The 54,869-nt window shown below is 63.3% G+C and carries 55 protein-coding genes and 1 pseudogene (1 of these 56 only partly in view); 24 read left to right on the forward strand and 32 right to left on the reverse strand.

The window, feature by feature from the left end; all coding sequences use genetic code 11:
- The 4 genes from MKZ91_RS25330 to MKZ91_RS25345 form a co-directional block, all read left to right on the forward strand.
- Positions 1 to 873, forward strand: partial view of an alpha-D-glucose phosphate-specific phosphoglucomutase gene (locus MKZ91_RS25330; protein WP_336173790.1) — the 3' portion only. The gene continues 756 nt to the left of window position 1, outside the view; the window shows 873 of its 1,629 coding nt (coding positions 757-1,629); the start codon falls outside the window, past its left edge; the stop codon is at positions 871 to 873.
- Between the two features lie 107 nt (positions 874 to 980).
- Positions 981 to 2,945, forward strand: a complete 1,965-nt coding sequence (gene glgX / locus MKZ91_RS25335; RefSeq protein ID WP_336173791.1) for a glycogen debranching protein GlgX — start codon at positions 981 to 983, stop codon at positions 2,943 to 2,945.
- Between the two features lie 73 nt (positions 2,946 to 3,018).
- Positions 3,019 to 3,507 carry a MaoC family dehydratase gene (locus MKZ91_RS25340; RefSeq protein ID WP_336173792.1) on the forward strand — a complete coding sequence of 163 codons (489 nt, stop codon included), beginning with the start codon at positions 3,019 to 3,021 and terminating at the stop codon, positions 3,505 to 3,507.
- Positions 3,508 to 3,532: 25 nt separating this feature from the next.
- The gene (locus MKZ91_RS25345) at positions 3,533 to 4,069 is read left to right on the forward strand and encodes a GNAT family N-acetyltransferase (RefSeq protein WP_336173793.1); all 537 of its coding nucleotides are present in this window, start codon (positions 3,533 to 3,535) and stop codon (positions 4,067 to 4,069) included.
- Between the two features lie 109 nt (positions 4,070 to 4,178).
- Here MKZ91_RS25345 and MKZ91_RS25350 read toward each other — a convergent pair whose 3' ends face one another.
- From MKZ91_RS25350 to MKZ91_RS25365, 4 genes are read right to left on the reverse strand one after another with little or no spacing between them, the layout of a single operon-like run.
- Positions 4,179 to 4,730, reverse strand: a complete 552-nt coding sequence (locus MKZ91_RS25350) for a sarcosine oxidase subunit gamma (RefSeq protein ID WP_336173795.1) — start codon at positions 4,728 to 4,730, stop codon at positions 4,179 to 4,181.
- The gene (locus MKZ91_RS25355; protein ID WP_336173796.1) at positions 4,723 to 7,716 is read right to left on the reverse strand and encodes a sarcosine oxidase subunit alpha; all 2,994 of its coding nucleotides are present in this window, start codon (positions 7,714 to 7,716) and stop codon (positions 4,723 to 4,725) included. Before MKZ91_RS25355 ends, MKZ91_RS25350 begins: the two co-directional genes overlap by 8 nt.
- Complete coding sequence (locus MKZ91_RS25360; protein WP_336173797.1) at positions 7,713 to 8,048, reverse strand: sarcosine oxidase subunit delta; 336 nt, start codon at positions 8,046 to 8,048, stop codon at positions 7,713 to 7,715. The genes MKZ91_RS25355 and MKZ91_RS25360 overlap by 4 nt, the downstream gene beginning before the upstream one ends.
- Before the next feature lie 10 nt (positions 8,049 to 8,058).
- Complete coding sequence (locus tag MKZ91_RS25365; protein WP_336173798.1) at positions 8,059 to 9,312, reverse strand: sarcosine oxidase subunit beta family protein; 1,254 nt, start codon at positions 9,310 to 9,312, stop codon at positions 8,059 to 8,061.
- A gap of 326 nt (positions 9,313 to 9,638) precedes the next feature.
- On the opposite strand from MKZ91_RS25365, the gene rpsU reads away from it, so the two are divergent.
- The 3 genes from rpsU (at position 9,639) to MKZ91_RS25380 (ending at position 11,638) form a co-directional block, all read left to right on the forward strand.
- Complete coding sequence (gene rpsU / locus MKZ91_RS25370) at positions 9,639 to 9,851, forward strand: 30S ribosomal protein S21 (protein WP_034786884.1); 213 nt, start codon at positions 9,639 to 9,641, stop codon at positions 9,849 to 9,851.
- A 261-nt stretch (positions 9,852 to 10,112) separates the two neighbouring features.
- On the forward strand, positions 10,113 to 11,000 hold the full coding sequence (locus MKZ91_RS25375; protein WP_336173800.1) for a tetratricopeptide repeat protein: 888 nt from the start codon (positions 10,113 to 10,115) through the stop codon (positions 10,998 to 11,000).
- A 161-nt stretch (positions 11,001 to 11,161) separates the two neighbouring features.
- A complete protein-coding gene (locus MKZ91_RS25380) occupies positions 11,162 to 11,638 on the forward strand; it encodes a DUF992 domain-containing protein (RefSeq protein WP_336173801.1) in 477 nt (158 codons plus the stop codon).
- Positions 11,639 to 11,748: 110 nt separating this feature from the next.
- Here MKZ91_RS25380 and MKZ91_RS25385 read toward each other — a convergent pair whose 3' ends face one another.
- From MKZ91_RS25385 to MKZ91_RS25410, 6 genes are all read right to left on the reverse strand, one after another.
- A complete protein-coding gene (locus tag MKZ91_RS25385; RefSeq protein ID WP_336173802.1) occupies positions 11,749 to 13,149 on the reverse strand; it encodes an NAD(P)(+) transhydrogenase (Re/Si-specific) subunit beta in 1,401 nt (466 codons plus the stop codon).
- 10 nt (positions 13,150 to 13,159) lie between these two features.
- Positions 13,160 to 13,570: an NAD(P) transhydrogenase subunit alpha gene (locus MKZ91_RS25390; RefSeq protein ID WP_336173804.1), complete on the reverse strand. Its 411-nt coding sequence runs from the start codon at positions 13,568 to 13,570 to the stop codon at positions 13,160 to 13,162.
- Positions 13,570 to 14,724 (reverse strand): Re/Si-specific NAD(P)(+) transhydrogenase subunit alpha, encoded by a 1,155-nt coding sequence (locus MKZ91_RS25395; protein WP_336173806.1) that lies wholly within the window; start codon positions 14,722 to 14,724, stop codon positions 13,570 to 13,572. Before MKZ91_RS25395 ends, MKZ91_RS25390 begins: the two co-directional genes overlap by 1 nt.
- A 407-nt stretch (positions 14,725 to 15,131) precedes the next feature.
- The gene (locus MKZ91_RS25400; RefSeq protein WP_336173808.1) at positions 15,132 to 15,356 is read right to left on the reverse strand and encodes an aa3-type cytochrome c oxidase subunit IV; all 225 of its coding nucleotides are present in this window, start codon (positions 15,354 to 15,356) and stop codon (positions 15,132 to 15,134) included.
- 261 nt (positions 15,357 to 15,617) lie between these two features.
- Positions 15,618 to 16,391 (reverse strand): N-acyl amino acid synthase FeeM domain-containing protein, encoded by a 774-nt coding sequence (locus MKZ91_RS25405; protein WP_336173809.1) that lies wholly within the window; start codon positions 16,389 to 16,391, stop codon positions 15,618 to 15,620.
- A gap of 229 nt (positions 16,392 to 16,620) precedes the next feature.
- Complete coding sequence (locus MKZ91_RS25410; protein ID WP_336173811.1) at positions 16,621 to 18,930, reverse strand: putative bifunctional diguanylate cyclase/phosphodiesterase; 2,310 nt, start codon at positions 18,928 to 18,930, stop codon at positions 16,621 to 16,623.
- Positions 18,931 to 19,359: 429 nt separating this feature from the next.
- Here MKZ91_RS25410 and MKZ91_RS25415 point away from each other — a divergent pair, with 429 nt between their 5' ends.
- Positions 19,360 to 20,118, forward strand: a complete 759-nt coding sequence (locus tag MKZ91_RS25415; RefSeq protein ID WP_336173812.1) for a gamma-glutamyl-gamma-aminobutyrate hydrolase family protein — start codon at positions 19,360 to 19,362, stop codon at positions 20,116 to 20,118.
- A 59-nt stretch (positions 20,119 to 20,177) separates the two neighbouring features.
- Here the strand turns inward: MKZ91_RS25415 and MKZ91_RS25420 are convergent, their stop codons facing one another.
- The 3 genes from MKZ91_RS25420 to MKZ91_RS25430 form a co-directional block, all read right to left on the reverse strand.
- Positions 20,178 to 21,146 (reverse strand): 2-hydroxyacid dehydrogenase, encoded by a 969-nt coding sequence (locus MKZ91_RS25420; RefSeq protein ID WP_336173813.1) that lies wholly within the window; start codon positions 21,144 to 21,146, stop codon positions 20,178 to 20,180.
- 27 nt (positions 21,147 to 21,173) lie between these two features.
- A complete protein-coding gene (locus MKZ91_RS25425; protein WP_336173814.1) occupies positions 21,174 to 22,196 on the reverse strand; it encodes a LacI family DNA-binding transcriptional regulator in 1,023 nt (340 codons plus the stop codon).
- A 179-nt stretch (positions 22,197 to 22,375) separates the two neighbouring features.
- Positions 22,376 to 22,891, reverse strand: a complete 516-nt coding sequence (locus MKZ91_RS25430) for a MarR family winged helix-turn-helix transcriptional regulator (protein WP_336173816.1) — start codon at positions 22,889 to 22,891, stop codon at positions 22,376 to 22,378.
- A 113-nt stretch (positions 22,892 to 23,004) separates the two neighbouring features.
- On the opposite strand from MKZ91_RS25430, the gene MKZ91_RS25435 reads away from it, so the two are divergent.
- From MKZ91_RS25435 to MKZ91_RS25445, 3 genes are all read left to right on the forward strand, one after another.
- Positions 23,005 to 23,796 (forward strand): creatininase family protein, encoded by a 792-nt coding sequence (locus MKZ91_RS25435; protein WP_336173818.1) that lies wholly within the window; start codon positions 23,005 to 23,007, stop codon positions 23,794 to 23,796.
- A gap of 90 nt (positions 23,797 to 23,886) precedes the next feature.
- Entirely contained in the window at positions 23,887 to 25,290 is a 1,404-nt protein-coding gene (locus MKZ91_RS25440; RefSeq protein WP_336173820.1) for a hypothetical protein, read from the forward strand.
- A 61-nt stretch (positions 25,291 to 25,351) separates the two neighbouring features.
- Entirely contained in the window at positions 25,352 to 26,230 is an 879-nt protein-coding gene (locus MKZ91_RS25445; protein WP_336173822.1) for a glycosyltransferase family 2 protein, read from the forward strand.
- An 18-nt stretch (positions 26,231 to 26,248) separates the two neighbouring features.
- Here MKZ91_RS25445 and MKZ91_RS25450 read toward each other — a convergent pair whose 3' ends face one another.
- Positions 26,249 to 27,340, reverse strand: a complete 1,092-nt coding sequence (locus MKZ91_RS25450) for a glycosyltransferase family 4 protein (RefSeq protein WP_336173823.1) — start codon at positions 27,338 to 27,340, stop codon at positions 26,249 to 26,251.
- A gap of 187 nt (positions 27,341 to 27,527) precedes the next feature.
- On the opposite strand from MKZ91_RS25450, the gene MKZ91_RS25455 reads away from it, so the two are divergent.
- The 3 genes from MKZ91_RS25455 to cysE are packed head-to-tail and all read left to right on the forward strand — an operon-like array spanning position 27,528 to position 30,461.
- The gene (locus MKZ91_RS25455; protein WP_336173824.1) at positions 27,528 to 28,634 is read left to right on the forward strand and encodes a CobW family GTP-binding protein; all 1,107 of its coding nucleotides are present in this window, start codon (positions 27,528 to 27,530) and stop codon (positions 28,632 to 28,634) included.
- A complete protein-coding gene (locus tag MKZ91_RS25460; protein ID WP_336173825.1) occupies positions 28,634 to 29,623 on the forward strand; it encodes a WD40 repeat domain-containing protein in 990 nt (329 codons plus the stop codon). The genes MKZ91_RS25455 and MKZ91_RS25460 overlap by 1 nt, the downstream gene beginning before the upstream one ends.
- Before the next feature lie 10 nt (positions 29,624 to 29,633).
- Positions 29,634 to 30,461, forward strand: coding sequence for a serine O-acetyltransferase (cysE, locus tag MKZ91_RS25465; RefSeq protein ID WP_336173827.1), 828 nt, complete (start codon positions 29,634 to 29,636; stop codon positions 30,459 to 30,461).
- Between the two features lie 33 nt (positions 30,462 to 30,494).
- Here cysE and MKZ91_RS25470 read toward each other — a convergent pair whose 3' ends face one another.
- The 3 genes from MKZ91_RS25470 to MKZ91_RS25480 form a co-directional block, all read right to left on the reverse strand.
- Positions 30,495 to 31,682 (reverse strand): ZIP family metal transporter, encoded by a 1,188-nt coding sequence (locus tag MKZ91_RS25470; RefSeq protein WP_336173828.1) that lies wholly within the window; start codon positions 31,680 to 31,682, stop codon positions 30,495 to 30,497.
- The gene (locus MKZ91_RS25475) at positions 31,679 to 32,806 is read right to left on the reverse strand and encodes a multicopper oxidase domain-containing protein (protein WP_336173830.1); all 1,128 of its coding nucleotides are present in this window, start codon (positions 32,804 to 32,806) and stop codon (positions 31,679 to 31,681) included. The genes MKZ91_RS25470 and MKZ91_RS25475 overlap by 4 nt, the downstream gene beginning before the upstream one ends.
- Before the next feature lie 293 nt (positions 32,807 to 33,099).
- Positions 33,100 to 33,546, reverse strand: a complete 447-nt coding sequence (locus tag MKZ91_RS25480) for a glyoxalase superfamily protein (RefSeq protein WP_336173831.1) — start codon at positions 33,544 to 33,546, stop codon at positions 33,100 to 33,102.
- Between the two features lie 317 nt (positions 33,547 to 33,863).
- Here MKZ91_RS25480 and MKZ91_RS25485 point away from each other — a divergent pair, with 317 nt between their 5' ends.
- The 3 genes from MKZ91_RS25485 to MKZ91_RS25495 all read left to right on the forward strand — a co-directional run bounded on the left by MKZ91_RS25485 (position 33,864) and on the right by MKZ91_RS25495 (position 35,556).
- Positions 33,864 to 34,499: a LysE family translocator gene (locus MKZ91_RS25485; RefSeq protein ID WP_336173833.1), complete on the forward strand. Its 636-nt coding sequence runs from the start codon at positions 33,864 to 33,866 to the stop codon at positions 34,497 to 34,499.
- Position 34,500: 1 nt separating this feature from the next.
- Positions 34,501 to 35,073 carry a winged helix-turn-helix transcriptional regulator gene (locus MKZ91_RS25490; RefSeq protein ID WP_336173834.1) on the forward strand — a complete coding sequence of 191 codons (573 nt, stop codon included), beginning with the start codon at positions 34,501 to 34,503 and terminating at the stop codon, positions 35,071 to 35,073.
- Between the two features lie 78 nt (positions 35,074 to 35,151).
- Complete coding sequence (locus MKZ91_RS25495) at positions 35,152 to 35,556, forward strand: VOC family protein (protein WP_336173835.1); 405 nt, start codon at positions 35,152 to 35,154, stop codon at positions 35,554 to 35,556.
- On the opposite strand, the gene MKZ91_RS25500 is transcribed toward MKZ91_RS25495, so the two are convergent.
- The 4 genes and pseudogenes from MKZ91_RS25500 to odc2 all read right to left on the reverse strand — a co-directional run bounded on the left by MKZ91_RS25500 (position 35,553) and on the right by odc2 (position 38,170).
- Complete coding sequence (locus tag MKZ91_RS25500) at positions 35,553 to 35,780, reverse strand: hypothetical protein (protein ID WP_336173857.1); 228 nt, start codon at positions 35,778 to 35,780, stop codon at positions 35,553 to 35,555. The two genes, MKZ91_RS25495 and MKZ91_RS25500, sit on opposite strands and share 4 nt — an antisense overlap.
- A gap of 91 nt (positions 35,781 to 35,871) precedes the next feature.
- Positions 35,872 to 36,195: pseudogene (locus MKZ91_RS25505) on the reverse strand (LysE family translocator); the annotation flags it as partial.
- A gap of 156 nt (positions 36,196 to 36,351) precedes the next feature.
- The gene (locus tag MKZ91_RS25510) at positions 36,352 to 36,942 is read right to left on the reverse strand and encodes a GNAT family N-acetyltransferase (RefSeq protein ID WP_336173836.1); all 591 of its coding nucleotides are present in this window, start codon (positions 36,940 to 36,942) and stop codon (positions 36,352 to 36,354) included.
- An 88-nt stretch (positions 36,943 to 37,030) separates the two neighbouring features.
- Positions 37,031 to 38,170 (reverse strand): ornithine/lysine decarboxylase, encoded by a 1,140-nt coding sequence (gene odc2 / locus MKZ91_RS25515; protein ID WP_336173837.1) that lies wholly within the window; start codon positions 38,168 to 38,170, stop codon positions 37,031 to 37,033.
- 700 nt (positions 38,171 to 38,870) lie between these two features.
- Between odc2 and MKZ91_RS25520 the strand changes: the two genes are divergently transcribed.
- From MKZ91_RS25520 to MKZ91_RS25530, 3 genes are all read left to right on the forward strand, one after another.
- Complete coding sequence (locus MKZ91_RS25520; protein WP_336173838.1) at positions 38,871 to 39,764, forward strand: LysR family transcriptional regulator; 894 nt, start codon at positions 38,871 to 38,873, stop codon at positions 39,762 to 39,764.
- A gap of 105 nt (positions 39,765 to 39,869) precedes the next feature.
- Complete coding sequence (locus MKZ91_RS25525; protein WP_336173839.1) at positions 39,870 to 40,514, forward strand: DUF1007 family protein; 645 nt, start codon at positions 39,870 to 39,872, stop codon at positions 40,512 to 40,514.
- Positions 40,508 to 41,575 carry a nickel/cobalt transporter gene (locus tag MKZ91_RS25530; RefSeq protein ID WP_336173840.1) on the forward strand — a complete coding sequence of 356 codons (1,068 nt, stop codon included), beginning with the start codon at positions 40,508 to 40,510 and terminating at the stop codon, positions 41,573 to 41,575. The genes MKZ91_RS25525 and MKZ91_RS25530 overlap by 7 nt, the downstream gene beginning before the upstream one ends.
- A gap of 116 nt (positions 41,576 to 41,691) precedes the next feature.
- On the opposite strand, the gene MKZ91_RS25535 is transcribed toward MKZ91_RS25530, so the two are convergent.
- The 4 genes from MKZ91_RS25535 to MKZ91_RS25550 form a co-directional block, all read right to left on the reverse strand.
- A complete protein-coding gene (locus MKZ91_RS25535; RefSeq protein WP_336173841.1) occupies positions 41,692 to 41,898 on the reverse strand; it encodes a hypothetical protein in 207 nt (68 codons plus the stop codon).
- A gap of 39 nt (positions 41,899 to 41,937) precedes the next feature.
- A complete protein-coding gene (locus tag MKZ91_RS25540; protein WP_336173842.1) occupies positions 41,938 to 42,630 on the reverse strand; it encodes a GNAT family N-acetyltransferase in 693 nt (230 codons plus the stop codon).
- 94 nt (positions 42,631 to 42,724) lie between these two features.
- Positions 42,725 to 43,438: a tellurite resistance TerB family protein gene (locus MKZ91_RS25545; RefSeq protein WP_336173843.1), complete on the reverse strand. Its 714-nt coding sequence runs from the start codon at positions 43,436 to 43,438 to the stop codon at positions 42,725 to 42,727.
- A 205-nt stretch (positions 43,439 to 43,643) separates the two neighbouring features.
- Positions 43,644 to 44,282 carry a 2-dehydro-3-deoxy-phosphogluconate aldolase gene (locus tag MKZ91_RS25550; RefSeq protein ID WP_336173844.1) on the reverse strand — a complete coding sequence of 213 codons (639 nt, stop codon included), beginning with the start codon at positions 44,280 to 44,282 and terminating at the stop codon, positions 43,644 to 43,646.
- A 198-nt stretch (positions 44,283 to 44,480) separates the two neighbouring features.
- Here MKZ91_RS25550 and MKZ91_RS25555 point away from each other — a divergent pair, with 198 nt between their 5' ends.
- The 3 genes from MKZ91_RS25555 (at position 44,481) to trhO (ending at position 46,924) form a co-directional block, all read left to right on the forward strand.
- On the forward strand, positions 44,481 to 44,954 hold the full coding sequence (locus tag MKZ91_RS25555) for a CYTH domain-containing protein (protein ID WP_336173845.1): 474 nt from the start codon (positions 44,481 to 44,483) through the stop codon (positions 44,952 to 44,954).
- Positions 44,951 to 45,859 (forward strand): CHAD domain-containing protein, encoded by a 909-nt coding sequence (locus MKZ91_RS25560; RefSeq protein ID WP_336173846.1) that lies wholly within the window; start codon positions 44,951 to 44,953, stop codon positions 45,857 to 45,859. Before MKZ91_RS25555 ends, MKZ91_RS25560 begins: the two co-directional genes overlap by 4 nt.
- A 108-nt stretch (positions 45,860 to 45,967) precedes the next feature.
- Complete coding sequence (gene trhO, locus MKZ91_RS25565; RefSeq protein WP_336173847.1) at positions 45,968 to 46,924, forward strand: oxygen-dependent tRNA uridine(34) hydroxylase TrhO; 957 nt, start codon at positions 45,968 to 45,970, stop codon at positions 46,922 to 46,924.
- 267 nt (positions 46,925 to 47,191) lie between these two features.
- Here trhO and MKZ91_RS25570 read toward each other — a convergent pair whose 3' ends face one another.
- From MKZ91_RS25570 to MKZ91_RS25585, 4 genes are all read right to left on the reverse strand, one after another.
- The gene (locus MKZ91_RS25570) at positions 47,192 to 47,599 is read right to left on the reverse strand and encodes a GFA family protein (RefSeq protein ID WP_336173848.1); all 408 of its coding nucleotides are present in this window, start codon (positions 47,597 to 47,599) and stop codon (positions 47,192 to 47,194) included.
- Between the two features lie 111 nt (positions 47,600 to 47,710).
- The gene (locus tag MKZ91_RS25575; RefSeq protein ID WP_336173849.1) at positions 47,711 to 48,487 is read right to left on the reverse strand and encodes a MetQ/NlpA family ABC transporter substrate-binding protein; all 777 of its coding nucleotides are present in this window, start codon (positions 48,485 to 48,487) and stop codon (positions 47,711 to 47,713) included.
- Between the two features lie 38 nt (positions 48,488 to 48,525).
- Entirely contained in the window at positions 48,526 to 49,191 is a 666-nt protein-coding gene (locus tag MKZ91_RS25580; RefSeq protein ID WP_327494853.1) for a methionine ABC transporter permease, read from the reverse strand.
- Positions 49,181 to 50,263: a methionine ABC transporter ATP-binding protein gene (locus MKZ91_RS25585; protein WP_336173850.1), complete on the reverse strand. Its 1,083-nt coding sequence runs from the start codon at positions 50,261 to 50,263 to the stop codon at positions 49,181 to 49,183. Before MKZ91_RS25585 ends, MKZ91_RS25580 begins: the two co-directional genes overlap by 11 nt.
- A gap of 421 nt (positions 50,264 to 50,684) precedes the next feature.
- Here MKZ91_RS25585 and MKZ91_RS25590 point away from each other — a divergent pair, with 421 nt between their 5' ends.
- Complete coding sequence (locus MKZ91_RS25590) at positions 50,685 to 51,554, forward strand: NAD-dependent epimerase/dehydratase family protein (protein WP_336173851.1); 870 nt, start codon at positions 50,685 to 50,687, stop codon at positions 51,552 to 51,554.
- 87 nt (positions 51,555 to 51,641) lie between these two features.
- On the opposite strand, the gene MKZ91_RS25595 is transcribed toward MKZ91_RS25590, so the two are convergent.
- The 3 genes from MKZ91_RS25595 to MKZ91_RS25605 all read right to left on the reverse strand — a co-directional run.
- The gene (locus MKZ91_RS25595; protein ID WP_336173852.1) at positions 51,642 to 53,009 is read right to left on the reverse strand and encodes a GH1 family beta-glucosidase; all 1,368 of its coding nucleotides are present in this window, start codon (positions 53,007 to 53,009) and stop codon (positions 51,642 to 51,644) included.
- Positions 53,010 to 53,156: 147 nt separating this feature from the next.
- On the reverse strand, positions 53,157 to 54,338 hold the full coding sequence (locus tag MKZ91_RS25600; RefSeq protein ID WP_336173853.1) for a Gfo/Idh/MocA family protein: 1,182 nt from the start codon (positions 54,336 to 54,338) through the stop codon (positions 53,157 to 53,159).
- Between the two features lie 267 nt (positions 54,339 to 54,605).
- On the reverse strand, positions 54,606 to 54,869 hold a 264-nt coding region (locus tag MKZ91_RS25605; protein WP_336173854.1), incomplete at its 5' end, for a sugar phosphate isomerase/epimerase family protein.

Raw genomic sequence — 54,869 nt, forward strand, 5'->3', positions numbered from 1 at the left:
CTGGTGCATGCCCGCGCCCTCTACGAAACGATGATGGCGCCCGACGCGCCTGATTTCGGCGCCGCCTCCGACGGTGACGGCGACCGCAATCTCGTCATCGGTCGCGGCATCTTCATCACGCCATCCGACAGCCTCGCCATGCTTGCCGCCAACGCGCACCTGGCGCCGGGCTATGCCAAGGGCATCGCCGGCATCGCTCGCTCGATGCCGACCAGCGGTGCTGCAGACCGCGTCGCCGAGAAGCTCGGGATCGGCCTCTACGAAACGCCGACCGGCTGGAAATTCTTCGGCAACCTGCTCGACGAGGGCATGGCGACGATCTGCGGCGAAGAAAGTGCCGGCACCGGCTCCAACCACGTGCGCGAGAAGGACGGCCTCTGGGCGGTCCTGCTCTGGCTCAACATCCTTGCCGCCCGCAAGGAAAGCGCGCTCGATATCGTTGAGAAGCACTGGGCGACTTACGGCCGCAACTACTACTCACGCCACGACTATGAAGAGGTCGATTCCGACGCAGCCAACGGCCTGATGGCCAACCTGCGCGACCAGCTTGCCACGCTTCCCGGCAAGTCTTTCGGCGCGCTCAAGGTCGAAACGGCTGACGACTTTGCCTACAACGACCCGGTCGACCATTCCGTCAGCAAGAACCAGGGCATCCGCATCCTGTTCGAAGGCGGTTCCCGCGTCGTCTTCCGCTTGTCGGGTACCGGCACCTCGGGCGCGACGCTGCGCGTCTACATCGAGCGCTTCGAGCCGGATGCCGCACGTCACGGCATCGACACCCAGGAAGCGCTCGCCGACCTCATCGCCGTTGCCGACGAGATCGCCGGCATCAAGACCCGCACCGGCCGTACCGAGCCGAGCGTGATCACCTGAGACACTGCACAAGGGCCGCTTCATGCGGCCCTTCTTCTTTCGACCGTTCCCCCATGTCCGGGCAGAGGGGGTGAGCGGCGTATACGTTGAGCAAGAGGGCCGCTTTCATGACGACGATCGGAAATCCACCCCTCGGAGCCACCATTACGCCTGAAGGCACCGTGTTTTCGGTCTGGTCGCGCAATGCCGCCCGCATCGATCTCTGCCTGTTCGACAAGTCCGGCGCCAAACAACTGCGGCAACTGCCGATGGAACGAAACGGCGACGTTCACAGCCTCACGGTCAAGGACGCCCCGAAGGGAACGCGGTATGGTTTCCGCGCCGATGGCGTCTATTCGCCCGATCACGGCCTCTGGTTCGATCCGTCCAAGCTGCTGGTCGATCCCTATGCCGTTGAACTCGACCGACCCTTCCAGCATGATCCGCGCCTGACGATCTTTGGCGAGGAGACCGCCAACCTCGTGCCGAAGGCGATCGTGTCTGATGTCAAATCGGTCAAGCCGAAAGCCCCGCTCTTCCGCACCGGCGGCCTGATCTACGAGATCGCCGTCAAGCCTTTCACCATCCTGCATCCGGAAGTGCCCGAGGCCAAGCGCGGCACGGTGGCGGCACTCGCAGAACCCGTGATCATCGATCACCTCAAGCGTCTTGGCGTCTCGACAATCGAGCTGATGCCGATCGTCGCCTGGATCGACGAGCGCCACCTGCCGCCGCTCGGGCTCAGGAATGGCTGGGGCTACAACCCGATCGCGCCGATGGCGCTCGATCCGCGCCTGGTGCCGGGCGGCATCAAGGAGTTGCGCAAGACGGTCGAGACGCTGCGCAAGGCCGGCATCGGCGTCATCCTCGATCTGGTCTTCAACCACTCCGGCGAAAGCGACCGCTTCGGCACCACCTTGTCGATGCGTGGCCTCGACAACCTGACCTATTACCGCCACGTCACCGACCGGCCGGGCGAACTCATCAACGACACCGGCTGCGGCAACACCATTGCCTGCGACAATCCGGTGGTCGAGGCGCTGGTCCTCGACAGTCTGCGCCATTTCGTGCGCGCCGCCGGCGTCGATGGCTTCCGCTTCGATCTCGCCTCGATCCTCGGCCGCGACATGGGCGGCTTTCATCGCGATGCTTCACTTTTCCAGGCGATCTCGGCCGATCCATTGCTTGCTGACCGCGTGCTCATTGCCGAGCCCTGGGACATCGGCCCCGGCGGCTACCAACTCGGTAACTTCCCGTCACCCTTTCTTGAATGGAACGACCGCGCCCGCGACGACATCCGCATCTACTGGCGCGGTGACCGCCACTCGATCGGCGCCTTGGCGACAGCCCTTGCGGGCTCTTCGAACAGTTTTGGCCGTTGGGGCGACAGCGGGACGCGAACGGTCAACTTCATCGCCGCCCATGACGGTTTCACGCTCGCCGATATCGTTTCTTATGCCGGCAAGCACAACGAAGCCAATGGCGAGGAAAACCGCGACGGCCACAACGAGAACCATTCGTGGAACAACGGCGCAGAGGGTCCGACCACCGATCCAGATATCCTCGCGGCCCGACGCCACGATGTGATGGCGCTCATCGGCACACTGTTTTCCACCCGCGGCGCGATCATGCTGACCGCCGGAGACGAAGGCGGGCGCAGCCAGAAGGGCAACAACAATGCCTATTGCCAGGACAACGGCATTACCTGGCTCGACTGGACCACGATGGATGACGAAATCGTTGCCCACACCGCTGCCCTGTCGGCAATGCGCGCTCGCTTCAGTGTGTTCGAAGAGACCACATTCCTGACCGGAAGCGGCGACGTCGAATGGCGGCGCCTCGACGGGCACCTGATGACCGTCGGCGACTGGGAGCATCCGGCAACCGACAATCTGATGATGGTGCTCGCCACCCGTGACCGGCTGCAGAAGCGGCCGACACGCCTTGCCGTCGTCATCAATCGCAGCCACGCCCCCCACCCCATCAGGCTTCCTGACAGCATCGACGGAAAGTGGCAGGATGCGCTTGAAGCGCCTACGATCCCGGACCATGTCGCGCCCCGGTCCGTCGCCTTCCTGGTGGAGGTTTTCTAAGGCTTTTCCACCACTTGCAGGTTGCAACGGGCGAGCCTATAGATCGTGCGGGGGCTTGTTTCGGGGCGTTCACATGCTTGAGGACATTTCACTTTCTGAGATCAAGGCTCTGGCCGGCAAGGAGGTCGGGGTTTCCGACTGGATCACGGTCACGCAGGAAACGATCGACAAGTTCGCCGAGGCGACCAGCGACTACCAATATATCCACGTCGATCCGGTGCGCGCTGCGGCCGAAACGCCGTTCGGCGGCACGATTGCGCATGGTTTCCTGTCGCTCTCGCTGCTTTCGGCGATGAACTACAATTGCCTGCCGAAGATCCGCGAGCAGACCATGGGGATCAACTACGGCTTCGAGAAAGTGCGCTTCATTGCGCCGGTGAAAAGCGGTGCCAAGGTGCGCGGTCACTTCACCATGGCCGACGCCCGCTTTCGCGGCGCCAACATGCTGATGATCACCTACGACGTCAGCGTCGAGATCGAGGGCGAGCGCAAACCGGCACTGACCGCCACCTGGCAGACGATCATCCAGTTCGATCCCAAGGATCGGCCGGCGGATGCGTAAGCGTCGCGCGACCATGTAAGCCCAAATGAGCGCAATCGTCATCATCGAGCCTGCCGACACGCGTTTCGTCCGCGAGTTTGCCGGCTGCGACTTTTCCTTCGAGGTGGCATCCGAGGCACTGCCACCTTTCACAGGTCCCGGCCTTGGCGCTGTCGCTCCCGTCGAAGCATACACAAAAGCCTATGAGGCAGATCCGGAAGAGTTGACGGACGCATCCGCAGAGCCGGACGCTGCCCTCTTTGTCGCACGCATCGACGGAAAGCTTGCCGGTTACATCGCTCTGTCGAAAGCGTGGAACGGCTTTGCCGAAGTCGACGACATTGCGGTCGACACAGACGCTCGCCGCGCCGGCGTCGCCAAGGCACTCATGGACCGGGCGGTCTCTTGGGCAAATGAACAGGGCCTGCCGGGGATCCGGCTCGAAACCCAGTCGAACAATGTCGGGGCCTGCCGCTTCTACGAACGCTACGGCTTCGAACTCGCCGGCTACGACCGGCATCTCTACTCCGCCCTGACGCCCGGAACCCGCGAAATCGCGCTCTATTGGTACTTCCGGTTTTAACCGCGCGAAGAAGATGATCGGGGGACGCCAAAGGCATTCCCCCGATCTGATGGCTCAAGCGGATGCGGAAAGGCTCAAGCGGCTCCCCTTCCCGAACTGGGCGGTAATCTCAGTGGCCAGCGTCTTCAGCACCTTCAGACAGCAGCCCGAAGACGAAGGGCGAGAAGGACCGCCAGCACTCGACGCGGAACTGATCCTCGGCCGTGCGGAAGAGGATGATCTCCGCCTTGCCGAAGATCGTGCGCGAGCAGGCGCCGACCGGGAAGATCGCCAGCGACAGATCCTGCGGGCAGCCGCTGTTGATGGCCACGTCCGCACCCGGACCACTGACGATGACGGCGACATTGCGGTGCGAGATGTCGACCGCCGAATGCAGCGTGCCGCTCGAGGCTGCTGCCGCCATCAGGTCGGCTTCGCCTTCGTCAAACACCAGCCACTCGTCGGGGCCAATCCACAAGGCATGACGCTGGCCTGAGGAGGCCGAAGTCTTCGGCCGCGTCGGAAGCGTGACGCCGAGGGCTGCCGACAGCGCGGCAAGCGCGTCGGCGCCGGCGCGCAGCGAGATGCGTGTCGCGCCCGGAGCCGGCGTCAGGATCGCTTCGGCCGAGCCGCCGCGTGCGGTGAGTGCCGCCTTGCGGCTTGCAGTAACCTGGTCAGCCATGGAGACGGCCCCCTTCCTTGTCAAAGAACACCATGTCGCTCACTTCAACGGCGATGGTGCGATCGGTCATCGGCACATAGAGCGTCTGGCCGAGCCGCTCGCGGCCCCCGGCGACCATGGCGAGCGCGATCGAGCGACCGCAGTTTTCCGACCAGTAGGACGACGTCACGTGGCCGAGCATGGTCATCGGCTTCGGCTGGTTCGGATCGGCGACGATCTGTGCGCCTTCCTCCAGCACCACCTTCGGATCCTTGGTCAAAAGGCCGACGAGCTGCTTCCGGCCGTCCTTGACGAGATCCGGACGCTTCAGGCCACGGATACCCACAAAGTCGGGCTTCTTCTTCGAGACCGCCCAGGACAGGCCGGCATCGTCAGGCGTCAGCGTGCCGTCGGTGTCCTGGCCGACGATGATGTAGCCCTTCTCGGCGCGCAGCACGTGCATGGTTTCCGTGCCGTAGGCGCAGGCGCCCATCGGCTCGGCGCGTGCCCAGATCGCCTCCCAGACCGCCTGGCCGTAATCGGCCGGAACGTTGACTTCGAAGCCGAGCTCGCCGGTGAACGACATGCGGAAGAGCCTTGTCGGCACACCGCAGATCTTGCCTTCGGCCACGCTCATATGCGGGAAGGCCTCGTTGGAAAGGTCGATGCCTTCGACGAGCGGCGCGATGATCTCGCGCGCCTTCGGACCCTGCACGGCGATGACGGCCCATTGTTCCGTCGTCGAGGTCAGCCACACCTTCAGGTGCGGGAACTCCGTCTGCAGATAGTCTTCCATGTGGTTCATGACGCGCGGCGCACCGCCGGTCGTCGTCGTCACGTGGAAGCGATCCTCGGCCAAGCGGCCGACCACGCCGTCGTCATAGACGAAGCCGTCGTCGCGCAGCATGATGCCGTAGCGGCAGCGGCCGGGCTTCAGGTTGTCCCAGGCGTTGGTGTACATCAGGTTGAGGAACTGGGCCGCATCCGGGCCGACGACCTCAATCTTGCCGAGCGTCGAAGCGTCGAAGACACCCGCGACGTCACGCACCGTCTTGCATTCGCGCGCCACCGCCTCATGCATGCCCTCTCCCGACTTCGGATAGAACCAGGCGCGCTTCCAGTTGCCGACATCCTCGAACTCGGCGCCGTGCGCCTCCTCCCAGGCATGCATCGGTGTCTTGCGGGCCGGATCGAAGAGAGCACCGCGCGAATGGTTGACGATCGTGCCGAAGGTCACCGGCGTATAGGGCTGGCGGAAAGTCGTCAGGCCCACCTGCGGGATATCCTTGCCGAGCGCTTCGGCGGCGATCGCCAGGCCATGCATGTTGGAAAGCTTGCCCTGGTCGGACGCCATGCCGTTGGTGGTAAAGCGCTTGATGTGCTCGATCGAGTGCATGCCTTCGCGCACCGCCAGACGAATGTCCTTGGCGCAGACATCGTGCTGGAAGTCGATGAAGGCCTTGACGGTGGTGTCCGGTCCGGCCCCTTCGGCAGCGCCGATCATGCCACCCGTCCAGCCGAAGCGGTTTTCGCCCGAAAGTGTGACCTGCGTTCCGCCTTCGGCACCCGCTGCACGCGCGGTCAGTTCGCCAGCGGCAAGCGCCTCGTCGATGGTTGCCTGCAGGTCGTCGGCACCGTTGCAGGCGCCGATCGACAGGCAATCCTGCAGATAGGTGCCCGGCAGGAAGCGCTGCGTCGCCGCGTCGAACTTCACCTTGCCGCGCGACTGCGAGAAGAGATGCACCGAGGGCGTCCAGCCGGCCGAGACCAGCAATGCATCGACGGCGAACTTGCGCGCCGAGCCGCCGCCGTTGCGGGCAACGCTGATCGAATTGACGCGCAGCTTGCCGCCGGCCTTGATCACCGAATGGCCGGTCAGCACTTCGATGCCGAGCTTGCGCGCTTCCGCAAGCACCGCCTCGCCCGGGTTCTCGCGGCAATCGACGATCACGGGAACCGAGACACCGGCACGCTTCAGGTCGAAGGCTGCCTCATAGGCCGAGTCGTGGGCGGTATAGACGCCGACCTTCGAACCGACGGCGACGCCGAAGTGGTTGAGATAGGTGCGGCCGGCCGAAGCGAGCATGATGCCCGGACGGTCATTGTTGGCAAACACCATGTGCCGCTCGATCTGGCCATTGGCGAGGATCACCTTCTTGGCACGCACCTGCCACAGCCGCTCGCGCGGCAGCGACTTGTCGAGGGCGGCGAGATGATCCGTCACCCGCTCGACCAGGCCGACGAAATTGTGGTTGTAGTAACCGAAGCCGGTGGTTCGGGTCAGAAGCGTGACATTGTCCATGGCGGCAAGCGCCTTGGCCGTATCCTGCGCCCAGTCCCAGCCGTCCTTGCCGTCGATCGTCGTGCCGCTTTCATAACGAAGCGCGCCGCCGACTTCCGGCTGTTCGTCGCAGATGATCACCTTGGCGCCGGCCTTGGCCGCGGCAAGGGCTGCCGAAAGACCGGCAACGCCGGCACCGACGACCAGCACGTCGCAATGGGCATAGCGGCTGGCATAGTGATCCGGGTCCGCTTCCGTCGGGGTAACGCCGAGACCGGCGGCACGGCGGATGAAGGGTTCGTAGATCGCGTGCCAGGCAGCCTTCGGCCACATGAAGGTCTTGTAGTAGAAGCCGGCAGCGAAGAACGGCGACATCAGGTCGTTGAGGCCTCCGACGTCGAAGGCGAGCGATGGCCAGCGGTTCTGCGATTCCACCTTCATGCCGTCGAAGACTTCCTGGACCGTGGCGCGCACGTTCGGCTGACGACGGGCGGCGTCACGCGAAACGTCGAGCAACGCGTTCGGCTCTTCCGCGCCTGCCGAGAGAATGCCGCGCGGGCGGTGATACTTGAACGAGCGGCCGACGAGATGAATGCCGTTGGCAAGCAGCGCCGAGGCGACCGTGTCGCCCTCGAGCGCCGTCAGCGTGCGGCCGTCGAAGGTGAAGCGCGCGGTGCGGGCCGGTGTCAGCCGGCCGACGCCTGGAATGCGATTGGCGCCCATCATTTCGCGGCTCCCTTATCCTGCCCGTTCTTGTCCTGCTCGCTCTGAAGAATGGCGGCGATATCCGGCTTCGGCTCGCCGGCCTTGTAGGTGGTGTAGAAACGGTCGCTGACCGTGTCGCGGGCGGCGTTGAAGAACCGGCCGCAACCATGGATATGGCGCCAGCGTTCGAAGATCAGACCCTTCGGGTTCTGACGCAGGAAGAAGTACTCCTCGAATTCCTCGTCGGTGATGTCGGCGATGTTTTCGGGGCGGGCAATATGGGCGTCGCCGGCGCCGCGGAATTCGAGCTCGGAGCGCTCTTCTTCGCAGTAGGGGCAATAGATCAGAAGCATCTCGAAATCCTCAGTGCGCAACGGCGGCAGCTGCCGCCTCGTCGATGAGCCGGCCGGTGCGGAAGCGCTCCAGCGTCAGGCCCGCGGCCAGGCGATGCGGCTCGCCCTTGGCGATCAGATGGGCGAAGAGGTTGGCCGAGCCCGGCGTCGCCTTGAAGCCGCCCGTACCCCAGCCAGCGTTCAGGAACAGGCCCGGAACCGGGGTCACGCCCTGGATCGGCGAGCGGTCCTGGGTGACGTCGACGATGCCGCCCCACTGGCGCATCATCTTGACGCGCCGGAACATCGGGAAGAGCTCGCAGATCGCATCCAGCGTATGGGTGATGATCTGCAGGCCACCGGTCTGAGAATAGGAATTGTACTGGTCGGTGCCGGCGCCGATGACGAACTCGCCCTTGTCGGACTGCGAGATATAGGCATGCACCGAGTTCGACATGACGACGCAGGGGAAGATCGGCTTCAGCGGCTCGGAGACCAGCGCCTGCAGCGGCTGGCTCTGCAGCGGCACGCGCACGTCGGCCATCTGCATCAGCACCGAGGTGTGGCCGGCGGCGGAGATGCCGACCTTCTTGGCGCCGATGTAGCCGCGATTGGTGTCGACGCCGATGACACGGCCGGTCTCGTCGCGGCGGATGCCGGTGACTTCGCAGTTCTGGATGATGTGCACACCGCGGTCGGAGGCAGCGCGGGCGTAGCCCCAGGCAACGGCATCGTGGCGGGCGGTGCCGCCGCGGCGCTGGAGTGCCGCACCGTTGATCGGATAGCGCGCGGTCTTGGCGATATCGAGCGGCGGGCAATAGGCCTTGGCCTGTTCCGGCGTCAGCCACTCGTTGTCGATGCCATAGAGACGGTTGGCATTGATATGACGCTTGAACGACTGCTGGTCATGGATGTTGTGCGACAGCATCATCACGCCGCGCGGCGAATACATGACGTTGTAGTTCAGGTCCTGCGACAGGTTTTCCCAGAGCTTCAGCGAGTGCTCGTAGATGTCCATGCTCTCTTCATAGAGATAGTTGGACCGGATGATCGTCGTATTTCGGCCAGTATTGCCGCCGCCGATCCATCCCTTCTCGAGCACCGCGACATTGGTGATGCCGTGCTCCTTGGCAAGATAATAGGCTGCACCCAGGCCATGACCGCCGCCGCCGATGATGATCACATCATACTCTTTGCGCGGCTCCGGCGACGCCCAGTGCGGGCCCCACCCCTTGTGGCCGCGCAACGCCTCGCGCGCCACGGCGAAAACTGAATATTTGCGCATCGGCCTTATACTCCATGAACCCCGTTCTCATTGGCGTTAGAAATCGCAAATCCGAGACCTGTGCAACGTTTCTTTTGCGACGCAATTGCGTGGACTTGCGCGCAGTTGCGACATGGCTACGGATCGGTTACGCGGAGGACGAGAAGTGGTGCAGCGCCTGCATCCGAGGATTTTTCAGCGCTTCCTCATGTCGTCGCTGGACTTTCGATATGCGATCTGGTATCCGCTCCACTAATCGTAAAGCTTTCAGCTCAGCGAATGTCATTCTTTTGCCTCCGGCACCTGACGGAGCTGCAAACAACTCGAACCAAAGGAACGGGATTCACGTGCAGGTACTTGTCCGCGATAACAATGTCGATCAGGCGCTCCGCGCTCTCAAGAAGAAGATGCAGCGCGAAGGCATTTTCCGCGAAATGAAGATGCGTGATTACTACGAAAAGCCGTCCCAGAAGCGCGCCCGCGAAAAGGCTGAAGCCGTTCGCCGCGTCCGCAAGCTGGCACGCAAGCGTGCACAGCGCGAAGGCCTCCTGGCCCGCTGATTGTCGTTTTTTCGACGCTTTCTGATGTAAGTCGTGGCGGGGGCGAAGTATCGCCACCGCCTTTTTTTGGTATGGACAACGTTTCCACCGACAGGCTAGCGTGCTCAACGCTGCCAGCGGCGGACGGCCAACCGGAGTGTTTGACCGGTGGTCTGCTGGAGCCTGATTAGGCCCGGCTTGAGGAGCCCGCGGGGAGTTTCGGGGCTCCAGAAACCGAAAGCCAATGGCTTTCGAGACCTTGTCGATTTGAGGGATCAACCTTTGACACTTGCTGCCATGACTGCGGACGTCTCCGGTTTTACTGTCCAAGAGGCGTCTCGCCGCCACCAGCGCAAGCCGAGGCTTGCCGCCATGCTGATCCTCGGTTCGGCACTTCTTCTCGCAGGCTGCACCACCGACGGCCCCGATTCCGTCACCAACAAGGTCGAGCGCGAACAGGGCTCGCAGGAAAACATCGCCTCGCTGTCGAGCGTCATCGCCTCGAACCCGAGCGATCCCGAAGGCTACAACGTCCGCGGCTCGGCTTACGGCCGTGCCGGTGAGTACCGCCGGGCCATTGCCGACTTCGACCAGGCGATCCAGCTCAACCCGCGCTTCTACCAGGCCTATGCCAACCGCGCGCTCGTCCATCGCAACATGGGCAACACCCAGGCAGCCCTTGCCGACTACAACTCGGCGCTGCAGCTCAATGCGAACTACGACGTTGCCTATATCGGCCGCGGCAATCTCTATCGCCAGGCCGGACAGCTCGATTCCGCCTTCAACGATTTCAACAAGGCGATCCAGCTCGACACGACCGATCCGCGCGCCTACCACAACCGCGGTCTGATCTACCAGGCACGCAACCAGCACGGCCCGGCGATCGAGGACTTCTCGACGGCGATCTCGCTGTCGCCGAGCTCGCCGGAGCCCTATAACGGCCGCGGCATCTCCTATGTCGCGCAAGGGGACGACGATAACGCCTTCTCCGACTTCAACACCGCGATCAATCTCAACGGCAAGGTTGCCGAATCCTGGGCCAACCAGGCACTGGTCTATGAGCGTAAGGGCGACAAGGCGAAAGCCTCCAAGTCCTATTCGCACGCGCTGCAACTCGACCCGAAATACGAGCCGGCCCGCGCCGGCCTTGCCCGCGTCAAGGCCTCTTAAGCGCCCCGATCCTGCCTATTCGAGACGCCCGCGATCCAATCGCGGGCGTTTTTTGTTTGCGCCGGGGCGAGCCCTTCGTTGCCGCAGACACGGGAATACTCCGGGGGAACATTCCGGGCCATCGTCCGTTTGCTTCAAGCACAAAGAACGGAGATTGAGCCATGATCAAACGAACCCTCGTTACGGCGCTGGCACTGGCCGCGCTCGCCACAGGCCCGGCCGCAGCGCAGAACTACATCGCGCTCGGCCGTCTCGTCTGCGGTTCGCAAGGCGGCACAGGCATGATCCTGACTTCGACCAAGAACCTCATGTGCACCTTTACCCCCACCAATGGTGGCGCCAAGGCCGTCTATGCCGGCACGATCCGCAAGATCGGCATCGACATCGGCAAGACCGGGAAGAGCACCATGGTCTGGGACGTCTTTGCCAAGACCGGTACGCCGGTCAGCGAATTTGCCCTCGCCGGTGAATACTACGGCGTCGGCGCCGATGCGAGCATGGCCGTTGGCGGCGGCGCCAAGGTAATCGGCGGCGGCAGCAACAAGGCCTTCATGCTGCAACCGGTCAATGTCCAGGTCCAGGAAGGACTAAACGTTGCCGTCGGCATCGACGAACTGACGCTGGCGCCGGCCGGCTAGAGCAGCGCACCGGAAAACCCGCTTTCCATCCGGACCATGCCTTGCCGGACACTCCGCAACAAAACGCCCGCCTTTCGGCGGGCGTTTCAGTGTCGATGGCGCAATCGGCTTTAGGCGTGCAGCGCCTTGACGATGTCTTCGGTCACCTTCTTGGCGTCGCCAAGCAGCATCATCGTGCCGTCCTTGTAGAACAGCGTGTTGTCGATGCCGGCATAACCCGAGCCGAGCGAGCGCTTGACGAAGAGGCAGGTCTTGGCCTTGTCGACGTCGAGGATCGGCATGCCGTAGATCGGCGACGACTTGTCGTCGCGCGCTGCCGGGTTGGTGACGTCGTTGGCGCCGATGACATAGGCGACATCGGCCTGCGCAAACTCGGAGTTGATGTCCTCAAGCTCGAACACTTCGTCGTAAGGCACGTTCGCTTCGGCAAGCAGTACGTTCATGTGGCCGGGCATGCGGCCTGCGACCGGGTGGATCGCGTACTTGACCTCGACACCGGCCGCCTTCAGTTGGTCACCCATCTCGCGCAGCGCATGCTGCGCCTGGGCGACCGCCATGCCGTAGCCCGGCACGATAATCACCTTGGAGGCGTTCGCCATCAGGAAGGCCGCATCGTCGGCCGAGCCCTGCTTGACCGTGCGCTGGACACCGTCGTCACCGCCGGCCGCCGCGGTCTCGCCACCAAAGCCGCCGAGAATGACCGAGATGAACGAGCGGTTCATGCCCTTGCACATGATGTAGGAGAGGATCGCACCGGAAGAGCCTACGAGCGCACCAGTGACGATCAGCGCCAGGTTACCGAGCGTGAAGCCGATGCCGGCTGCCGCCCAACCCGAATAGGAGTTGAGCATCGAGACTACGACAGGCATGTCTGCGCCGCCGATCGGGATGATGATCAGCACGCCGAGCGCCAGCGACAAGGCAACGATCAACCAGAACACGGTGGTGCTCTGGGTGAGCACCAGCATGACCACTAGCACGACCAGCGCGATTGCAAGGCCGGCATTGATGGCGTGGCGTCCCGCAAGCATGATCGGCTTGCCGGACATACGGCCGTCAAGCTTCAGGAAGGCGATGACCGAACCGGTGAAAGTGATCGCGCCGATGGCAACGCCGAGCGACATTTCGACCAGCGCCTGCGCATGGATGTCGCCGAGAGTGCCGATGCCGAAACTCTCCGGCGCATACATGGCAGCGGCCGCCACCATGACGGCCGCAAGACCGACCAGCGAGTGAAAGGCGGCAACAAGCTGCGGCATCGAGGTCATGGCGATGCGACGGGCGATGACGGCACCGACGCCGCCACCGATGGCAAGGCCGAGCACGATCAGGAGGAAGCCGCCGAAGGTGGGCTTGGCAAGCAACAGCGTCGTGACGATCGCGATGCCCATGCCGACCATGCCGTAGGTGTTGCCCTTGCGGCTGGTGGTCGGATGCGAAAGGCCGCGCAGCGCCATGATGAACAGGACGCCGGAAACGAGGTAGAGGAAGGCTGCGAAGTTGGCGTTCATCGGGCCAGCCTCACTTGTCTTTTTTCTTGTACATGGCGAGCATGCGCTGGGTGACGAGGAAGCCGCCGAAAATGTTGACGGCAGCCAGCACCAGCGCAATGAAGCCGAAGCCCGTCGCAAGTCCGGAGGCCGAGATGCCGACGGCAAGCAGCGCACCGACAACGATGACGGAGGAGATCGCGTTGGTGACGGCCATCAGCGGCGTGTGCAGTGCCGGCGTCACCGACCAGACCACGTAGTAGCCGACGAAGATAGCCAGCACGAAGATCGCCAGACGGAAGACGAAGGGATCGATTGCGCCGCCGGTGGCGCCGTGGGCGACGACGCCGGCCGCATCCGGCACGTACTCGGCCGCGGTGCGGACCGCTTCTACCGCCCGGTCGAGATCGGCGAGCGCCTTGTCGAGAAGTTCATTTGCCATCACTTGTCCCCCTTGCTGCCGCCGAAGTTCGGATGCACCACCTCACCGCCATGGGTAAGCACTGTCGCCTTGACGAGCTCGTCTTCCATGTTGAGCGCAAGTGCCTTGGTATCCTTGGTATCCTTGGAAACCATGGTTTCCAGGAAGGTGACTAGGTTCTTGGCATAGAGGCCGGAGGCGGAAGCTGCGATCCGTCCCGGCACGTTCAGGTGGCCAATCACCTTGACGCCGTCGACCTCGACGACCTTGCCGGCTTCGGCACCTTCGACGTTGCCGCCCCGCTCGACGGCAAGATCGACTGCGATCGAACCGGGCTTCATGCTTTTCAGCATGTCACGGCTGACGAGCCGCGGCGCCGGACGGCCGGGGATGAGCGCCGTGGTGATGACGATGTCCTGCTTGGCGATATGCTCGGAGACGAGTGCCGCCTGCTTGGCCTGATACTCCCTGGACATTTCCTTGGCGTAGCCGCCGGCTGTTTCAGCCGCCTTGAATTCCTCGTCCTCGACGGCGATGAACTTGGCACCGAGCGATGCGACCTGCTCCTTGGCGGCCGGACGCACGTCCGTCGCCGAAACCACCGCACCAAGACGGCGTGCCGTCGCGATTGCCTGCAGGCCGGCAACGCCCGCCCCCATGACGAAGACCTTGGCCGCCGGAACCGTGCCGGCCGCGGTCATCATCATCGGCAGTGCCCGGTCATATTCGTAGGCAGCATCGATCACCGCCTGGTAGCCGGCAAGGTTCGCCTGGCTCGACAGCACGTCCATCGACTGGGCGCGGGTGATGCGCGGCATCAGCTCCATCGCAAAGGTGGTGAGCCCGGCCTTGGCCATTTCGGCGAGCGCGGCCTCGTTGCCATAGGGATCCATGATGGCGATGACGATGGCGCCCGACTTGTAGCCGGCGATCTCGGCACTCGAGGGCCGGCGCACCTTCAGGACGACGTCGGCTGCCTTGGCGTCGGCAACCGTGCCGATGCGCGCCCCGACCTTCTCGAATTCAGCGTCCGGAACGCGCGACGGAAAGCCGGCGCCTGCCTCGACGATGACGTCGAAGCCGAGGCCTTTCAGTTTCTTGATTGTGTCCGGTGATGCGGCAACGCGACCCTCGTTCAGATCCGTTTCCTTGGCGACAAAGACAATCTCGCTCACAGGTCCCCCTCCTTGGCCGCAATCGAGCCAAAGCCGGAATGCGGGCATTCTCTCCGACTGCAAAGCGGCCGGCTCGCGAGCGAGCCCGCACGCCCCCATGCGCCAGGAACATTGCCCGGCCACATATTTCCTGGAAGACCGTCCCTCCTGCCCGTGAACCACTAACGCGGCTCATGCAGCACCCTTGCTCGGACACCGCGGGCGGCCAGTCTTCCACTCCCCCCTCACGTCGTGAGGAAAACATGCTCGTGTCGGCTCAGCAGAACCCAGGAGCACCAAGATCTCAAAGCACGGAAACGAACACCGCCGACCCTCCAGTCGACAACATGCTGATCCGTCCGGACTCATTTCCGGCCGCCGATAAGACGCCCGCATGGACGTCCACGGCGCGCTGTGCAAAGCGCCGATTAACGAAGGAAGAAGAAGCCGGCGATGTTGAGAAGGATGAACAGCACGACCGAGGAGAAGAAGCCCATCGTCGTGAAGAAGCCGGCAGCCATGGCGATCAGCAGGGCGACGCAGAAGAGCGTACCGAACTTGGATGCGCTGATGAAAAGATTGTACGTCTTTTCGTGCTCCGGATAGTCCATCGGAGCGCCCATCTCGACCGGTCCAGAATGATGCTCAGCCATCGTTCAAATTCTCCCTGAATGCCACGGAGCGACCCTTTGTCGCCACCGCTCATCAACCTTGATCAAAGCAGGGTTTCCGCGAAAAGCGAACGTAAAAACCCTTGTAGCTGCCCATACACAATGCGCGGGCCGGGTGCAACGAAAACCCGTCCTTTAGCGCTGCATCATGGGGCGATATGCCGCGCCGTGCCATGCGCACGGAGCGCCGCCTTGTAGCGGACTGGCACACCGAGGAGGAGCCTCCTCGGTGGAGACTTCCTTTTAGCGGAAGACCGACATGCGGTAGGAGCGGCCGTAGCCGTTTTGCGCCATGCGTGCAGTGGGAAGGATCGTCAGCGGCGCGAAAGGCACCTCGCTGCGGTCGGCAAACATCATGCGGCGCTCGAAGGGTTCCGAATCGAAAATGGGATATCGATCCAGGATCGACGGCCGCTGGCCCCTGACCTGCGCGACGAGCAGCGCGCCATCGGCGTTGTAAACCCCGAGGTTCTCGCGCTTGGCGACAACCGTCTCGGACGCGAAGATGCGCTTGTAGAAAGCGGCGTGGCGCGGGCGGCAGGCGGTCAGGCAACGGTCGGCGGAAAAGTATTCGCAAGCCATCGCCACCGGACGCAGCGTCAAATAGGGAAGCGCGCGCATCTCGTCGCCGATCACATCCGGATCGACCGCCAGGCGACCGGGATCGACGAGCACCATCCCGGCATCGAGGAAGGCGTCAATCTCCGGACCGAAGATCATGCCCGACGTACTGGCACGATGGTCCGGCGTCACGTGGTGCACACGCACGGTACTGACGAGGCTCTCATCGAGATAGATGCCAAAAACATAAGCGTGGCTATCGAAGTCGAGAGCGTCGACCAGCGTCGAGCCGGTCAACTCCATCAGATTGACGGACTTGTAGGACTTGTAGCGCAGCCGCGCGATGTCCTCCATGTCTTCGCCGGTCTCGACCCGCCGATATTCGACACGATCGAGCAATTGCATCAGCTTTTCAGAAAAACGCCCAGGCTCCGCCTGGGAACTCGACTCACCCATACTCAACACCTCATGGTTAACAAATCGTTAACCTATTGAGAGGAGATGGGGCGGCAACAGCAAAACGGAACAGTTCACCGTTAACTTTTTGTTAACCCTAAAAAATCGTGAACGTATTCGGTTGATTTAGAACGAACTGCACCAAGGCGGAACGCGTTTGCCCCGCAGCATCAGAGGGTTGAGGGGAGCGAAAGCCGCATCAAAAGAGAGCGGAAGAGGGCCCGAAAGGTCAGGCGATACGCTTGCTGGTGGGCTTTACGCCCCGTTTTGGCACACCGTTCTTGCAAAGAGTGGCAATGGCCGAAGCCGGCATGGGGGCCGCAAAGACGAAGCCCTGTATCAAATCGGCACAATTGTGCTCGTTGATAAGCTGCAACTGATCTGCCGTCTCGACACCTTCGACAACGGTGCGCAGACTGAGCGCGTGTGCGAGATTTGCCGTGCCGCGCAATAGCTTGAAGCGGCGCGAATCCTCGCGGATGTTGCGCACGAAGGATCGATCGATCTTGATGATGTCGACCGGCAGCGCATCGAGATAGCTGAGGCTCGAATAGCCAGTACCGAAATCGTCGATGGCGATGGTGATGCCCTGGCCGCGCAGTTCGCGCAAAATGGCCTGTACCTTGAGCGGCTCGTCCATCAGGCAGCTCTCGGTGACTTCCAGATGCAGCCGCGAAGCATCGAGACCGGTCGCCCGAAGCGTTTCGGTCACCATCATTACGATTTCCGTGCTGCGCAGGTCGAGCACCGACAGGTTGACCGAAACGGAAACGTCAGCCGGCCAGTTCATGCAGTCCCGGCACGCCTGGTTAAGAACGAAACGAGTGATTTCGGTCACCAGCCCCAGTTCCTCGGCAAGCTGGATGAAGACGTTCGGCGGCACCGGTCCACGCTCGGGATGCGTCCAGCGCGCCAGCGCCTCGCAGCACTCGACCCGACCGCCGCTTGGCGCGAACATCGGCTGGTAGGAAAGCGTCAGATGGCGCGCATTGATCGCTTCGCGCAGATCGGCCTTGAGCTTCTGGCGGTCGAGGTAGCGCGCGTCCATCTCAACTTCGAAGGCGGTGCAGCCGCCCCGGTTGCGCAGCTTGGTTTCCGATAGCGCCAGATCCGCCTTGATCTGCAGATCTTCGAGCCTGAGGTCGTCGCTTGGTGCGATAACAAAACCGGCACTCATCGTCATGTTGAAGGTGAAGCCGGCGGCCACGTAGGTGCCGCGCAGATCCGTGTGCAGCGCGCGCATCCGCTCTTCCAGGTCACCGGGTTCGGCCCTGTTCGGAAAGAACACGACGAACTCGTCACCCATCAACCGGGCGGCGATTGCATCGGTGCCGGCAAGCGCTTTCAGTCGGCCGGCAATGGCCTGCAGGAGCTTGTCGCCGACGATGTGGCCGCGCATGTCGTTGACGTGCTTGAACTCGGTGACATCGAGAACCATCAGCCCGACGGGCCGGCCTTGCCCGTCGTCACTGCTCACCGCGTTGACGACTAACTCGGCGAAATAGTCGCGGCTCGGCAGTTCCGTCAGCTTGTCGAAACGCACCATGTGCAGGATCTGCTTGTCCGCCTGCACCCGCGCCGTCACGTCCTCGAAGATCAAAACGATATCGCCGTTGTCACGGCGGCTTGCTGAGAACTCGAGATGCAGTTCTTCGCCAACAGGGATGAGCACCTGCGGCCGCCTGCCCTTGAGAAGAAGATCGAGCTGGCGCGAAATGGCCTTGCTCTTGTCCACGTCGAGCCGCATGCGACGCGCACCACGCCGGATCACATCGTCGAGCAACCAGCCCTTGAGCTCCGCCCTGTCGCCGAGAGCCAGAAGTGCACAGGCTCGCTCGTTGGCGACGACGACCCGGCCGTCGCCATCGAGCATGAACAGACCGTGGGTCATGTTGTTCAGCGCCGCGTCGAACTGCCCGGCAATGGTCGCGATCTCGCGTGCGGCCAGCACATTCTCATAGAGAAACGCGCGCACATTGTTGGCCATCATCCAGGTCGAAAGGATGAAAGGCAGGATCAGCACGGCAAGCGCCAGCATGTACACGTCCTGCAGCGTGATCAGGCCGACGACGATCGGCAGGCATGCCGACGACGACAGGAGAAGTACGGCGCGCTCGGAGCCATAATTGCGCCCGACAAGCGAAATCATCGAGGCGAGCGTAACCGAGATGGTGGCGAGCTCGGAAAAGGAATCCTGGCTGACTGCAATGGCATAACCACAGGCGATGCCGCAGGTGAGCGTCACGCTGACGCCGCCGACGATGTAGCGGTTCTCCCACTTGCGGACCATGGCGCGGTCGGCATTGGAGAAGTCCTGCCGGTCGAAGCGCGCCATGTCGAGGTTGCGCAACGCCCAGAGCACGAAGATCACGCCGGAGCAGGTGAGATAAAGCGGATCGGTGGTCTTGAAGTAGACGAGCAGAAACGTCACGACATGCGAAAGCATGCCGATCACCAGCGTATTGCGATGTTCGTAGAGCGAGCTCACGGATGACAGATACACGTCAGTCGGAAGAGCGCTCTGTCCAAGTCGCATCATGAACCAAGCTCCGGTTTACCGGATTGTTAGGGGTGATGACTTAACGAATGATTTCGTCTAACGCCCCGAAAAATGTATCGAATCCCAGAAAATCGAAGGGTTGGCGGCCGATAGACCCGAGAGTTCAACTCAACAGTGCGAAGGCGCCGAACATTACTCGAATTCTGCAACCAAACATAGGCATCCGCACAAGAAAAAGGCTCAGCTGCAACTACCACAATTCTACTGTTCTGGCGGATAAACCCGAACTAGCGTGTGCGATGGTTACCAGTTCTTGAAGAATTACCTGCGATTTCCTGCCGTTTTTGGCTCGCACGCGTTGCCGCAACGGACCGCGGTTGCGCAGCAATCGCGCTCACCACCTTCCCAGTTGACTTTCATCCGCATCTGAAGGCAAGGCTTTTCTTAAGCGTCTTACGGAGCCTGATGATGTCGAAACCTGTCGTTGCCATCCCCTGCGATTTCCGCGAATTCGACGGCAATGTCTGGCATGTCGTTGCCCATCAATATGTCCGCGCCGCCGTCGAGGGTGCCGGCGTCATGCCCTTCCTGGTTCCCGCGCTCGAAACCGGCAACGACATCGACGAGATCCTCGACCGCGTCGATGGTGTGCTCGCAAGCGGCGCCCGCTCCAACGTTCACCCCTCGCTTTACGGCCGCGAAGCCAAGGACAGTGACGGCCCCTTCGACCCGGGCCGTGATGCCACCAGCCTGCCGCTCATCACTCGGGCATTGGAGCGCGGCGTGCCGCTGCTCGCCATCTGTCGCGGCATCCAGGAGCTGAACGTCGCACTTGGCGGCACGCTTGCCAGCGAGATCCAGGACCAGCCGGGCATCTGGGACCATCGCAAACCCGACGTGAAGGAACTGGACGTCGCCTACGGCATCCGCCAGGACGTCATCGTCAAGGAAGGAAGCTGCCTGGCACCCGTGCTTGGCGCCGGCCGCATCCGCGTCAACTCGCTGCACCGCCAGGCGATCGGCGCCACGGCGCCGCGTCTCGCGGTCGAAGCGGTTGCCGATGACGGCACGATCGAAGCGGTTTCGGTGATCGGTGCCAAGGCCTTTGCCGTCGGCGTGCAATGGCATCCGGAATACTGGGTGCGCACCGACACACCTTCAGCAAGCCTGTTCAAGGCCTTCGGCGACGCCGTCAGGACCTACGCCGCCGGCCGCCTGGCAGCCTGACGCCGCAGTGCTTCATCGCCGCCCGAACCGGCCGGCGCCCACCTCAGGCAATCGAAACTTCAGGCTCCACGTCGTGTGAACGGCGTCTCCGGTACTGGCGTCAGCGCCTTGCCGGTTTCAAACCAGGCCGCAATGTTGTCAGCGACGAGGTCTGCCATAGCGTTGCGGGTCGCGACGGAAGCCGACGCGACGTGCGGCAGCAGGGACACGTTCGGCAGTGCCATCAACGCCTCAGGCACCTGCGGCTCGTTCTCGAAGACATCAAGGCCGGCGCCGGCGATCACGCCCGTCCGAAGCGCCTTGATCAGCGCCGGTTCGTCGACGGTCGAGCCACGACCGACATTGATCAGCACGCCGTTGCTGCCGAGTGCGGAAAGCACCTCGTCATTGACCGTGCGCTGCGTCACCTCGGTGCCGGGCACGATGACGACGAGCGTATCGACCGCGGCGGCAAGCCCGGCCAGCGTCGGATGATAGGCATAAGCAAGGCCCTCGCGCGGGCTGCGGGTATGATAGGCGATCGAAACGCCGAAGGCTTCGAGCCTCTTGGCGATGGCAAGGCCGATGCGCCCGAGTCCGTAGAGACCGACCGTTCGCCCGCGCAGCGAAAGCGGCGACAGCGGGAACGCACCCTCTCGGCTCCAGCGCCCCCGGCGCAGCCATTGCTCGGCCTGCGGCAACTGACGCAAGGTGTTGAGCAAGAGGCCGATCGCCGTATCGGCAACCTCTTCGGTCAGCACGTCGGGCGTGTTGCTGACGGTTATGCCTTTGGCGGCCGCGTGACCGACTTCCACACCGTCGTAGCCAACGCCGAAATTGGCGATGATCTCAAGCTGCGGCAAGGCATCCATCAGCGCGGCGGGCACGCGTCCGGAAACGGCGATGGCCCTGACATCCTGCATCTGCGCGCTCACCGGCACCGGATCGGCACTTTCGATCCTGACGACCTCGAACCGCTCCGCGAGCCGATCGATGACCCTCTGGTTGATCTTTCCGGGCACGAGGACGCGAATGCGGGTCGCAGACATGGGGACTTCCTGTCGGGTAGATGGGCCTTAGGCGATGACCCGCAAGGGGCCGGTCGATTGCCGGATGCGCATTTCCGGCTTGATCAGGTGGATACCATCCGGCTCGTGGCTGCCGGAAAGCTTGTCGAGGAGCGCGCGGGCAGCACTGCGGCCGACATCGGCCTGGCCGTTCCACACGGTCGTCAGCGCCGGCGTCGCGATCGACGCCTCCTCCAGATCGTCGTAGCCGGTGACGGAGATATCGACGCCGGGAACGAGACCGGCACGCGCGATGCCGTTCATCATTCCGATCGCCACCAGGTCGTTCCAACAGACGACGGCCGTCGGCTTCTGCGGCAGGGAGAGCAGGTGCACGGCGGCCTCGAAGCCGCCCTGCTTGGTACGCGGGCCGGGGATGCGCAGTTCCGGATCGACGTCGATATTGGCCTTGCGCAGTGCGTTGACATAGCCCTGATAGCGGTCACGGCCCGTCGACGTCTGGTCGGTGCCGCCGACCATGGCAATGCAACGATGACCGAGACCGATCAGGTGGTTGGTTGCAAGCGAGATGCCATAGGCGTCATCGCCGCGGAAAATCGGAATGTCCACGCCCTCGATCGAACGGGCAATCAGGATCGCCGGCATGCCGTTGTCTTCGGCAAGCTGGATGTCCTCCAGCGGCGTGCCGATGGCCGGTGACATGATCACGCCGTCGCCGCCGAGCTGCAGCAGCGTCTCGATGAAATCGCGCTGCTTGTCGACGGAATCGTAGTGGTTGGAGAGGATGAAGGTCTGCTTGTCGCGATCGAGTTCGGCCTCGATCGCCTTCAGGATCTCGCCGTAAAACGGGTTCATGATGTCGTGCACGACGACGCCGATGATGCCCGAGCGGGAGGTCCGCAAGCTGGCGGCGCGGCGATTGTAGATGTAGCCGAGCGCGCGCGCCTGTTCCTTGATCTTGTCGCGGGTGACGGTCGCCACCAAGGGACTGTCGCGCAATGCCAGGGATACCGTTGCCGTCGAAAGACCGAGTGTCTCTGCGATCGTCGATAGCTTGACCTTCTGCGCCACGATGCCCCCTGTAAGCCCTGTTTCGCCCCCGGGCTGCATCACCCCGGCGATCGGATCCGGCCGGGACGTGCAGCAAATCTGCGGCGACTTTCGCGCATTTCCAGTGGACGCGCGGACGCCTTAATTTAAATCCCTTTTAAACTGTTTAAATCGCCGCCGCAATATGCTGCAAGCAAGGCTCAATCGGCCCCGCGCGCGGCCTGGAGATTGCTGTCGACAGCGCGCAGCAATTTCATCAGCGTGCGCACCTGCTTGTCGGTCAAACCGCGCGTTGCCAGTTTTTCCGAGTGCTGGCCGGCTTCGGCGATGGTTTGCAGGCGGTTTCGCCCCGGCTCGGTCAGATAGACCTTGGTGAGCCGTGCGTCGTCCTCATCCGGGCGACGCTCGAGAAAGCCCTGGGCCTCCATGCGGCCAATCGTACGCGTCATGGTCGGCGCCTTGACCCCGAGTTTGGCAGCCAACCCGCCGGCCGTCAGGCCATCGGTTTCGGCCAACGCCAGCATCACGCCATCCTGCCCGGCGTAAAGCCCGCTTTCGAGCAGGTTGCGGGAGAGCACGGTGCGCATGGAGCGCGCAGCCTGAACAAGGATCGCTGCAAGATCGTGCGGCTCGGCCAGGAACTCCTCCTTCTCCAGGAATTCATCCTTCCTCTTGCCGTTCTTGGCTTTCTTTTCGGCCTTGTTCTTCTTGCCCATTGGACCTCCTGCCGAATCCCGTCTCACACTCTTATAACAATACAGCTTGCGATTACGAACTGTATGACTCAAATAACATTTTTACGACAATTGACGTGGAGGATCGAAGAGATATGTCGATGCCCAGGCCGCGATGGCAGGACAATGCGACCGATCTTCCAGCCGCTGCCCGGCGTGACTGGATCGCGGTGCTGCCGCTTGGAGCCCATGAACAGCATGGGCCGCACCTGCCGTTCGAAACCGACACCCTGATCGCCGAGGGCATCGTCCAGCGCACGATCGCCGCCATGCCCGCCGGCTTGCCGGTGACCTTCCTGCCGGTCGAGCCGGTTGGCTATTCGATCGAACACATGGACGTGGCCGGCAGCCGGACGCTCGCTTACGACGAGGCCGTTCGCCGTTGGCTCGCCATTGCCGGCGACCTTCATGGCCTCGGCATTCGCAAGCTGGTGATGCTCAACGCCCATGGCGGCAATTCGCCGTTGATGACGGTCGTCACCACCGAGACGCGCGTGCGCTTCGACATGCTGGCAGTCGCGACGAGCTGGACCCGCTTCGGTCAGCCGGACGGATGGATCGCGCCTGAGGACAAGGCCCTCGACATCCACGGTGGCGATATCGAGACGTCGGTGATGCTGGCGCTCCATCCCGACAAGGTCGACATGGCGAAGGCTCAAGGCTTTACGTCGCGACAGCAAGAGTTTGCCGCGCGCTTCAAGCATCTGCGCGCCTACGGCCCGCATGCCTTCGGCTGGAAAATGCGCGATCTCAACGTCGAGGGTGTTGCCGGCAACGCCGCCGCCGCGACGGCCGCACGCGGCGAGGCCCTGATCGCCCACGCGGTCGCGGGGTTTATCGAATTGCTGGAAGACGTCAGGGACTTTGATCCCGCCGACCTCGTTTGACGACGCCCGCGGCAGAACACGGCAAACACTTTGTTTGCGCTTTTGCGCTATCAGATGCCTGAACCCCGAAGGCGTAGGGCAGAGAAACCCATGGCGAAGATCATCGCGCTCGGCGCCTATTTCTACCAGGCCGTCATCGCCTTCGGCCTGTTGATCATCGTCGCCCATTGGCTGGCGCCGGCCGACTACGCCAGCTACTCGCTGTTCATCTCGATCTGCCAGTTTGCAGCGATAGCCGCCTTCGAATGGGTGCGCTTCGCCTGTACGCGCTTCTATCCCGGACCAGACAAACAAAGCGAGGCGGCTGAACGTCATACCATTCTGGTAGAGGCCACCGCTTGCGCCGTCCTGTGCCTGATCGCGGCCGGGGTGTCCCCGCTCTTCGGAGTGCCGCCCGTCGTTGCCCTCGTTGGCGGCCTCGTTTCGATCGCGCAGGGCGGCAGCGACCTGCACCTTACGATGTTGCGGTTCCGCCAGGATTTTCGCGCCTTCTCCCTGCTGCAGGGCTCGCGCGCCACCATTCTGGCCGCCGGAACGCTCGCCGGAGCATTGGTGTCGCCGATTTTCCTTTCGACTGTCACGGGCCTGCTCGCCGGTTATGCCGTTTATGGCCTGCTCGCCGTCCTCCTGTCGCGCCGGTTGGTCGCGCGCCCCTCCGCCAGCCTCGATGGCGCCCGCATTCGCAAGCATCTCGTCTATGGCAGCGTCTCGGCCGGGGCCGCGACTGCGGCCATGTTCGCGCCGCTCGCCCTGAAGGCGATCTTCACCTCCGCTCTCGGCCCGACGGGCGCCGCCGGCGCGCTGCTCGCGCTCGACCTCTTGCAGCGGCCCTTCGTGCTGATTGTCTCCGCGCTCCAGGCGATCCAATATCCGGAAATCGTCGCGGCACACGACCGGGCAAGCGACCGCGCAGACCTCCCCCGGCGGCTCGGGCACTACTACGCGCTTCTGGCGAGCTTTGCGCTGATGATGGCAGCCGGTATCTTCGCGGTCCTGCTGCCGGCCACCTGGCTGGTCATCAGTCCGGATCTGCGGCAGGCCTTCCTCGCCACCGCCCCCTTCATCATTGTGCTCTCGCTGGTGCGGACACTGACGCAAATCATGCTGCCAACGCCGCTGCACCTGAAGCAACGGCTCGCGCTCATCCTGCTGCTTGCCGTCACAGACTGCCTGCTCCTGAACCTTGGAGCCGCTGCGGCCCTCCTTGCCGCCGGTCCAAGTGGAGCAGCACTGGCATTCGGCAGTGCCGTCGGCGCATTCCTCGCAGCCCTGTTCGGCCTGCGCCTGATGTCGGCCCTTCCGTTCGATCTCTCCTGGCCGCCAGTGCTTCTGGCCGCCGCCGGGCTGGCTGCGACAGCCTTCGCCTTCACCGCCAGCGGCGACACCAGCTATGGGACGATCGGCGCCGGCATCCTCGTCGGCGGCTTTCTCTGCCTGCTGGCGCTCAACCAATTGCGGCTGATGCTGCTGGCACCGCGAGCGACCCGCGCCTAGACGATAAGAGAAACTGCACGAATTTGCAGTTAGATGCGGCCAAACCAGCGGAGAATGCGTCATGAACATCGTCGTCGGCATAGCGACAGCGGGCCGCCGCGAGATTCTCTCGGAAACACTCTTGCACCTGACGCGGCAGGCACGGTTGCCGGATGCAGTGCTGATCTGCCCAAGCACGGCCGAGGACATCGACGAGAACAGGCTCGGCACCCTTCCCCTCAAGATCCGCATCATCAAGGGCGACAAGGGTTCGAGCGCGCAGCGCAATGCGATCCTCGATCAGGCGGTAACCGCCGATCTGGTCGTCTTCTTCGATGACGATTTCCTGCCGCGCAACGACTTTCTTGCCGAGGCCGAACAGTTGTTTCAGCAAGGGACGGATATCATTGTGGCGACAGGCCTGGTGCTGGCCGACGGTATTCATGGCCCCGGGATCTCGATCACCGACGCCGAGGCAATCCTCGACGGCGATGCCGGAGCGCGACCTGGCGACAACATGCGCCCGGCCTTCAATGCCTATGGTTGCAACATGGCCTTCCGCATGTCGGCAATCGCGGCCGAACGCACCCGCTTCGACGAGCGCCTGCCGCTCTATGGCTGGCAGGAGGACGTCGACTTCTGCCGACGCCTGGCAAAGCGCGGCCGGATCGTGAAGTCACCCGCGCTCCGCGGCGTTCATCTCGGCAACAAGCGCGGCCGCACATCGGGTCTGCGCTTCGGTTATTCGCAGGTCGCCAACCCGCTTTATCTCCGTAAGAAAGGCACCGTCGGGCTCAAATGGGCTTTGCGGCTGATGGGCGGCAACCTCGCCGCCAACATCCTTGGCAGCCTCAAACCACAGGGCCTTGTCGACCGACGTGGCCGTCTCAAGGGCAACCTGATCGCATTTTCCGATCTTGCCCGCGGCCGTCTCGACCCGGTGCGCATCCTCAATCTTTGATCGGCAGCACGGTGGGTTTCAGGTTTGTTGAGCCGCAAGCAGGTTCAGCAGCACCACGGCACTTCCGTCCCAGGAGAAGCGCCTGGCATTCTCGATGCCGGCATGGGTCAGTTCACGTCGCAAGGTCGCATCGGCCGTAATCGACCGCATCGCCTCAACCAGGGTGTCCGTTTTCAAGGGATCGAAGTAGCGCACCGCATCGCCGCAGGCCTCGCGCACCGGTGGGATATCGGCGGCCAGCACCGGGCACCCTTGCGTCATCGCTTCGAGCGGCGGAATACCGAACCCTTCGTAAAGGCTCGGAAAGACGAAGGCGACGGCGCGGCGCTGCAGCCCGGCGATCTCCGCGTCGGTCAGGCGTCCGGGAAAGATCAGGTTGCCCTTCGACGTCGGGGCGATGTCGCGAAACACCGTCGGATCCGTGCCGCCGACGACGACGAGCTTGTGGCCGCTGGCGCCGAGCGCCTCGAAGGCGCGCACCGCGAACTCGACGTTCTTGTTGGGCTTCAGCGTGCCAACGAGCAGGAAGAAGGGCGTATCGGCAAGCCCGAGTCGCGCAATGACGCCATGATCCGGCTGGAGTGCCGCAAAATGGTCGGTCGCGTTGTAGATGACGTCGATGCCGGCAGCCGGCACGCGGAAGACATCGGCGAGTTCTCGCCGCGAGAAATTCGAGACCGTGCCGATTTTTGCCCGTCTTGTGAGGACGAAGCCAAGGGCGCCGTGGAACAGCCGGTAGCCGCGGCCGAACGAGGCCGGATCGCGAAACAGGGTGACGTCGTGGATCACTACGATCTGGTCGCCATGCAGCACCGGGCCGCTACCGCCGAAGCCGATGAGTGTGTCGCGGCGCGCACGCCAACAAAGTGGTCCCTGCTCCCAGACATGGCCCGGGCCGGACCCGAAACGCTCGACCGATATCGCCTTGAGACCGAGATCGTCAACCGCCTTCTTGGGGGCGAGCAGCCGCCAGTGCGCATCCTTCAGCGCATGCGGCACTTGGCCGGAGGCGATGCGCGCGTCGAGCGCCTTGGTCATCTCGCGGGCAAAGCGCTGCACGCCGGTAAGCGACTGGGTCAGGAACCGGCCGTTGATGGAAATCGTCTTCACGCTGGAGCCCCTTCGATGTGCCCGCACTCTCGCCGATTTTGATGAAAGGACGGTTATCGGCAGCCACGGCGACCGGTGCTCCGGGCCGCCAAAATCGCCCTCGGCATTTGCGCATCGGCGCCGCATCTCCTATATGAAGCGCAACTAGGATGCCCCGCTCCCGCATCCGGAAATCCCAGAGGTTCCCATGACCGAAACATCCCCGCAGAAGCCGATCCCCGTCACCGTGCTCACCGGCTATCTCGGCGCCGGCAAGACGACGCTCCTGAACCGTATTCTCAGCGAGAACCACGGCCGCAAGTATGCCGTCATCGTCAACGAATTCGGCGAGATCGGCATCGACAACGACCTGATCGTGGAATCCGACGAGGAAATCTACGAGATGAACAACGGCTGCGTCTGCTGCACCGTGCGTGGCGACCTGATCCGCGTGGTGGAAGGCCTGATGCGCCGCCCCGGCCGCTTCGACGCGATCATCGTGGAAACGACGGGCCTTGCCGATCCGGTTCCGGTCGCCCAGACCTTCTTCATGGACGACGACGTGCGTGCCAAGACCGAGCTCGATGCTGTCGTGGCTCTGGTCGACGCCAAGCACCTGCCGCTTAGGCTGAAGGACAGCCGCGAGGCCGAAGACCAGATCGCCTTTGCCGACGTCGTGCTACTCAACAAGACCGACCTGGTCACACCTGAGGAACTGGAGCGCATCGAGGCGACAGTGCGCGTCATCAATCCGTCGGCCCGCATCTACCGGACCCAGCGCTCGGACATCGATCTCGCCAAGGTCCTCGACCAGGGCGCCTTCAACCTCGAAAAGGCGCTGGAAAACGATCCGCACTTCCTCGACCAGGACGATCACGAACACGATCACACCTGCGGCCCGGACTGCGGCCACGATCATCATCATCACCACCATGATCACGATCATCATGATCATGACCACGATCACGACCATCATCACCATCACCACGACGCGCCCTCGCCGATCCATGACGTGACGGTGCAGTCGATCTCGCTGCGTGGCGGCGAGATGAACCCGGACCGCTTCTTCCCCTGGATCCAGAAGATCACCCAGACGGACGGCCCGAACATCCTGCGCCTGAAGGGCATCATCGCCTTTGCCGGCGACGCCGAGCGTTATGTCGTCCAGGGCGTGCACATGATCATCGAAGGCGATCACCAGCGCGCATGGAAGGAAGGCGAGAAGCGCGAAAGCCGCCTCGTCTTCATCGGCCGCGACCTCGACCGGGAGAAACTCGAGCGCACGTTCAAAGCCTGCGAGGCGCAGCCGAACTGATGCCGACTGTCGCTCCCCTCGATCTCGAAGGTCACGTCGTCGGCGTGGCCTTTCTCAAAGGTGTCCCCTTCTTCGCCGAAGCCACCGGCGCCATCCACCGCCTCGACCTTGGCCACAAGACGACGGAGGTCCATGAGGGCCTCTTGTCGCTGGTCGTCGACGAAGCAAACGACACGCTGCTGACCGGTGGTGAAGATGGCAAGGTGATGCGCACGGCCGCCGACGGCACGACGTCGCTGGTCGCCGAAGCGCCGCGCAAATGGATCGCCCAGGTTGCCGCCGGACCGCAAGGGGCGGTGGGTTATGCCTATGGCAAGACCACCCATGTGCGGCTTGCCGATGGCACGACAAAGGAATTTGCCGAGGAACGCACCGTCGAGGGCCTCGCCTTTGCGCCGAAGGGGCTGCGCATTGCCGCGGCGCGCTATAACGGCGTGTCTCTGCATTGGGTCGGCACATCCGGCCAGCCGATCGATCTCGACTGGAAGGGCGCCCATACCGGCGTCACCTTCTCGCCCGATGGCCGCTTCCTCGTGACCACCATGCAGGAAAACGCGCTGCACGGCTGGAAACTCGATGCCAAGCCCGGCGCGGAAGCGCGGCACATGCGCATGACCGGCTATCCCGCCAAGGTGAAGTCGCTCTCCTGGTCTGCCAAGGGCAAGTGGCTCGCCTCCTCGGGGGCACCAGCCGCCATCGTCTGGCCCTTCCAGGGCAAGGACGGCCCGATGGGCAAGGCGCCGCTCGAACTCGGCACCCGCGCCGACATCATGGTGACCTCCGTCTGCTGCCATCCGGCCGAAGACATCGTCGCCATCGGCTATCAGGACGGCATGATCCTCGGCGCCCGCTTTGCCGACAGCAAGGAAGTGCTGCTCCGCCGCCCCGGCAAGGGCGCGATCACGGCCATGGCCTGGAACAAGGACGGCAAGCAGTTGGCCTTCGGCTCGGCCGAAGGCGACTGCGGTGTCGTCGACATCGCCGGATGACGGGTGGCCAATGACCGCATTGATTGAGACGCAACACTATGCCGGCGCGCTTGCCGATCCGCTCGCTGATGGCGAGGTCTGGACCGTGGTGCGTGCGCAAGCGCATGCGCTCGCCTTGCGTGAGCCGGTCATGGCACCGGCCCTGAAGCCGATCATCGATGCCGGATCCAATGCCGAACTGTTGGCCGGGGTCCTCGCGGCGCCCCTCGCCGTCGCAAGTGTCGACGAACGGTCGCTTGCACAGCTGCTCGCCGAGGTGTTCAGCGCCAACCCGCAGATCCTGCTTGCAACCGAAGCCGATCTCCGGGCGGTGAAAGAGCGCGATCCCGCCTGCCCAGGGCTCATGCACGTCCTCCTGAATCTCAAAGGATTCCAGGCGCTGCAGACCTACCGTGCCGCCCATCAGTTGTGGTTTGATGGCCGCAAGGAAGTCGCCGCCTGGCTCTCGAACCTCGCCTCACTGGTCTTCGGGCCTGACATTCACCCGGCCGCCTGCATCGGCAAGGCGGTGATGCTCGATCACGGCTCGGGCATCGTCATCGGCGAAACCTCGGTTATCGAAGACCAGGTCTCGATCCTGCAGAACGTCACGCTCGGCGGCACCGGCAAGGAAACCGGCGACCGCCACCCGAAGATCCGCCGCGGCGTGATGATCGGCGCCGGCGCCAAGATCCTCGGCAATATCGAGGTCGGCGCCTTCAGCAAGGTCGCGGCCGGCAGCGTCGTCCTGAAGCCCGTTCCACCGCGCACGACCGTCGCAGGTGTCCCGGCAACGGTCGTACGCATCCACCGCGTCGACGAGGTGCCGGCGGCCGAAATGGACCAGACGATCGTCTGATCCATCGACACCTGCCTCAGATCTTCGCCCGCATCAGATCTTCACCAGCGCCGCGGTCACATACATGAAGGCCGCACCGCTCGCGAGGCCGGCCAGGACGGGCGGCGTCAGGAACACATCGCGCCCGCGCTCGCTCTGGCGCATCAGGTAGGCGCCGACTTCGACGATCACCTGCAGGATTGCGCCAGCACCGACCGCCAGCGCCAGCGCCGACCATTGCGCTGAAGTCGCAAGGCTGCCGAGCCACATGCCGATGACAGCCGGTCCGCCGGCAAGCAGCGTCAACCCGACGAAGGACCACAAGGTTGGCCGCTTTTTCAGGATCGGCGCGGCAATGCCGATGCCTTCGGTGACGTTGTGAAGGGCGAAGCCGAGCACCAGGAAGGTGCCGAGCCCCGCCGATCCCGCTGCAAAGGCGGCACCGATCGCCAGCCCCTCGCCGAGGTTATGGAGACCGATCCCGAGCGCGATGTAGGTGGAGAGCGCCAGCCCGGCCGGCGCGCCATTTCTTCGGCCGACGGCCATCAGCAGGAGGAAGCTGCTCAGCCCCCCTAGCACCACCATGACCGGCCCCTGGAAGATCGCCGCCGCCTCGCCGGCAAGCTCCAGCGCCTCGGCGCTGGCATCAACGAAGAGGAAGCCGAGCAGGCCGATCGTCAGTGACAACAGAAAGGCCATGCCCTCTCGCCCGACACTTCGCAGCACCGGATAGAACATCAGCCCCACGGCAACGGGGAGAATACCGACGATGATGCCGACCACGGCCTGCAGCCGCAATTGACCTGGCGTCGCCTGCGGTGTCGGCACGGCCACGGCAATGTCATGGGCGAAGGTCGCGCCGGTGTTGGTCAGCACCTTCACCGCATGGGCTTCGCCGAGCATCCACGGGAACGGCAAGTTCAGCCATGCCGCCTTGCCGCGCGCGATCGGGCCTGGTGGATCCTGGGTAAACTGCCAATAGGCGTCGTCCACCTGAACTTGCGCCACACTCATCGGCTCCGAACCGCCGGCGCGAACAAGCAGACGCAGGCCGCTGTCGTCGAGCACCGTCCTTTCAAAGGTCAGGTTCTCGATCGGCGGCGCGCCATTGCGGAAACCGACAAGCGGGTCGGTCGACAGGATCCAGGCAACGGCGATACCAAAGGCGAGCAGTGGCAGCGCCAGCCATACCAGGTTTGTCCTTGCCGCGCGGATTGCGGTCCTCGGCAGCATCTCGTTCATGCCAGCGCCTCCACGACATCGAACATGCCGACCCAGCCAAGTTCGGTGAATTCGGTCTGGTGCGGATGGAACATGTAAAGCCCGGGTTCGTGTTCGGCGAAGGTGAACTCGAGAATGCCGCGCTGCGCCTGGCACTGGGTGATGAGATCGACCGTCCTCAGCGTCGGCGTCAAGGTCGTGCCCTGGTCGTAGTAGTCGAAGAAATTGGCGTGCAGGTGGAACGAGTTGATAGGGTCGAACTCGATGACATTGACCAGATAGATGCGCACCGGCTTGCCGCGCGCGATCTTGATCGGCTTCTTCATGAAGGCATGGGCAACGGTGTTGACCGCGTAGACCTCGTTCTCGGCATCGAAATTGGTGTCGAAGGCGTTCATCACCATCACCATTTCCTGCCAGCCGGCATTCTCGGGCGTGCCGAGCAGCCGGGACCGGGCGACATCGGCATGGTCAGGATGGCGCTTCGGGTCGGGGTCGATGACGAACGCGCCATACATGCCCTTGTGGAGGTGCCGGCGCAGCGGCATGGCGTGGCAATGGTAAAGGTGGCAGCCGAAAGGCTTGGCATCGAACTCGTAGACGAACTCCTCGCCCGGATCGACCATGCCGGCGCCGGGCACGCCGTCCATGCGCGCCGCATGAATGCCGTGGAAATGGATCGAGTGCGGGTGCGAGGCATAGTTGCGGAAGACGATTCTCAGCCGCTCGCCTTCCTTGGCCCGAAGCGCCGGTCCTGGTACGCGGCCGTTATAGGTCCAGGCGGGAAACGAGATGCCCGGCGCAATTTCGATGTCGCGATCCTCCGCCGTCATCTCGAAGGTGCGCAGCGTCCGGCCGTCCGGCAATGTCGATACCGTGCCTGTCTCCCAGTCGGTCAGCATCTCGGTCGGGTCGAAGCCGTTGGCAGTGCTGTCGACGTCGCCGACCGTCATCATCGCGCCATGCCCCATCGACGACATCGGTGCTGAAGCCCCTGCCCCCGTCTGTGCAGCGTGGCTGCCGTGGGCCGCTTGCTGCTGGCCGAGCGCTCCGCTGGTGCAGATCGCAGTCCCGCCGGCAGCCGCCAATCCGCCCATCAGCAGGCTTCTGCGGCGAAGCAGGTCCAGTCTTGTCGGCTTGTCCATCCTTGCCCTCTCTCCAACGACCGGCGTTCAAGCCGGCGGCGGTCCGCACCCCACCATGCAGCACGCGCGTCCTGCGACTGATTCGCAACAATAGCAATAATGCAAATGCAACTCATTCGCAACTGGATCAAGGAACGCGCTGTGATCCTGGTTAACGGGCAGAGCAACGCCACGAGATCCGGTGCTCAAAGGCAACGTCCCCGAAAGCCGTCGCTTCGGGGACGTTGAGCAGCAGATGAACGAGAGAAACCTTTGCGGCGAACACCGAGCGCGTGGTGCTGCCAGCGCCGACATCACCACTCGAGTTCGAGTTGCGGCCGACCGTTCGAGGTCTTCTCGACCGTTCGGCCCGTTTCGTCCACGGTGGCGACGACCCGTTGGCGAAAGGCGGAAAAACTCTCGAAGGTGACGACGTCGACCGGTTCGTCGAATTTCATCGTCAGGCGGAAGCGCCCCGGCTGCGCAGCAATGGCCTGCACACCCAGAATCTCGCCTTCAAAGGGCTGGCCGAGATAGTGGCCCTTCACCCGCGATCCGAGCATCCAGGGATTGAACGGCGGCCGGTTGCCGACGGCGGCGTGAAGTGTATTCCAGTCGCGATAGCCGTACTGGGCAGCGATCAGTTCGAGCGAGCGGGAATGGCTGATGGTTTCACCCTCCTGGCCGAGCCGGGCGCGCAGGCGCTTGGCCTGGTCCTTCAGGGCGTCGAGAGAAGGCAGCGTGGATGATCCGCGCGTCATGAGATGGTCTCCTGCAGCGGCATGCCAGTTGAAGATGGGAGCCCGCATTGCCACCGGTTCGCATGCCGTTTCGGCTGACCGTGTCTCATAAATAGGGCTTCACCAAAGCATGACGCTCGCGGACGGCAGGGGCCCTTGCCCTGCACTTCCATAGGAGATGCCACCCGCACTGTCAAACCTGGTCAGGAAACGGAGTGACAGGTGCCCCCCGTAAGCGCCTGCGCAAACGTCGCTTGCCGGCGACAGATCCAGACGGAAAGACGATTGCACTGACGCGGAAGCTGTGGAACGACTACCTTGAGTAGAGGGAGGACATCATGACCGAAATGACCATTCTCGCATTCGCCTTCGTTGCCTTCATCGGCATTGCGACACCCGGCCCGACCGTGTTGCTCGCGCTCACCAACGGCTCGCGCTACGGCGTGAGACGCGCGACTGCCGGCATGATCGGCGCGGTGCTCTCCGACTTCGTGCTCATCGGCGCCGTCGCCCTCGGTCTTGGCGCGCTTCTGGCTGCATCCGAATTCTGGTTCACCGTCGTCAAATGGCTGGGTGCCGCCTATCTCGCCTTTCTCGGCATCATGCTGTTGCGCTCCAAGGGGACGGTCCAGGTCGCAGGCGAAGGAGAAGGCTTGGGCAAGCCGGTCTCATCGGTTGCCATCTTCCTCAAGAGCTTCCTGGTGGCTGTCACCAACCCCAAGGGCTATTTGTTCTTCACCGCCTTCCTGCCGCAGTTCATCGATCCCTCCCTGCCGCAGGCGCCGCAATATGCTGTCCTCGCCCTGGTTTTCGCGTCTGTCGATCTTGTGGTGATGTTCGGTTATGCGCTGCTCGGATCGCGCGCCACCGCCTTCCTCAAGCGCTCCGGAGCAGTCTGGCTCGACCGTATCTGCGGCGGAGCGCTGTTGGCGCTGGCGGGCTCGCTGGCGCTCTATCGCCGCGCGACCGCCTGACATGCTGCTTCGCCAGTCCGTTCTTGCCGGCATTGCCGATGGCAGCGTGACGCTCGCCTTCCGCCGCTGGACAAGGCCCACCGTCAGGGCTGGTGGCACGTTGCTGACCGCGATGGGCGTTCTCGCCATCGATGCCGTCGACGAGATCGAGGAGAGCGCGGTCACCGACGACGAGGCCGAGCAGGCTGGTTTTGCCGATCGCGCCGCGCTCTTGAAGGAGCTTGCCTTGCGGCCGGAGGGACGCTGTTATCGCATCGCCTTGCGCCGCATCGGCGACGACCCGCGCCTGACATTGCGCGACGCAGCCACGCTGAGCGACAGGGAACGCACCGAGATCCACCGCAAGCTTGACGCCTTTGACCGCAGCACGGGCATGGCCTGGACCCATCCGGTGTTGCGGCTGATCGCCGACCACGACAGAACGACAGCAGCCGAACTGAGCGCCGCCGTCGGCATGGACAAACTCAAGCTCAAGGCGCGCATCCGCAAACTGAAGGAGCTCGGCCTGACCGAGAGCCTGAGCGTCGGCTACCGCCTGTCGGCGCGCGGTCGCTCCTATCTTGACGGCAATTGACCACGCTGCCTGCCTGCAGTTGCATGTCCGGCGCGGCTGTGGGACGAGTGGCCACCAATCCGCAGCGAGGAAACAGACATGATCGGTTACACGATGGTAGGGACGACGGATCTCAGGCGCGCGGAGCGTTTCTACGATCCGGTGATGGCGGTGATCGGTCAGGAACGCTGCTATTGCGATGAGCAGGTGTCCTCCTGGGGGCGCAAGGACAATGACAAGGCGCCGCGTTTCTTTGCCTGCTACCCTTTCGACAATGGGACCGCCTCCGTCGGCAACGGCGCCATGACCGCCTTCCTGGTGGAAAACGCCGGGTTGATCGACCGCATGTTCGAGATCGCGATTGCGGGCGGCGGTAGCGACGAGGGAAAGCCGGGCTTCCGGCCCCAGTATGGCGAGGGTTTCTATGCCGCCTATGTGCGCGACCCGGATGGCAACAAGCTCGCCTTCGTCTGTTATGACGCCCGCAAGACGGGCAGCGCCTAACGCCCGGTTGCCCAGCCGAACCAGATCGCCACGGCGGCAAGCATCAATGCGAGCGCCCGTCGCACCAGCCGTTCATGCGACGGGGAATTGAGCATCGGCTCCAATGTCCCTGCCAAGAGCACGATTGCCGCATGCACCGCCGTCGCAACCCCGACATAGATCGTTGCAAGCGTCAGGTTCTGTGGCAAGAGCGGTCGCGTGTCGTCGACGAAGGTCGGCAACACGGTGACGAAGAACAAGGCCGCTTTCGGATTTGAGCAGGTTGGTGATCAGGCCACGCCGGAAGTAGAAGAAGGCGGGCTTGCCGGCCGGCCCAACCTCCTCCGCCTCGCCGCGCCAAGCGTCGAAGGCAAGATAAAGCAGGAAAGCGACGCCGCCCCAGCGAAGCGCCCCGTAGAGCGCGTCCGATTGGCCAACGAGCTCGGCAACCCCCAGGGCGGCAGCAAAGCCCACTAGGGCCATGCCGAGCGCCACGCCGGCCACGGTAGCGAGGCCCGGGCGACGGCCCTCGGAGGCGGCGACCATGGCAAGGTAGGCCATGTTGGGCCCCGGCGTCAGTTCGATGATGAAGGATGTCAGCAGGAAGGGCAGCAGGGTCGCAGCGCCGAGAATGAACGGATCCATGCGGGGGACTTCCATCCGCGTATACGGGGTCTGGCCCGAGAGAAGAGGATCGCAACGCCACCTGTCAAGAAGATCGTCGCAGCCGCAGATGCGTGCCCCCTCACCAATCACGGCGGACCGATGAGGGAGCAGCGAAAAATCCGCCTCCGCAGGGTTGGAGACGGAAAAGCGTCAGGCGGCGCGACGCACCGGCGGCATTGCGAGCTTGCGACCGCTCGCGACGATCAGGCCGGCAGCACCTTCAAGCCAGTTGTCCGTCAGCTCCAGCGCCAGGAACCGGTCACGCTCGAACGGCCCGGGCATGACGAGGTGCTGCGTGCGGCTGGTAAAGAAGCCGAAGCGCTCGTAGTAAGCGGCGTCGCCGACGAGCAGGATTGCGCCATGTCCGCGGTTCTTGGCCTCGGCGATCGCCGCGCGCATCAGCATGCCGCCGATGCCCTTGCCTTCATGATCCGGATCGACGGCAAGCGGGCCGAGCAAAAGCGCCGGCACGGCATGGCCCTCTCGGCCGACGCCGGCCTCGACGTTCCAGAGCCGGACGGTGCCGATGACGTGGCCGTCGATATCCCGGGCGACGAAGGCAAGACCTTCGGCCGGCAGCCGGCCACTGCGCAGCTTTTCCGACGACTTGCGGCGGCGCTCCGGCCCCATGGCACGGTCGAGCAGGGTCTCGCGAGCGACGACATCGCCCGGATTTTCGGCATCGATTACAAAAGTGGTGGGCGCAAAGAATGCGCGCAGGGCGTCAACAACAGCGGCCATCGGGGCCTCCCGTCATCAAAACCGCTTCAGGCGGACCGAACGAAAATTGTGAAATGGCGCTCCCGCCCAAAGACGGGAGCAGGCCGGATCAGATCACATAGGCCTTCAGCGGCTCGAAGCCGTTGAAGGCGACGGCCGAGTAGGTCGTCGTGTAGGCACCAGTGCCCTCGATCAGAACCTCGTCGCCGATCGAAAGCGTGATCGGCAGCGGGTACATGTTCTTCTCATAGAGCACGTCAGCCGAATCGCAGGTCGGGCCGGCGAGCACGCAGGGCTCCATGTCATCGGCATCGCGCGCGGTGCGGATCGGGTAACGGATCGCTTCGTCCATGGTTTCGGCGAGACCGCCGAACTTGCCGATGTCGAGGAACACCCAGCGGTGGGCGTCGTTGTCCGACTTCTTCGACACAAGCACGACTTCCGCCTTGATCACGCCGGCATTGCCCACCATGCCGCGACCCGGCTCGATGATCGTTTCCGGGATGTGGTTGCCGAAGTGCTTCTTCAGCGCACCGAAGATCGCCTTGCCGTAGGCTTCCGCCGTCGGGACGTCCTTCAGGTACTTCGTCGGGAAGCCGCCACCCATATTGACCATCTTGAGCTCGATGCCCTGCTTGGCAAGCTGCACGAAGACGCGCTTGGCATCGGCAAGAGCCGCATCCCAGGCATCAAGCTTCGTCATCTGCGAACCGACATGGAACGAGACGCCGTAGGAGGTAAGCCCATGCTGGTGGGCATAGACGAGCACGTCGACGGCCATCTGCGGGACGCAACCGAACTTGCGCGACAGCGGCCATTCGGCGCCTTCGCCATCGGTCAGAACGCGGCAGAACACACGGGCGCCGGGAGCCGCACGGGCGACCTTTTCGACTTCCTCGTGGCTGTCGACCGCAAACAGGTTGACCCCAAGCGCAAAGGCGCGGGCAATGTCGCGCTCTTTCTTGATGGTGTTGCCGTAGGAGATGCGGCTCGGGGTCGCACCGGCATCGAGCGCCATTTCGATTTCAGCGACGGACGCGCAATCGAAGGAGGAGCCGAGACCGGCGAGAAGGCGCAGGATTTCCGGCGCCGGGTTGGCCTTGACGGCATAATAGATCGAGCTGTCGGGCAGCGCGTGGCGGAAGGCCTTGAAATTGTCGCGCACGACGTCGAGGTCGACAACGAGGCACGGGCCTTCCGGTCGTCGGGTGTTGATGAAGTCGATAATGCGTGCAGTGGTCATGGCCATATTCCCCTGATCCAAGATGCCCCGCTTTCGCGGAGGACAAAGGGCATACGCGCACATGCACTGGAACCAGCCGGTGGAGACCCCGGAACCAAGCATGCGCTCGAATGCGCGAACGGTGAATCAAAGCCCGCCTAGGCTTCAATTCGGCTTTGTCTGCCATGGATTGGAGGGGATAACCCAACCGCACTTCCGGCAATGAAGGTGTGCCTCTTCAGTAACCCCGGCTGTTGGAGAGCCGGCAGACACCAGAAAGGCCCGCACCGTCGTTGCTTCAAGATGTCCTCGCATTTCCCGGTTGGCCGGAATAGCGACTGGAGGGGTTAGTTCCAGGTACCTTACCGATACCCTCACCTAATCGAGGGTCGGCGGACACCCACAGGCACGTGCGACTTTGGGCAAGGGCGTAGGTAAGAAAAAAGCCTGTCGTAATCAAGAGTTTTTTCGCAACCGTGGTTGAATTTTTTCCCAAGCGGGCAAAACTGTTGGTGTTCACAAAGACTGAACGATCGGCATCGAATTGATCATCGCAGTAAGATATTGAAAGAATTGATACTTGTTGCGAATGACTATCGTTGCGCCGAGAGCCGGGTTCGGCGACGGTTAAGCAACGGACAACCTGGCGTCGACGTGATTGACGCGGAAAGAAGCGCTCGCCGGCGAATCGATAGGGCGCGATCAAGAGCACGAGAGAAAGACCGCCATGGACACACTCACCCGTATCCGCGCCTTCATCGATGTGGTGGATGCCGAGGGGTTTTCGGCCGCCGCCCGCCGCGTCGGCCGGTCGAAGGCGCTGCTTTCGAAATATGTGCGCGAACTCGAGGACGAGCTTGGTGCGCTGCTGCTGAACCGTACCACCCGGCAGTTCTCGCTGACCGAAGCCGGCCATACCTATTATCGCACCGCGTCGGAAATCCTGAAGGAGATCGACAATCTCGCCGACCTCGTGCGCGCCAACAATTCGGACCTGAAAGGACGGCTGCGCATCACGGTGCCGCGCACCTTCGTCGACGCCGAGATCGGCCAGTCACTTATCGACTTCGGCAAGCAGCACCCGGAACTCTCCCTTGAGATCGTCTCCGACGACCGCTTCGTCGATCTCGTCGAGGAAGGCTTCGACGTCGCCATCCGCATCACCCGGCTGGAAGATTCGACGCTGATCGCCCGCAAGCTCGACGATTTCCAGGTGCTGATCTGTGCGGCCCCGGAGTTCCTGGAAAAGGCCGGCCCGATCGAGCACCCGACGGACCTGTCAAAGGTCCCCTGCATCCTCGACACCAATGGTCGCTCCTACTCCAACTGGCGCTTCGTCGAGCCCGATGGTTCGGCCTTCACCGTTCCCGTCAGCGGTCCGATCGAGGTCAACAGCCCGCTCGCGGCGCTCAGGGCTGCCGTTTCCGGCCTCGGCGTCTCGGTTATCCCGGATTTCATCGCCCGCCCGAAGATCGCGACCGGCGAGCTCGTCACCCTCTTTGACGATTTCCTGCCGCGCGACCGCGGCATCTATGCGATCTACCCGCACCGTCGCTATCTTCCGGCCAAGGTCAGGACCCTCGTCGACTTCCTGCACGCCTGGTTCCGCAAGCCGCGGTGATCGCCCGCCGGGCAGATCAGGCAAGTCCCAATTCCGTCCCATTTCCGGTACATTCCCGGAAACGAATCGAGGGGCCACTGCTCCTTTCGAAAGGATTGCCGTTTCATGAGAATCAAACGCCTCGTCATGGCCGGCCTTGCCACCTTGGCTGCGCCGACCCTAGTCCTTGCCCACCCGCACATCTTCGCGGAGGCGCGGCTGGAGGTGGTTTCCGACGACAAGGGTGAAATCAGCGAGCTCAGGAACGTCTGGCGTTTCGATGAGCTGTTCTCCTCGAGCGTGGTGCTTGACTTCGACAAGAACGCGAATGCCGCACTCGACCCGGACGAGCTGGCGGAAGTCGGCCAGACGGTGCTGGAGTCGCTTTCCGAGTACAACTACTACACGACGATCCTCGACAACGGCAAAACCATCAAGGTCAACAAGCCCGATCACATCACCGTCGACTACAAGGACGGGCAACTGCTGATGATGTTCGCAGTCAAGCCGGCCGAGCCGATGCCGCTCAAGGGCAAGCTCTCCTTCGGCGTCTACGATCCGACCATGTACACCGCGATGGATTTCGCGACCGACGACGACCTGACGGTTGTCGGCGACAAGATCAACGCCTGCGAACACAAGGTCGTCCGGCCGGACCCCGACGAGGTTCTTGCCGAAAACAAGAACACGCTCACCGATGCCTTCTGGAACGACCCGACCGGCACGGACATGTCGAAGCTCTTTGCAACCAGGATCGAGATCACATGCTGAATGCCCGCCGGATCGGACGTCTGGTCACTGCAGCGCTCATCGTCACGGCGCTTTCCGCAACGATTGCAGCAGCTCAGTCTCCGCTCGGCATCGGTACGGCCGAACCGGCATTCAAGACCACCGGCTTGCTTGGCGGCTTCTTCGCCTGGGTCAACATGGAGCAGCAGGGCTTCTACCGGTTGATGACCAACGCGCTGAAGGGCATGCGCGAAAACCCCTGGCAGCTGTGGTCGCTGGTCGGGCTTTCCTTCACCTATGGCGTCCTGCACGCCGCCGGCCCCGGCCACGGCAAGGCGGTCATTTCTTCCTACATGATCGCCAACGAGACCGAGCTGAAACGTGGCGTCATGCTGTCCTTTCTCTCCTCGCTTCTGCAGGGTCTGGTCGCAATCCTCCTGATCGGCGCCGTCTATCTGCTGCTGCGTGGCACCGCCATCAGCATGACGGATGCGACGCGGTCGCTGGAAATCGCAAGCTACGCGCTGATCTCCGCCTTCGGCGGCTGGCTGCTCTTGCGCAAGCTGCGCTCGATGCTGCGCCCGGCGATCGCGCTCGTCCCGGCCGGCAATACGCCAGCGCACGTGCACCTTGCCCATGATGGCCATGACCATCATCACCACGATCACGGTCACCACCATCATGATCATGGGCACGATCACCATCATCACCATGGTCCCGGTGAAGTCTGCGCCAGTTGTGGGCACGCCCATGCTCCTGACCCGTCGATGCTTGGGGGCGATCGCTTCGCGCTGCGCGAGGCCTGGTCGGCCGTCATCGCCGTCGGCCTTCGTCCCTGCTCCGGTGCACTGATCGTGCTCTCCTTCGCGCTTCTGAACGGCCTTTATCTCGGCGGCGTGCTCTCGGTCCTTGCCATGTCGATCGGCACGGCAATCACCGTCTCGATCCTTGCGACCATGGCGGTCACCGCCAAGGGTGTCGCGCTGCGCTACGCCTCAAGCACGACGTCGGCCGCCCGCATCTCGAACGGCATCGAGATCGCCGGCGCACTGCTTGTCCTCATTCTCGGATTGATCCTGCTCGGCGCGGCTCTGCAGAGCTGACGCCCGCGCTTACAGCGCCGCGCGTCTTATCGGACGACCAAATGACGCTGTAACACTTTGAATTGCTGCATGTTTTTGTCCTTTAATCGGCTACGTTAAAGGAACATGCAGTAGGCTCAGAGCCCGCGCTTGCGCTGATAACGCGCCCTCAGCCAGAAGAGCAGGAAGAAGGCGAGCACGAAGATCACGCCGAAGACCGCTGCAAGCCACGGCGAGATATCGCCGAGCTTCAGCATGATCGACGGCAGCACGAAGAAGCCGAGGCCGGCGACGACGAGAATGACAGCTGCGGCGATCGCCGGTGACTTTTCCTTGCTCTGCATTTTTCCTTAACCGTTGTCTTAAGCCGCGGCGCTTTCTGGCTATGACGCCCGGCGCTCCAGTTCCGCGCGGATATCTTCGAGCCGCCGCTTCTGGCGACCATCCGTATCGAAGTTATCAGCTGCGAGCCAGTCTTCGAATGCGGCATTGAGCAGCGGCCATTCGCTGTCGATCATCGAGAACCAGGCGGTGTCGCGGTTGCCGCCCTTGGAGATCATGTGCTGACGAAAGACACCTTCAAAGGTGAAGCCGAGACGCGCCGCCGCCTGGCGGCTGGCGATGTTCTCGCTATGGCATTTCCATTCGTAGCGGCGATAGCCGAGGTCTTCGAAGACATGCTTGGCCATCAGGTGGTGAACCTCGGTCGAAAGCGGCGACCGCGCCATGGCGGCACCATGGGCGACAGCGCCGACTTCGACGACACCATTGGCCGGGTCGGCGCGCATGTAGTTGGCCATGCCGACGACGATGCCCGTCGCCTTGTCGCGGAAGACTTCGGTGACCCAACCGGATTTCTCCTGTGCCGCCGTCAGCCAGGCATCGAAGTCCTCGATCCCCTTGAAGTCCGGCTGCGTGAAATACTTCAGCAGCGGATTGATCGCCATGCCGCCGAGCCCGTCCCAGAGGTCCTGCAGGTGCTGCCCACGCTCGTAAGGTTCGAGCTTGACGAAACGCCCCTCGAGCGCAACGCCCTTTGGCGCTGGGCATCCCTTCCAGTTCTTGAGATCACGCATCGGCCGCTCCCCTAGTTCTTTCCCTACCGGAATAGGCCAGAGCAACGACCGATACAAATTCAAACTGGTGATGGACCCATGAGCTCCTGGACAACTAGGCCCTGGCCGGCACCTTGGCGGCCGATACCGTCGCCTCGATGTGATCGACCAGCGCGTCCGGAAGACCGAGGCGGCCCGCCAAAAGGTCGAGGTAGCCGCGTTCCGCCCGGCTTTCCGGTTCGATCGTCAGACGCGACGCCGTATAGACCTCGACGCGCTCTTCCTCCGTTTTCGCCGCACCAACGATCGCGTCGATATCGACCGGGTTGGCAAGCTCGCTTTCGAGGAAGGCTGCGGCATCCGCCGAAAGGCCCGAGACCGACAACTTGTCCATGATGTGCTGACGTTCGGCCTCGTCGATGTGGCCGTCGGCCCGCGACGCCGCGATCATGGCGCGCACCAGCGTCAGCGCGAAGTCGTGGCTGACGGCTTCCGGTGCGGAGGCGAAGCCGGAATCAGCCGGTGGCGGCAGCAGTTCCGGTTCGCCCTTGGCGACCGTTGCGCCACCCGGGGTCGTGCCGGCCTGGTAGTTCTTGTAGGCCTGGTAGCCAAGACCGGCGATCGCCGCTAGACCACCGAGAACCGCGGCATTGCCGGCCAGCTGGCGACCCGACTTGGTGCCGAGCAGAACCGCGGCGATGGCGCCGGTGGCCAACGGATTGTCCTTGGCAAGCTGCGTCGCCTGGGTCGCGCGATCGCGCACCGTACCGCCGGCACCGGGCACCTGCGACCCCAGAAACTGGTCCAGCAATTTCTTCGCGTCGAACATCGGGTTTCGCTCCTGTCGGTTTGTGTTGTTGGTTCGAGGACGGGTGAGCACCACAAAACGGAGCGCCGCCCGCGCCCGCGCCGTCGAATGGATTGAGACATAGGAACGTTGCAGGGAAAATACAAATTCGCGTCAAAGCAGTAAGCCCAACGCAAAAGGCCGGACTTTCGCCCGGCCCCATTCTTCTTGTCTCGAGAAAGTCGGCTCAGCCCTTGAGCGTAAAGGCTTCCGCCGCAAGCTTGGTGATGCCGGCCCAATCGCCCTTGGCCACGAGTTCCTTCGGCGCGACCCAGGAACCGCCAACGCAAACAACGTTCGGGAGCGACAGATAGTCACGCGCGTTGGAAAGCGAGATACCGCCGGTCGGGCAGAAGAGCGTGCCGGCAAGCGGCGAGGACAACGATTTCAGATAGGCGGCGCCACCGGCCTGTTCGGCCGGGAAGAACTTCATGACCTCGTAGCCTTCCTCGCGCAGGCCCATTACCTCGCTTGCGGTCGCAGCACCCGGCAGGAGCGGCACTTCATGGTCGTTGGCAACATCGATCAGTTCCTGCGTCGTGCCCGGGCTGACGATGAACTTCGAGCCGGCCTCGACGGCTGCTTCGAACTGGGCAGCATTGAGGATCGTGCCCGCGCCGGCAACCGCACCCTCGACTTCGTTGGCAACGGCACGGATCGCTTCGAGAGCCGCCGGCGTGCGCAACGTGATCTCGATCGCCTTCAAGCCGCCGGCGACGAGCGCGCGCGCCAGGGGAACGGCCGTCGTGACATCATCGATCACCAGAACCGGAACGACCGGCGCCAATTTGAGAGTTGAAAGTAGCCTGTCGGATTTCGCGCTCATGCCGATCGTCCTTTTTAAAACGATTGAATATGCCTCCGCATACCCCGCCGGCCCGCACTTGTCGAGACCGAAGGTGTCGGCGCACATCATTGTAATATCAGGCGAGAATAAAATGACATCGACAACAAGCAGATGACTTGAGCCTTCGTACAAATGCGGTAGGTTGAATGTTGTCGAGCCTCAATGTGGTGGATATCCATGGCGAAGGAGATAGAGCGCAAGTTTCTCGTCGCCTCCGATGGTTGGCGTGCGCAAGCCGACAGAGGCACGGATCTTCGGCAAGCCTATATCGTAACGATGAACGACCGCTCTTTGCGGGTGCGCATCCATGGAGACAAATGGGCGCGCGTGACCATCAAGATCGGCAAATCGGCACTCGTCCGGGACGAATACGAGTTTGACATACCGATGGACGACGCTCGCCAGATGCTGACCCAGGCCGTCGGCATCGTCATCGAAAAGCGGCGCTATCGTGTGCCACACAAGGGCTTCACCTGGGAAGTGGACGTCTACGGCGGCGCGCTCAAGGGCCTGGTCGTTGCCGAGGTCGAAATGAAGCGCGAGACCGATAAGCCGGCATTGCCGAGTTGGATTGGGCGCGAGATCACCGGCGATCGCCGCTACTCGAACCAATCCCTTGCGACCGAAGGTCTGTTGGAAAGCCAATCATGACCTACGCCTTCCGTCCCGACCGGGCGTTCACCGACGAATTCCGCACAATCGGGGCCGAGCAGATCGCGCGGGCCGTCAACGTTCTGGAGGACCGCCCCGACGGTCTTCACGAGGCCATTCACGAGGCCCGCAAAAGCTTCAAGCGCCTGCGCTCGCTCTACCGCCTCGTCGCCGTCGATGCGCCTCAGTTCCAGAAGTACGAAAACGCCCGTATTCGCGACATGGCCCGCAACCTCTCGACGGTGCGCGACGCGGCAGCACTGGTGGAAAACGCGCATTACCTGCGAGCATCGGCGGTGAGTGACGAACAGGAAAGGGCCCTGGCAACCATTTGCAGGCGACTGGAGAAACGGCGTGACCGCATCTCCGCGCGCGCGACCGACATCGAAGACCGTGTCGCCGCCACCATCGTCATTTGCGAACAGGCGCTGCAGGCACTGGCACGCGTCTCTTTCGACGATCGCCGTGGCAGGACCGCCGAGAGGCTGACCAAGGGCTGGCGGCAGACGCTCAAACGTGCCGCCCGTGCCAGGCAGGCCTGCGGCACGAGTGCCGAAGCAGGCGCCTTCCACGAGTTGCGCAAGCGAGCGCAGGATTATCGCATGCAGCTCGGCCTGATGCGCGAGGCCTGGCCATCGGCCATGGAGGCCAAGCGCAACGAAACCAAGATGCTGGTCGACACGCTCGGCCATCTGAACGACCTCTCGGTGATGACGCAGCTGATCAACGAGGATCCGGCTCTCGCCGGCAACAGCCAGGAGCAGGCGCACTTGCTCGCCGCCGTCATTGCCCGGCAGCAGACCTTGCGAACCGATGCCTTGAAGCTTGCCGCGTCCGTCTTCCAGGAAGCGCCCGAAGTGGAAAGCCGCACGGTACGGCTGCTCTGGCTCGACGCCGCCCGCTGACCTCCCCGGCAATTCGCGGCGTCAGACAGCTTGCCAACGGCGCGACAGAGCGCGCAAAAAGCCTGCCGCGATTGCGCTTGCAGCGCGAAAGCTGTATTGGCACGGGCCATGACCGACATTTCCACGACCCCGCTCCCTGAGACCCATGGTGAGACGCATGGCCAGTTTCTGGTGGCCGCGCTCTATCATTTCGCACGCTTCAAGCGCTTCGCCGACTTCCGCGAACCGCTGCAGACCGTCTGCGACGAGAACGGCGTGAAGGGTACGCTGCTGCTTGCCCATGAAGGCATCAACGGCACGATCGCCGGCACCGATCACGGCATCGCCACGGTGCTTGCCTTCCTGCGGGCGCAGCCGGAACTTGGGGCGTTGGAGCACAAGGAGAGCCGTGCATCCTCCATGCCGTTCCTGCGCATGAAGGTGCGGCTCAAAAAGGAAATCGTCACCATGGGCGTCGAAAACATCGACCCCAACAGGATCGTCGGCACCTATGTCGAGCCGAAGGACTGGAACGCGCTGATTTCCGATCCCGACACGATCGTGATTGATACGCGCAACGACTACGAAACCGCGATCGGCATCTTCAAGGGCGCGGTCGATCCGCAGACCAAGACCTTCCGCGAGTTCCCGGACTGGGTGCGCAACCACACCGGCCTGCACAACAAGCCGAAGATCGCCATGTACTGCACCGGCGGCATCCGCTGCGAGAAGGCGACGGCCTTCATGAAGGAGCAGGGGTTCGACGAGGTCTTCCACCTCAAGGGCGGTATCCTGAAATACCTCGAGGAAGTGCCGCAGGAGGAGAGCCTCTGGGAAGGCGCCTGCTTCGTCTTCGACGATCGCGTCTCGGTCACCCACGGCCTCGCAGAGGGCGAGCACACGCTCTGCCACGCCTGCCGTCAGCCATTGACCCCGGCCGATCTGCTCTCGCCGCACCACGAGGACGGCGTCTCCTGCATCCATTGCCACGAGGTCCGCACCGACGAGGACCGCGAGCGCTACCGCCAGCGCCAGAAGCAGATCGACCTTGCCAAGAAGCGCGGCGAACGCCACCTCGGCAGCTGAACAAGTTTCGACGGATTCGCCCACATCCGCCCGGTGAGGCCCCCTCATCCGCCTGCCGGCACCTTCTCCCCGCAAGCGGGGCGAAGGAGGTTCGTGGCACCGCTTCGCCTCATCCGTACCCTCCGCTTTCCCGCTGACCGCGGCTCCATCAGCAACACCGGCGACTTTGGGCACGTCCCCTCGCCCCGCTTGCGGGGAGAGGGCCAGTCCTCGGGCTAAACCCGAGGAGAGGGGCAATTCCGATCGCGATTGCGCGCCACAAACGATCTACCCCGGCAACGCCTCGCACTCCTCGAGCACCAGTGCGCTGCGGTCCCACGCATGCCGGCTGCGGGTGAAGATCGCATCGGTCGGCTGGAACGCCGAGGGGTCGTCGAGCGTGCCGGCATAGATCGACACGCGTGGATCCCCCGGCGGACCGGAGCCGTAGACCTGGCTGCCGCAGGTTTCGCAAAAATAGCGGATCGTCGGGTTGCCGTTTTCGGCGCGCTTCTCGAAGGCGCGGAACGTGCCCGATATCGCCACGTCGGCCCGATCGAAGATCATGTAGCAGCAATGGCCGGTTCCGGTCGCGCGCTGACAGTCGCGGCAATGGCAAAAACCGGAATAGAGAGATTGCCCCTTCGCCTCGTAGCGGACTGCGCCGCAGAGGCAGCCGCCTTTCATGACACCCATGGTTCGTCCTCCTCGAAGCGTCGGGAGGATAGCTGCGCGCAACGCGCGGTCAAAGAAAAACCGCGCGCCGGGATTGCGGCGCGCGGTTCGTGTTCTCTCGGGTAGAGAAGCTTACCAGCTGGGGATCAGCGCGCCCTTGAAGGTGTCGTTGATGAACGTCTTCACCTTTTCGTCGTGGTAGGACTCGACCAGGGTCTTCACCCACGGTGCGTCCTTGTCGGCCTTGCGCACGGCAATGACGTTGGCATAGGGCGACTTCTCGCCTTCGATCGCAATCGCGTCCTTCTTCGGATGCAGGCCGGCTTCCATCGCGTAGTTGGTGTTGATGACGGCGGCATCGACATCCTGCAGCGAGCGTGGCAGCTGGGCGGCGTCAAGCTCGGCAAAGGTGATGTTCTTCGGGTTCTCGGTGATGTCGGCGGGCGTCACCTTCAGGCCGGCTTCTTCCTTGACCTTGATCAGACCCTTGGAGGCGAGAACGAGCAGCGCGCGGCCGCCATTGGTCGGGTCGTTCGGGATTGCGATCGTCGCGCCGTCCTGGAGCTCGTCGAGGCTCTTCACCTTCTGCGAATAGACACCCATCGGCGTGGTGATGGTGGTGCCGACGCTGACAATTTCGAAGCCACGATCGGCGATCTGGTTGTCGAGATAGGGCTGGTGCTGGAACGAGTTGGCGTTGAGGTCGCCGTCAGCGAGCGCCTGGTTCGGAACGACGTAGTCGGAGAACTCGAGGATCTCGATGTCGAGGCCCTTGGCAGCGGCGATTTCCTTCACCTGCTCCATGATCTGGGCATGTTCGCCCGGCGTGACGCCGACCTTGATGGTTTCGGCGAGCGCCGTGCCGGCGGTAAGAGCGGCAATCGCCGCCGCGATGATGAACTTCTTCATGGATGTCTCCTTGTTCACGTTCAAGTCTTGGGAGGAAATCAGGTCTTGCGGTTCTTCTTGTCGAAGCGCCGCGCCAGCCCGTCGCCGGCGCTCTGGACGAGCTGCACCAGCACGATCAGCACGATGACGACGACGAGCATCACGTCGGGCATGAAGCGCTGGTAGCCGTAGCGGATGCCGAGGTCGCCGAGCCCGCCGCCACCGACGGCGCCGACCATCGCCGAGTAACCAATCAGGCTGACGGCGGTCATGGTGAGCGCCAGCGTCAGCGCTGGCCGCGCTTCGGCAAGCAGCACCTTGAAGACGATCTGCATCGGGGTCGCGCCCATGGCACGCGCCGCTTCGATCAGGCCCTTGTCGATCTCGCGGATCGCCGCCTCGACCAGGCGGGCGACGAAGGGAATGGTCGCGATCGTCAGCGGCACGATCGCCGCCTTGGTGCCGATGGAGGTGCCGGTCAGGAGCCGGGTGAAGGGAATGATGGCGACGACCAGGATGATGAACGGCGTCGAGCGCGTGGCATTGACGATCAGCCCGACGATGCGGTTGATCGTCGGCGCCGGGAAGAGTTCACCCTTGCCGCTGGTCGCAAGGAAGATGCCGATCGGCAGCCCGATCAGCGAGCCGATCAGGCCGGCAATCGCGACCATGTAGATGGTGTCGACGGTGGCGCCAGCGATGCGCAGGAGAATATCAGGCGACATAACCGAGCACCTCCGTGACCAATCCGTTTTCGGTAAAGAAGCGTTCGGCGCGGGCGGAGGTCTCCGCGTCCGCGCCATGGGCGACGACCAGCGAGCCATAGGGCGCGCCACCGATCTCGTCGATCGTGCCGGCGATGATGTTGACCTCGGCGCCAACAGACTTGATCAACTGCGAGATCAACGGCTTTTCGGCCGCCGCACCAAAGAATGTGAGCCGCACCACGGCGCGATCGCCAGCGGCCGGCTGGGCTTTCAGCGCCCGCTGCACCGCGTCGGGAAGCTTCGAACCAGGCAGACCCGAGAGCAGCGCCCGCGTCGTCTCGTGCTTGGGATGGGTGAAGACATCGAAGGTGTGACCGCGCTCGACGATGCGGCCATGGTCGATGACGGCCACATCGGATGTCACCGCCTTCACCACTTCCATCTCGTGGGTGATGAGCAGCACGGTTAGACCGAGATCGGCATTGATGCGCTTCAGGAGTTCGAGGATCGACTGGGTCGTTTCCGGATCCAGCGCCGATGTCGCCTCATCGGAAAGCAGGAGCTTCGGCTCGGTCGCAAGCGCCCGGGCGATGCCGATGCGCTGTTTCTGGCCACCGGACAGTTCGGCCGGATAGCGGGCGTGCTTGTCGGCAAGTCCGACGAGATCGAGCAGCGGCCGGACGCGCTGTTCGATGGCGCGCTTGTCCATGCCTGCGATTTCGAGCGGCAGCGCGACGTTGCCAAACACGGTGCGCGACGAAAGCAGGTTGAAGTGCTGGAAGATCATGCCGACGTTGCGACGCAATCCGCGCAGCGCCGCCTCGTCGAGCGCGCCGACGTCGACGCCGTCGACCAGAACCTTGCCGCCCGACGGCTTTTCCAGCCCGTTGACGAGCCGTATCAGCGTCGACTTGCCGGCGCCGGAGCGGCCGATGATGCCGGTGATCGAGCCACGGTCGACGGTCAGCGAGACAGTGTCGAGCGCGGTGAAGGCGCCGCTGTTGCCGGAGGCGGGAAAATGCTTGGAAACGCCGTCGAAGACGACGGCGGCGTCAGCGGGTGGCGGGGCGCTTTGGGCAGAAACGCTCATCGTTCGGAGACCCCCGAAAGAGGCGCGGTCGAAATGTGCGGGTACATAGGTGCTCTCGGATGTTCAAAACTCATGATCCCGGGAAGGCCGGGATGGAAGGCGCGTCTGGTCAGGCCGACATTCGACAACGCATTCGGAACAGGGAGCACTTCTCTAACATCAAGCAACCAGTCAGTTCAACTTTGGCGACGCATGGCCCGCATGCGACATAATCTACGGCTCTTATGGAGAATTGCCGTGGGGTTTCACAGGCATGAAATTCCGGAATAACCTTGAGAGCAGCAAAACCATGCTCTTTTGCGGTGCTCTTGCCCGAGAAGTGCCACATCGCCACTCCACCACCTTGGATATCCTCATCCGGACGGACTGCACGCGCAGACGTTTCATGCTACCGGGCAAGGATCACGTAACGAGGTAGGAAATGCGCATCGTCTTGACCGGAAGCTCGGGCCGCATCGGCCGGGCGATCTACAACGCGCTCGCTACGGACCATGATGTGGTCGGTATTGATCGCACGCCGTTCGGCACCACGACCATTGTCGGCGATCTCGTCGATGGTGAATTGCTGGAGCGGGCGATGGAGGGTGCAGATGCGGTCATTCACACGGCCGCGCTGCATGCGCCGCATGTCGATGCGGTGACTGACGAGGAGTTCGAACGCATCAACGTGATGGGCACGCATCTGGTGATTGCCGCCGCACAGGCCGCCGGCGTCGGCCGCATCGTCTTTACCAGCACGACGGCGCTTTACGGCCATGCGGTCACGGACGGAGGCTGCGCCTGGATCACCGAGGACACACCACCAAAGCCGCACACGATCTACCACCACACCAAGCTTGCGGGTGAAGCGCTGCTCGAGAACGCTGCGGATCGCGCGCTCCACGTGCGGGTGCTGCGCATGTCGCGCTCATTCCCGGAATCCGCCGACCGCGTTGCCGGCTACCGGCTGCATCGCGGCATCGATGCACGTGATGTCGCAGCCGCCCATGTGGCGGCGCTCGAGAATGGCGGCCCCGCCTTCCAGCGCTACATCATCTCAGGCGAAACGCCTTTCCTTCCGACTGACTGCCGTCGTCTGGCGGAAGACGCCGCTGGGCTTTTGCGCGAGCGTGCGCCAAAACTGAGCCAAGCCTTTGCCGAACGCGACTGGGCGCTGCCGGCGACCATCGACCGGGTCTATGATCCGAGCGCTGCCATCGAAAAGCTCGACTGGAAGCCGCGCTACGGCTTCAAGGAGGTGCTGGCACAGGTCGACCGACAGAGCCTGGAAGTCCTGCCGGTCCGTCGATGATCCAGGAGTGAAGCTGCTCCGGGAGAACCGCATCGGCCCTCCCGTCGCCGCGCCAATCGCGGGCGGATCAAGCCGCCCGCGCAATCTTCAGCCGTGGTTGCCCTTCGGGAACTCTTCGGCGAGCGCCTTGTACCACTTGCCGCTCTTCTTGATCGTGCGGACTTGAGTGTCGTAGTCGACATGCACGATGCCGAAGCGCATCTTGTAGCCCTCGGCCCACTCGAAATTGTCCATCAGGCTCCAGGCGAAATAGCCACGCATCGGATAGCCCTCGGAAATCAGATCCGCCGTCACCGACAGATGATCGGCGATGTAGTCGAGCCGCGGCTGGTCGTCGACGATGCCGTTCTCGACGCCCATGTTGTAGCAGGCGCCGTTTTCGGTGATGTAGCAGTCCGGCAGTTCGTATCTGGCGTTGAGCGTCTTGACCAGCGCGCCGAGCGCCGGTGCGTAGACTTCCCAGCCGATGTCCGTCTTCACTTCGCTCACCGGCTTGGCGTTGACCGTCGCCGGGTATTCCGCGCCCTTGGTCGGATCGGCGCTGACCCGCATCGGGGTGTAGTAGTTGAGGCCCCACCAGTCGAGCGCACGGGAGATCGTCTCCATGTCGCCGTCTTCGATTGCGGGCATGCGCTTTCCGAGCACGCTCATGAAGCTCTCGGGATATTCACCCTTAAAGATCGGGCCGAAGAAGACACCATTGTGGAAGTCGAAGGCCCGATCGGCCGCCGCCTTGTCCGCCTTGCTGTCGCTGCCGGGATAGACCGAATGCGCATTGATGACGATGCCGGTGGGCAGGTTCGGCCGCTCGGACCGGATGGCGTCGACGCCGAGGCCGTGCGCCAGATTGGTGAAATGCAGCGCATGGAGAGCGGCGTCCATGTTGCGTTCGCCGGGCGCATGGATGCCGTAGAGGTGACTGAGCCAGACCGAGCACCAGGGCTCGTTGAAGGTCGCAACCGCATCCAGCCGGTCGCCGAGGCGGGCAATCACCGTCTTGGCATAACGCTGGAAAGCGTAGGCGGTCGTGCGCGCCGTCCAGCCGCCATCGCCCATCAGCGCCAGCGGCAGGTCCCAGTGGTAGAGCGTGGCATAGGCCTTGATGCCGCGGGCCTTCAGCCCGTCGACGAGGCGATCGTAGAAGTCGAGCCCTTTCTCATTGATCGGCCCGGTGCCCTCAGGGATGATGCGCGGCCAGGCGATCGAGAAGCGATAAGCATCGACGCCGAGGCTCTTGATCAGGTCGAGATCTTCGTCCAGCCGATTGTAGTGGTCGCAGGCGACATCGCCGTTGTGGCGTCCGAAGGCCCGGCCCGGCATGTTGGAGAAGGCGTCCCAGATCGACGGCTTACGCCCGTCGGCCTTGGTGGCACCTTCGATCTGGAAGGAGGCGGTCGCCACCCCGAATACGAAATCGCCCGGGAATCGCTCAGCGAGGATCTTGGGATCGGTCATCTCTTTGTCTCGTCTCGTTCCGGCCCCGTCGTCGACGGGACCTCGTTGTTTTCTCGTTTTCTGAGGCCGACCTAAAGCGGTGCCTGCAGATGTCAACTCGCGAAAAAGGGCGGGGATACCCGCCCTTCGGCCCGATCGAGGCGTCGCTTACACCTTTACCCACGCACCATTTCGTTTGGATGACTGGACGCAGGCGTCGACGAAGACCATGCCCTTCATGCCGTCGTCGATAGTCGGATAGGTGACGGCAGGATCGACCTTTTCGCCCTTGCGCTTGGCAAAGATCGCACGTGCCGCTTCGGTGTAGATGTTGGCGAAGCCTTCGAGATAGCCTTCCGGATGGCCCGAAGGCACGCGGCTGACGCGATTGGCGGCAGCGCCGGCGCCCGCGCCCGCCCGGGTCAACAGCCGCTTCGGCTCGCCGAACGGCGTGTACCAGAGATAGTTCGGATCCTTCTGCGTCCATTCGAGCCCGCCCTTGGTGCCGTAGACGCGCACCATCAGGCCGTTCTCGTGACCGGGCGCAACCTGGCTGCACCAGAGCAGCCCCTTGGCGCGTTCGCCGTCCTTTTGTCTGAAACGCATCATCACGTGGGCGTTGTCGTCGAGCTGGCGGCCCGGAACGAAGCTGTCGAGATCGGCCGAGAGCTCCTCCAGCTCGAGACCGGAAACGAAGGCGCCGAGGTTATAGGCATGCGTGCCGATGTCGCCGGTCGAACCACCGGCGCCCGATCGCGCCGGATCGGTGCGCCAGGCCGCCTGCTTCTGGCCGGACTGCTCGATATTCTCGGTCAGCCAGTCCTGCGGATACTCCATCTGCACCAGGCGAATAGCGCCGAGCTCGCCATTTTGGACCATCTCGCGCGCCTGGCGCACCATCGGATAGCCGGTGTAGTTGTGCGTCAGAACGAACAGCGCATCGCTCTCGTCGGCCGCCTTCTTCAGCTTCTTGGCATCGCCAAGCGTCGAGGTCAGCGGCTTGTCGCAAATCACGTGGATGCCCCGCTTCAGGAATTCCTTGGCTGCCGCGTAGTGCACGTGGTTCGGCGTGACGATCGCAACCGCCTCGATGCCGTCCTTCAGCTTGGCCTCGCGGATCGCCATCTGCTTGAAATCGGAATAGACCCGCGACGGGTCGAGCCCGAGTTCGCGGCCCGAGCTTTCCGCCTTTTCCGGCGTCGACGACAGCGCACCGGCCACCAGTTCAAAATGATCGTCGAGCCGTGCGGCGATGCGGTGCACCGCGCCGATAAACGCGCCTGAACCGCCGCCCACCATGCCGAGCCGAATGCGGCGCTCGCGCTTCTCGCTCGTTCCTTCGATTGCCATTGTCTTCTCCCCTGTTTCCGTTCGTGTCGTGTTGTTATCGCGGCTTTCGCCCTTCGCCCCCGCAGCGAGGGCTGCCCCCTCATCCGCCTGCCGGCACCTTCTCCACGCACGCGGGGAGAAGGGTACCGCCGCACCCGCTCGCCAGGCCCAAGCAACTCTGTTAGAGCGCTACAGGTGCAACCGCAGCCACGGTCCGCGTCCCCTCTCCCCACCTGCGGGGAGAGGGTTAGTCCTCGGGTTTAACCGAGGAGAGGGACGAACGCCCCCTCAAATCCCCAGCATCCGCCGGTTGGCCGCCTCATCAGTTCCGCCCCCGGCGAAATCGTCAAACGCCTTTTCTGTGACGCGGATGATGTGGTGCTTGACGAAATCCGCCCCTTCGCGCGCGCCATCCTCCGGATGTTTCAGCGCGCATTCCCATTCGACCACCGCCCAGCCGGAAAAGTCATTGGCCGCCATCTTCGAGAACACCGCGCCGAAATCCACCTGGCCGTCACCAAGCGAGCGGAACCGCCCTGCCCGGTTCACCCA

Origin of the sequence: Ensifer sp. MJa1 (assembly GCF_037026475.1) — a bacterium.
In the GTDB taxonomy this organism is placed as follows: domain Bacteria; phylum Pseudomonadota; class Alphaproteobacteria; order Rhizobiales; family Rhizobiaceae; genus Ensifer.

Excerpts from the sequence above, each read along its gene's own strand:
- glgX (WP_336173791.1), top strand. The coding sequence starts at position 981 with ATGACGACGATCGGAAATCCACCCCTCGGAGCCACCATTACGCCTGAA.
- MKZ91_RS25340 (WP_336173792.1), top strand. The coding sequence starts at position 3,019 with ATGCTTGAGGACATTTCACTTTCTGAGATCAAGGCTCTGGCCGGCAAG.
- MKZ91_RS25345 (WP_336173793.1), top strand. The coding sequence starts at position 3,533 with ATGAGCGCAATCGTCATCATCGAGCCTGCCGACACGCGTTTCGTCCGC.
- MKZ91_RS25350 (WP_336173795.1), bottom strand. The coding sequence starts at position 4,730 with ATGGCTGACCAGGTTACTGCAAGCCGCAAGGCGGCACTCACCGCACGC.
- MKZ91_RS25355 (WP_336173796.1), bottom strand. The coding sequence starts at position 7,716 with ATGATGGGCGCCAATCGCATTCCAGGCGTCGGCCGGCTGACACCGGCC.
- MKZ91_RS25360 (WP_336173797.1), bottom strand. The coding sequence starts at position 8,048 with ATGCTTCTGATCTATTGCCCCTACTGCGAAGAAGAGCGCTCCGAGCTC.
- MKZ91_RS25365 (WP_336173798.1), bottom strand. The coding sequence starts at position 9,312 with ATGCGCAAATATTCAGTTTTCGCCGTGGCGCGCGAGGCGTTGCGCGGC.
- MKZ91_RS25380 (WP_336173801.1), top strand. The coding sequence starts at position 11,162 with ATGATCAAACGAACCCTCGTTACGGCGCTGGCACTGGCCGCGCTCGCC.
- MKZ91_RS25385 (WP_336173802.1), bottom strand. The coding sequence starts at position 13,149 with ATGAACGCCAACTTCGCAGCCTTCCTCTACCTCGTTTCCGGCGTCCTG.
- MKZ91_RS25390 (WP_336173804.1), bottom strand. The coding sequence starts at position 13,570 with ATGGCAAATGAACTTCTCGACAAGGCGCTCGCCGATCTCGACCGGGCG.
- MKZ91_RS25400 (WP_336173808.1), bottom strand. The coding sequence starts at position 15,356 with ATGGCTGAGCATCATTCTGGACCGGTCGAGATGGGCGCTCCGATGGAC.
- MKZ91_RS25405 (WP_336173809.1), bottom strand. The coding sequence starts at position 16,391 with ATGGGTGAGTCGAGTTCCCAGGCGGAGCCTGGGCGTTTTTCTGAAAAG.
- MKZ91_RS25410 (WP_336173811.1), bottom strand. The coding sequence starts at position 18,930 with ATGATGCGACTTGGACAGAGCGCTCTTCCGACTGACGTGTATCTGTCA.
- MKZ91_RS25415 (WP_336173812.1), top strand. The coding sequence starts at position 19,360 with ATGTCGAAACCTGTCGTTGCCATCCCCTGCGATTTCCGCGAATTCGAC.
- MKZ91_RS25420 (WP_336173813.1), bottom strand. The coding sequence starts at position 21,146 with ATGTCTGCGACCCGCATTCGCGTCCTCGTGCCCGGAAAGATCAACCAG.
- MKZ91_RS25430 (WP_336173816.1), bottom strand. The coding sequence starts at position 22,891 with ATGGGCAAGAAGAACAAGGCCGAAAAGAAAGCCAAGAACGGCAAGAGG.
- MKZ91_RS25435 (WP_336173818.1), top strand. The coding sequence starts at position 23,005 with ATGTCGATGCCCAGGCCGCGATGGCAGGACAATGCGACCGATCTTCCA.
- MKZ91_RS25440 (WP_336173820.1), top strand. The coding sequence starts at position 23,887 with ATGGCGAAGATCATCGCGCTCGGCGCCTATTTCTACCAGGCCGTCATC.
- MKZ91_RS25445 (WP_336173822.1), top strand. The coding sequence starts at position 25,352 with ATGAACATCGTCGTCGGCATAGCGACAGCGGGCCGCCGCGAGATTCTC.
- MKZ91_RS25455 (WP_336173824.1), top strand. The coding sequence starts at position 27,528 with ATGACCGAAACATCCCCGCAGAAGCCGATCCCCGTCACCGTGCTCACC.
- MKZ91_RS25460 (WP_336173825.1), top strand. The coding sequence starts at position 28,634 with ATGCCGACTGTCGCTCCCCTCGATCTCGAAGGTCACGTCGTCGGCGTG.
- cysE (WP_336173827.1), top strand. The coding sequence starts at position 29,634 with ATGACCGCATTGATTGAGACGCAACACTATGCCGGCGCGCTTGCCGAT.
- MKZ91_RS25470 (WP_336173828.1), bottom strand. The coding sequence starts at position 31,682 with ATGAACGAGATGCTGCCGAGGACCGCAATCCGCGCGGCAAGGACAAAC.
- MKZ91_RS25475 (WP_336173830.1), bottom strand. The coding sequence starts at position 32,806 with ATGGACAAGCCGACAAGACTGGACCTGCTTCGCCGCAGAAGCCTGCTG.
- MKZ91_RS25480 (WP_336173831.1), bottom strand. The coding sequence starts at position 33,546 with ATGACGCGCGGATCATCCACGCTGCCTTCTCTCGACGCCCTGAAGGAC.
- MKZ91_RS25485 (WP_336173833.1), top strand. The coding sequence starts at position 33,864 with ATGACCGAAATGACCATTCTCGCATTCGCCTTCGTTGCCTTCATCGGC.
- MKZ91_RS25490 (WP_336173834.1), top strand. The coding sequence starts at position 34,501 with ATGCTGCTTCGCCAGTCCGTTCTTGCCGGCATTGCCGATGGCAGCGTG.
- MKZ91_RS25495 (WP_336173835.1), top strand. The coding sequence starts at position 35,152 with ATGATCGGTTACACGATGGTAGGGACGACGGATCTCAGGCGCGCGGAG.
- MKZ91_RS25510 (WP_336173836.1), bottom strand. The coding sequence starts at position 36,942 with ATGGCCGCTGTTGTTGACGCCCTGCGCGCATTCTTTGCGCCCACCACT.
- odc2 (WP_336173837.1), bottom strand. The coding sequence starts at position 38,170 with ATGGCCATGACCACTGCACGCATTATCGACTTCATCAACACCCGACGA.
- MKZ91_RS25520 (WP_336173838.1), top strand. The coding sequence starts at position 38,871 with ATGGACACACTCACCCGTATCCGCGCCTTCATCGATGTGGTGGATGCC.
- MKZ91_RS25525 (WP_336173839.1), top strand. The coding sequence starts at position 39,870 with ATGAGAATCAAACGCCTCGTCATGGCCGGCCTTGCCACCTTGGCTGCG.
- MKZ91_RS25530 (WP_336173840.1), top strand. The coding sequence starts at position 40,508 with ATGCTGAATGCCCGCCGGATCGGACGTCTGGTCACTGCAGCGCTCATC.
- MKZ91_RS25535 (WP_336173841.1), bottom strand. The coding sequence starts at position 41,898 with ATGCAGAGCAAGGAAAAGTCACCGGCGATCGCCGCAGCTGTCATTCTC.
- MKZ91_RS25540 (WP_336173842.1), bottom strand. The coding sequence starts at position 42,630 with ATGCGTGATCTCAAGAACTGGAAGGGATGCCCAGCGCCAAAGGGCGTT.
- MKZ91_RS25545 (WP_336173843.1), bottom strand. The coding sequence starts at position 43,438 with ATGTTCGACGCGAAGAAATTGCTGGACCAGTTTCTGGGGTCGCAGGTG.
- MKZ91_RS25550 (WP_336173844.1), bottom strand. The coding sequence starts at position 44,282 with ATGAGCGCGAAATCCGACAGGCTACTTTCAACTCTCAAATTGGCGCCG.
- MKZ91_RS25555 (WP_336173845.1), top strand. The coding sequence starts at position 44,481 with ATGGCGAAGGAGATAGAGCGCAAGTTTCTCGTCGCCTCCGATGGTTGG.
- MKZ91_RS25560 (WP_336173846.1), top strand. The coding sequence starts at position 44,951 with ATGACCTACGCCTTCCGTCCCGACCGGGCGTTCACCGACGAATTCCGC.
- trhO (WP_336173847.1), top strand. The coding sequence starts at position 45,968 with ATGACCGACATTTCCACGACCCCGCTCCCTGAGACCCATGGTGAGACG.
- MKZ91_RS25570 (WP_336173848.1), bottom strand. The coding sequence starts at position 47,599 with ATGGGTGTCATGAAAGGCGGCTGCCTCTGCGGCGCAGTCCGCTACGAG.
- MKZ91_RS25575 (WP_336173849.1), bottom strand. The coding sequence starts at position 48,487 with ATGAAGAAGTTCATCATCGCGGCGGCGATTGCCGCTCTTACCGCCGGC.
- MKZ91_RS25580 (WP_327494853.1), bottom strand. The coding sequence starts at position 49,191 with ATGTCGCCTGATATTCTCCTGCGCATCGCTGGCGCCACCGTCGACACC.
- MKZ91_RS25585 (WP_336173850.1), bottom strand. The coding sequence starts at position 50,263 with ATGAGCGTTTCTGCCCAAAGCGCCCCGCCACCCGCTGACGCCGCCGTC.
- MKZ91_RS25590 (WP_336173851.1), top strand. The coding sequence starts at position 50,685 with ATGCGCATCGTCTTGACCGGAAGCTCGGGCCGCATCGGCCGGGCGATC.
- MKZ91_RS25595 (WP_336173852.1), bottom strand. The coding sequence starts at position 53,009 with ATGACCGATCCCAAGATCCTCGCTGAGCGATTCCCGGGCGATTTCGTA.
- MKZ91_RS25600 (WP_336173853.1), bottom strand. The coding sequence starts at position 54,338 with ATGGCAATCGAAGGAACGAGCGAGAAGCGCGAGCGCCGCATTCGGCTC.